At 46.2% G+C, this 57671-nt stretch carries 51 protein-coding genes, 3 pseudogenes and 2 other annotated features (1 of these 56 running past the window's edge); of the genes and pseudogenes, 29 read left to right on the top strand and 25 right to left on the bottom strand.

Annotated features, from left to right (window positions below; translation table 11 throughout):
* A partial coding sequence (locus LPW36_RS09415; RefSeq protein WP_230609480.1) for an IS1 family transposase occupies nucleotides 1-107 on the top strand: 107 nt, incomplete at its 5' end.
* 302 nt (nucleotides 108-409) lie between these two features.
* Here LPW36_RS09415 and sodC read toward each other — a convergent pair.
* Nucleotides 410-931, bottom strand: a complete 522-nt coding sequence (sodC, locus tag LPW36_RS09420) for a superoxide dismutase family protein (protein ID WP_230609427.1) — start codon at nucleotides 929-931, stop codon at nucleotides 410-412.
* 160 nt (nucleotides 932-1091) lie between these two features.
* Nucleotides 1092-1331, bottom strand: a complete 240-nt coding sequence (locus LPW36_RS09425; protein WP_230609481.1) for a DUF1289 domain-containing protein — start codon at nucleotides 1329-1331, stop codon at nucleotides 1092-1094.
* A gap of 243 nt (nucleotides 1332-1574) precedes the next feature.
* Between LPW36_RS09425 and gloA the strand changes: the two genes are divergently transcribed.
* On the top strand, nucleotides 1575-1982 hold the full coding sequence (gene gloA / locus LPW36_RS09430) for a lactoylglutathione lyase (protein ID WP_230609428.1): 408 nt from the start codon (nucleotides 1575-1577) through the stop codon (nucleotides 1980-1982).
* A 204-nt stretch (nucleotides 1983-2186) separates the two neighbouring features.
* Nucleotides 2187-2840, top strand: coding sequence for a ribonuclease T (rnt, locus tag LPW36_RS09435; RefSeq protein WP_230609429.1), 654 nt, complete (start codon nucleotides 2187-2189; stop codon nucleotides 2838-2840).
* 56 nt (nucleotides 2841-2896) lie between these two features.
* Here the strand turns inward: rnt and LPW36_RS09440 are convergent, their stop codons facing one another.
* Nucleotides 2897-3235, bottom strand: coding sequence for a Grx4 family monothiol glutaredoxin (locus LPW36_RS09440; RefSeq protein ID WP_230609430.1), 339 nt, complete (start codon nucleotides 3233-3235; stop codon nucleotides 2897-2899).
* Between the two features lie 408 nt (nucleotides 3236-3643).
* Here LPW36_RS09440 and sodB point away from each other — a divergent pair, with 408 nt between their 5' ends.
* Nucleotides 3644-4222: a superoxide dismutase [Fe] gene (gene sodB, locus LPW36_RS09445; protein ID WP_230609431.1), complete on the top strand. Its 579-nt coding sequence runs from the start codon at nucleotides 3644-3646 to the stop codon at nucleotides 4220-4222.
* A gap of 66 nt (nucleotides 4223-4288) precedes the next feature.
* Here sodB and nagK read toward each other — a convergent pair whose 3' ends face one another.
* The 3 genes and pseudogenes from nagK to LPW36_RS09460 all read right to left on the bottom strand — a co-directional run bounded on the left by nagK (nucleotide 4289) and on the right by LPW36_RS09460 (nucleotide 7121).
* Complete coding sequence (gene nagK, locus LPW36_RS09450) at nucleotides 4289-5200, bottom strand: N-acetylglucosamine kinase (protein WP_230609432.1); 912 nt, start codon at nucleotides 5198-5200, stop codon at nucleotides 4289-4291.
* A gap of 81 nt (nucleotides 5201-5281) precedes the next feature.
* A pseudogene (locus tag LPW36_RS09455) lies at nucleotides 5282-6414 on the bottom strand (AAA family ATPase).
* A complete protein-coding gene (locus LPW36_RS09460) occupies nucleotides 6411-7121 on the bottom strand; it encodes an RNA ligase family protein (RefSeq protein ID WP_230609433.1) in 711 nt (236 codons plus the stop codon). Before LPW36_RS09460 ends, LPW36_RS09455 begins: the two are co-directional and overlap by 4 nt.
* A 502-nt stretch (nucleotides 7122-7623) precedes the next feature.
* Between LPW36_RS09460 and LPW36_RS09465 the strand changes: the two genes are divergently transcribed.
* The 9 genes from LPW36_RS09465 to LPW36_RS09505 all read left to right on the top strand — a co-directional run bounded on the left by LPW36_RS09465 (nucleotide 7624) and on the right by LPW36_RS09505 (nucleotide 14055).
* On the top strand, nucleotides 7624-8781 hold the full coding sequence (locus tag LPW36_RS09465; protein ID WP_230609434.1) for a tyrosine-type recombinase/integrase: 1158 nt from the start codon (nucleotides 7624-7626) through the stop codon (nucleotides 8779-8781).
* Nucleotides 8778-9218, top strand: coding sequence for a hypothetical protein (locus tag LPW36_RS09470; protein WP_230609435.1), 441 nt, complete (start codon nucleotides 8778-8780; stop codon nucleotides 9216-9218). Before LPW36_RS09465 ends, LPW36_RS09470 begins: the two co-directional genes overlap by 4 nt.
* An 87-nt stretch (nucleotides 9219-9305) precedes the next feature.
* Complete coding sequence (locus tag LPW36_RS09475; protein ID WP_122008421.1) at nucleotides 9306-9491, top strand: helix-turn-helix transcriptional regulator; 186 nt, start codon at nucleotides 9306-9308, stop codon at nucleotides 9489-9491.
* Between the two features lie 98 nt (nucleotides 9492-9589).
* Complete coding sequence (locus tag LPW36_RS09480) at nucleotides 9590-12058, top strand: DUF3987 domain-containing protein (RefSeq protein WP_230609436.1); 2469 nt, start codon at nucleotides 9590-9592, stop codon at nucleotides 12056-12058.
* Nucleotides 12059-12299: 241 nt separating this feature from the next.
* Nucleotides 12300-12575 carry a hypothetical protein gene (locus LPW36_RS09485; protein ID WP_230609437.1) on the top strand — a complete coding sequence of 92 codons (276 nt, stop codon included), beginning with the start codon at nucleotides 12300-12302 and terminating at the stop codon, nucleotides 12573-12575.
* Nucleotides 12565-12813, top strand: coding sequence for a hypothetical protein (locus LPW36_RS09490; RefSeq protein ID WP_230609438.1), 249 nt, complete (start codon nucleotides 12565-12567; stop codon nucleotides 12811-12813). Before LPW36_RS09485 ends, LPW36_RS09490 begins: the two co-directional genes overlap by 11 nt.
* A gap of 3 nt (nucleotides 12814-12816) precedes the next feature.
* Nucleotides 12817-13044, top strand: coding sequence for a hypothetical protein (locus LPW36_RS09495; RefSeq protein WP_230609439.1), 228 nt, complete (start codon nucleotides 12817-12819; stop codon nucleotides 13042-13044).
* A gap of 22 nt (nucleotides 13045-13066) precedes the next feature.
* Nucleotides 13067-13762 (top strand): hypothetical protein, encoded by a 696-nt coding sequence (locus LPW36_RS09500; RefSeq protein WP_230609440.1) that lies wholly within the window; start codon nucleotides 13067-13069, stop codon nucleotides 13760-13762.
* Nucleotides 13763-13815: 53 nt separating this feature from the next.
* Entirely contained in the window at nucleotides 13816-14055 is a 240-nt protein-coding gene (locus tag LPW36_RS09505; RefSeq protein ID WP_219290889.1) for a hypothetical protein, read from the top strand.
* 79 nt (nucleotides 14056-14134) lie between these two features.
* Here the strand turns inward: LPW36_RS09505 and LPW36_RS09510 are convergent, their stop codons facing one another.
* The 14 genes from LPW36_RS09510 to yceD form a co-directional block, all read right to left on the bottom strand.
* The gene (locus LPW36_RS09510) at nucleotides 14135-14473 is read right to left on the bottom strand and encodes a hypothetical protein (RefSeq protein WP_230609441.1); all 339 of its coding nucleotides are present in this window, start codon (nucleotides 14471-14473) and stop codon (nucleotides 14135-14137) included.
* A 62-nt stretch (nucleotides 14474-14535) separates the two neighbouring features.
* The gene (locus LPW36_RS09515; RefSeq protein WP_219290883.1) at nucleotides 14536-15012 is read right to left on the bottom strand and encodes a hypothetical protein; all 477 of its coding nucleotides are present in this window, start codon (nucleotides 15010-15012) and stop codon (nucleotides 14536-14538) included.
* A 400-nt stretch (nucleotides 15013-15412) separates the two neighbouring features.
* Nucleotides 15413-16189, bottom strand: coding sequence for a metal-dependent hydrolase (locus LPW36_RS09520; protein ID WP_230609442.1), 777 nt, complete (start codon nucleotides 16187-16189; stop codon nucleotides 15413-15415).
* Between the two features lie 28 nt (nucleotides 16190-16217).
* On the bottom strand, nucleotides 16218-17195 hold the full coding sequence (gene holB, locus LPW36_RS17855; protein WP_230609443.1) for a DNA polymerase III subunit delta': 978 nt from the start codon (nucleotides 17193-17195) through the stop codon (nucleotides 16218-16220).
* Entirely contained in the window at nucleotides 17192-17827 is a 636-nt protein-coding gene (gene tmk, locus LPW36_RS09530) for a dTMP kinase (protein WP_230609444.1), read from the bottom strand. Before tmk ends, holB begins: the two co-directional genes overlap by 4 nt.
* A gap of 2 nt (nucleotides 17828-17829) precedes the next feature.
* On the bottom strand, nucleotides 17830-18849 hold the full coding sequence (gene mltG, locus LPW36_RS09535) for an endolytic transglycosylase MltG (RefSeq protein ID WP_230609445.1): 1020 nt from the start codon (nucleotides 18847-18849) through the stop codon (nucleotides 17830-17832).
* A gap of 138 nt (nucleotides 18850-18987) precedes the next feature.
* Nucleotides 18988-20229: a beta-ketoacyl-ACP synthase II gene (gene fabF, locus LPW36_RS09540; RefSeq protein WP_230609447.1), complete on the bottom strand. Its 1242-nt coding sequence runs from the start codon at nucleotides 20227-20229 to the stop codon at nucleotides 18988-18990.
* Between the two features lie 83 nt (nucleotides 20230-20312).
* Nucleotides 20313-20549, bottom strand: a complete 237-nt coding sequence (gene acpP, locus LPW36_RS09545) for an acyl carrier protein (protein WP_029095374.1) — start codon at nucleotides 20547-20549, stop codon at nucleotides 20313-20315.
* A 152-nt stretch (nucleotides 20550-20701) separates the two neighbouring features.
* Nucleotides 20702-21436 (bottom strand): 3-oxoacyl-ACP reductase FabG, encoded by a 735-nt coding sequence (fabG, locus tag LPW36_RS09550; protein WP_130591396.1) that lies wholly within the window; start codon nucleotides 21434-21436, stop codon nucleotides 20702-20704.
* A 33-nt stretch (nucleotides 21437-21469) separates the two neighbouring features.
* Nucleotides 21470-22399: an ACP S-malonyltransferase gene (fabD, locus tag LPW36_RS09555; protein ID WP_230609448.1), complete on the bottom strand. Its 930-nt coding sequence runs from the start codon at nucleotides 22397-22399 to the stop codon at nucleotides 21470-21472.
* Between the two features lie 22 nt (nucleotides 22400-22421).
* The gene (locus LPW36_RS09560; protein WP_230609449.1) at nucleotides 22422-23375 is read right to left on the bottom strand and encodes a beta-ketoacyl-ACP synthase III; all 954 of its coding nucleotides are present in this window, start codon (nucleotides 23373-23375) and stop codon (nucleotides 22422-22424) included.
* Between the two features lie 6 nt (nucleotides 23376-23381).
* A complete protein-coding gene (gene plsX, locus LPW36_RS09565; RefSeq protein ID WP_230609450.1) occupies nucleotides 23382-24410 on the bottom strand; it encodes a phosphate acyltransferase PlsX in 1029 nt (342 codons plus the stop codon).
* Between the two features lie 14 nt (nucleotides 24411-24424).
* Nucleotides 24425-24595, bottom strand: coding sequence for a 50S ribosomal protein L32 (rpmF, locus tag LPW36_RS09570; RefSeq protein ID WP_108899505.1), 171 nt, complete (start codon nucleotides 24593-24595; stop codon nucleotides 24425-24427).
* A gap of 16 nt (nucleotides 24596-24611) precedes the next feature.
* Nucleotides 24612-25133, bottom strand: a complete 522-nt coding sequence (yceD, locus tag LPW36_RS09575) for a 23S rRNA accumulation protein YceD (protein ID WP_230609451.1) — start codon at nucleotides 25131-25133, stop codon at nucleotides 24612-24614.
* 385 nt (nucleotides 25134-25518) lie between these two features.
* On the opposite strand from yceD, the gene LPW36_RS09580 reads away from it, so the two are divergent.
* Entirely contained in the window at nucleotides 25519-26106 is a 588-nt protein-coding gene (locus LPW36_RS09580) for a Maf family protein (RefSeq protein WP_230609452.1), read from the top strand.
* Nucleotides 26107-26214: 108 nt separating this feature from the next.
* On the opposite strand, the gene rluC is transcribed toward LPW36_RS09580, so the two are convergent.
* On the bottom strand, nucleotides 26215-27171 hold the full coding sequence (rluC, locus tag LPW36_RS09585; protein ID WP_230609453.1) for a 23S rRNA pseudouridine(955/2504/2580) synthase RluC: 957 nt from the start codon (nucleotides 27169-27171) through the stop codon (nucleotides 26215-26217).
* 602 nt (nucleotides 27172-27773) lie between these two features.
* On the opposite strand from rluC, the gene rne reads away from it, so the two are divergent.
* A complete protein-coding gene (gene rne / locus LPW36_RS09590; protein WP_230609454.1) occupies nucleotides 27774-31052 on the top strand; it encodes a ribonuclease E in 3279 nt (1092 codons plus the stop codon).
* An 80-nt stretch (nucleotides 31053-31132) separates the two neighbouring features.
* Here the strand turns inward: rne and LPW36_RS09595 are convergent, their stop codons facing one another.
* Together LPW36_RS09595 and dbpA are read right to left on the bottom strand one after the other, a co-directional pair.
* The gene (locus LPW36_RS09595; protein ID WP_230609455.1) at nucleotides 31133-31423 is read right to left on the bottom strand and encodes a putative quinol monooxygenase; all 291 of its coding nucleotides are present in this window, start codon (nucleotides 31421-31423) and stop codon (nucleotides 31133-31135) included.
* Nucleotides 31424-31460: 37 nt separating this feature from the next.
* Nucleotides 31461-32846 carry an ATP-dependent RNA helicase DbpA gene (gene dbpA / locus LPW36_RS09600; RefSeq protein ID WP_230609456.1) on the bottom strand — a complete coding sequence of 462 codons (1386 nt, stop codon included), beginning with the start codon at nucleotides 32844-32846 and terminating at the stop codon, nucleotides 31461-31463.
* Between the two features lie 270 nt (nucleotides 32847-33116).
* Nucleotides 33117-33219, top strand: a sequence feature (Trp leader region).
* A gap of 53 nt (nucleotides 33220-33272) precedes the next feature.
* On the opposite strand from dbpA, the gene LPW36_RS09605 reads away from it, so the two are divergent.
* The 6 genes and pseudogenes from LPW36_RS09605 (at nucleotide 33273) to trpA (ending at nucleotide 40204) form a co-directional block, all read left to right on the top strand.
* Nucleotides 33273-34835, top strand: coding sequence for an anthranilate synthase component 1 (locus tag LPW36_RS09605; protein WP_230609457.1), 1563 nt, complete (start codon nucleotides 33273-33275; stop codon nucleotides 34833-34835).
* Nucleotides 34835-35404, top strand: a pseudogene (locus tag LPW36_RS09610) (glutamine amidotransferase-related protein); the annotation flags it as partial. The gene LPW36_RS09605 and the pseudogene LPW36_RS09610, both read left to right, overlap by 1 nt.
* Nucleotides 35405-35620: 216 nt before the next feature.
* Nucleotides 35621-35722: a sequence feature (Trp leader region), on the top strand.
* Nucleotides 35723-35813: 91 nt separating this feature from the next.
* A pseudogene (gene trpD / locus LPW36_RS09615) lies at nucleotides 35814-36809 on the top strand (anthranilate phosphoribosyltransferase); the annotation flags it as partial.
* A gap of 3 nt (nucleotides 36810-36812) precedes the next feature.
* Complete coding sequence (gene trpCF / locus LPW36_RS09620) at nucleotides 36813-38174, top strand: bifunctional indole-3-glycerol-phosphate synthase TrpC/phosphoribosylanthranilate isomerase TrpF (protein WP_230609482.1); 1362 nt, start codon at nucleotides 36813-36815, stop codon at nucleotides 38172-38174.
* A 33-nt stretch (nucleotides 38175-38207) separates the two neighbouring features.
* The gene (trpB, locus tag LPW36_RS09625; RefSeq protein ID WP_230609458.1) at nucleotides 38208-39398 is read left to right on the top strand and encodes a tryptophan synthase subunit beta; all 1191 of its coding nucleotides are present in this window, start codon (nucleotides 38208-38210) and stop codon (nucleotides 39396-39398) included.
* The gene (gene trpA / locus LPW36_RS09630) at nucleotides 39398-40204 is read left to right on the top strand and encodes a tryptophan synthase subunit alpha (RefSeq protein ID WP_230609459.1); all 807 of its coding nucleotides are present in this window, start codon (nucleotides 39398-39400) and stop codon (nucleotides 40202-40204) included. Before trpB ends, trpA begins: the two co-directional genes overlap by 1 nt.
* Before the next feature lie 80 nt (nucleotides 40205-40284).
* On the opposite strand, the gene phoR is transcribed toward trpA, so the two are convergent.
* Entirely contained in the window at nucleotides 40285-41574 is a 1290-nt protein-coding gene (gene phoR / locus LPW36_RS09635) for a phosphate regulon sensor histidine kinase PhoR (protein WP_230609460.1), read from the bottom strand.
* 23 nt (nucleotides 41575-41597) lie between these two features.
* A complete protein-coding gene (gene phoB / locus LPW36_RS09640) occupies nucleotides 41598-42287 on the bottom strand; it encodes a phosphate regulon transcriptional regulator PhoB (protein WP_230609461.1) in 690 nt (229 codons plus the stop codon).
* A gap of 290 nt (nucleotides 42288-42577) precedes the next feature.
* Here phoB and sbcD point away from each other — a divergent pair, with 290 nt between their 5' ends.
* The 8 genes from sbcD to mdtC all read left to right on the top strand — a co-directional run.
* Nucleotides 42578-43843, top strand: coding sequence for an exonuclease subunit SbcD (sbcD, locus tag LPW36_RS09645; protein ID WP_230609462.1), 1266 nt, complete (start codon nucleotides 42578-42580; stop codon nucleotides 43841-43843).
* Nucleotides 43830-47510: an SbcC/MukB-like Walker B domain-containing protein gene (locus tag LPW36_RS09650; protein ID WP_230609463.1), complete on the top strand. Its 3681-nt coding sequence runs from the start codon at nucleotides 43830-43832 to the stop codon at nucleotides 47508-47510. Before sbcD ends, LPW36_RS09650 begins: the two co-directional genes overlap by 14 nt.
* A 116-nt stretch (nucleotides 47511-47626) precedes the next feature.
* Nucleotides 47627-48538, top strand: coding sequence for a recombination-associated protein RdgC (gene rdgC, locus LPW36_RS09655; RefSeq protein WP_230609464.1), 912 nt, complete (start codon nucleotides 47627-47629; stop codon nucleotides 48536-48538).
* A 200-nt stretch (nucleotides 48539-48738) separates the two neighbouring features.
* Nucleotides 48739-49539 (top strand): hypothetical protein, encoded by an 801-nt coding sequence (locus LPW36_RS09660; RefSeq protein ID WP_230609465.1) that lies wholly within the window; start codon nucleotides 48739-48741, stop codon nucleotides 49537-49539.
* Nucleotides 49536-50021 (top strand): hypothetical protein, encoded by a 486-nt coding sequence (locus LPW36_RS09665; RefSeq protein ID WP_230609466.1) that lies wholly within the window; start codon nucleotides 49536-49538, stop codon nucleotides 50019-50021. The genes LPW36_RS09660 and LPW36_RS09665 overlap by 4 nt, the downstream gene beginning before the upstream one ends.
* A gap of 201 nt (nucleotides 50022-50222) precedes the next feature.
* A complete protein-coding gene (locus tag LPW36_RS09670; RefSeq protein WP_230609467.1) occupies nucleotides 50223-51446 on the top strand; it encodes an MdtA/MuxA family multidrug efflux RND transporter periplasmic adaptor subunit in 1224 nt (407 codons plus the stop codon).
* Nucleotides 51443-54589, top strand: a complete 3147-nt coding sequence (locus LPW36_RS09675; RefSeq protein WP_230609468.1) for an MdtB/MuxB family multidrug efflux RND transporter permease subunit — start codon at nucleotides 51443-51445, stop codon at nucleotides 54587-54589. Before LPW36_RS09670 ends, LPW36_RS09675 begins: the two co-directional genes overlap by 4 nt.
* Before the next feature lies 1 nt (nucleotide 54590).
* Nucleotides 54591-57671 carry the 5' portion of a multidrug efflux RND transporter permease subunit MdtC gene (mdtC, locus tag LPW36_RS09680; RefSeq protein WP_230609469.1) on the top strand. The gene runs 21 nt beyond the window's last position, so only the first 3081 of its 3102 coding nucleotides appear in the window; the start codon lies at nucleotides 54591-54593; the stop codon falls past the right edge of the window.

The raw sequence follows: 57671 nt of genomic DNA on the forward strand, positions 1-57671 counted from the left end.
GAACCCATCTTAAACGGTTGACCCGCAAGACTATCTGCTTCTCAAAGTCAGAAGAAATGCACGATAAGATCATCGGATGGTATCTGACGATCAATCATTACCACTAAATCTGCGTCACGACCCTTTTTTCACCACTCAATTGCTAATAATTAAAACATTAATCTGCAATTAATTTCAATAAATATGATTCAGACGACAATTAACATATACTTAAATCATTCAATTTGACTGATAAATTTATTTTTATCTTTAATTTCAATAAGGTGTGGCAAAAATTGATATATTAATTAATTTTGAATTAATTATTGTATTAATGTTAAATAATTACGACTTGAAATTAACGCCAACAACCGTTGGCGTTAATTGATACAAAAAACGAATTAATTAAGATTTTAATGTGTGTGATTGTTTATTTTATCACACCACAAGCCGCTCTCGTACCGCCACCACCCAATGGTTCCGGATGGTCATTGTGATTATCACCACCTGCATGAACCATCAGAGCAAGGCCTTTAACTTGTTCAATGGTTTTCAGGCGAGGAGCCAAAACCGGATAAGTTGCCGTTCCGTCAGCCATCGCATAGATCGCTGGCAAATCACCTAAATGACCATTGGCATAAGGCCCCAGATGCTTACCGGTTTTTTCCGGATCGAAATGCCCTCCTGCCGCTAATGCGGCAACAGATTTACCCTCTTTCATTCCCGGTTCACAACTTCCTTTCTCATGAATATGAAATCCATGAACGCCGGCAGGTAATGACTTCAGGTTAGGGGCAAATAGCAATCCATAATCTGTTTCACTAATCGTTACTGTGCCTACTGATTGTCCGATTCCTTCAGCGGAAACACTATTAACAGGAACTTCAACAGTTGCTGCCTGAATTCCACCAGAAATAACCAGAACGGCTAATGCAGTTAAATAACGTTTCATTGTTTATCCTTTTAATGAATCGCTTATTATCTAAGCCTTTTTATTATGTGCTATCGATGAGGCAATTACAGGGTAAACATCAAACCTGGTGATCGTTATCACGCTATGTTTCATAACTGAATGTGTTTTAACTTATTAACACCCAAAAGAAGCTGGTAATTTAAAACAAAGAAGGCTGTTCCGGCTGGTTATCATCTTGTGCTGCTGCTTTTCGGTTTCTGATTAAACGTCGTTGATGACAAAGCCGTAAAACATCGCGTTTTTCGGTATCGCTTAATGTCATCCACTTAAAGCGTTCATCCCTGCTTCTAAAGCAGCCCAGACAATATCCCCGGCTGTCACTTTGACAAACACCGCGGCATGGCGAAGGGATATCAAAAAATTCCAGTTGCTGTGGCATAGTCAGACTCAGAGTATTACTTAGCAGGCAAAATAATTCGTATTGATAGGTAATAGATTGAACCATGATAAAAAGCAAGGGATTTATTGTATTCAGAAATGACCTGCGTGGTCTTACAAGACATTTCAATACTGGCCGAATCAATCCATTAAACACTTCCACTCAGTCTCAGGTATACTGGGTGGCAGAATATTTTGTCTGAATTTGCCGAGTGAAAGTTTTAACAACCAAGAGGATAACGACATGCGTTTGCTTCATACCATGCTACGAGTTGGTAATTTACAGCGTTCTATTGAGTTCTATACCAAGGTATTAGGTATGCGTTTATTACGCAGTAGCGAAAATACCGAATATAAATACTCGTTAGCATTTGTCGGTTACAGTGATGAAAGTCAGGGCGCAGTTATTGAATTGACTTACAACTGGGGTGTCGAAAGCTATGAAATGGGAACCGCATTCGGTCATATTGCTCTGGGAGTTGATAATGTTGCAGCTACCTGTGAACAAATACGCAAAGCCGGTGGAAATATTACTCGTGAAGCGGGCCCGGTAAAAGGTGGTTCTACGATTATTGCATTCGTCGAAGACCCTGACGGCTATAAAATTGAATTGATCGAAAATAAACAAGCCAGCCAGGCATTAGGTCACTAATTCATATTTTCTTTTCCAATGGTTGAGCATGCTTCGGTATGCTCAATTAGTTATCCTTACTCCCCATTTTATCGTTTTTGATGTTCTGCTCATTCTATTCCTTAGTTTCAGGCTACTACCGATTTAAGATAGCGATTATACCAAGCATCAGATAGTAAAATTTGGCATAATAGACGCTTGAAAATTTTTAAAGAACAGGTAGACATGGCTGGTAATAATACTCAAAACAGTTTAAGCGAGCGTTTTCGCGGGTTTTACCCCGTGGTGATTGATGTAGAAACCGCAGGATTTGACGCAAAAACTAACGCGTTATTAGAAATAGCTGCCTTTACTTTAAAAATGAACGATCAGGGCTGGTTAATGCGTGACCAATCTCTGCATTTTCATATTGAGCCTTTTGAAGGTTCTGTGCTTTCTCCTGATGCTTTAGCTTTCAACGGTATCGATCCAACCAATCCGTTACGCGGGGCCGTCAGTGAACATGATGCATTACATGCTATTTTCAAAATGGTACGTAAAGGCATTAAAGATCAGAACTGTAACCGGGCTATTGTTGTGGCACACAATGCAACATTCGACCACAGTTTCCTGATGGCCGCCGCAGAACGTGCGGGGCTGAAGCGCAACCCTTTTCATCCATTCGCCACCTTTGATACTGCGGCCCTGAGTGGCTTAGTTCTTGGGCAAACCGTACTGGCCAAAGCCTGTATTACCGCGGGGATTGCCTTTGACAGCGCTCAGGCACACTCTGCACTTTATGACACGGAAAGAACCACTGAACTGTTTTGTGAACTGGTTAACCGCTGGAAAAAACTTGGTGGCTGGCCGGTAACGCCGGAGCAGCAAGTAAGAGACTAATTATGATAAAGCCCCGAAAATCGGGGCTTTATATTTTTTACAACAACGTGAATGGCTTATTCAGCGTCCTGAGAACCTGCATTTGCCGCAGTTTCTTTCAGTAATGTCTGTAATTCACCACGCTGATACATTTCCAGAATAATATCACAGCCGCCAATCAGCTCACCGTTCACCCATAGCTGAGGGAACGTTGGCCAGTTAGCATACTTCGGCAATTCGGCGCGGATATCAGGATTTTGCAAAATATCCACATATGCAAAACGCTCGCCACAAGCCGACAGCGCCTGAACTGCCTGAGCACTAAAACCACAACTAGGTAGCTTTGGTGAGCCTTTCATATAGAGTAAAATCGGGTTTTCAGCAATTTGGCGCTGAATCTTTTCTAGTGTTGTCATTGTTTTGCTTCCTCAAGCAGACATTGCGCTCATTGTATGACTATTGTAGCGACTATAGCGGCAGGAAAAAATACCACTTTTTATAGGGTTATAGTATAGCAGACAGAAAACACTCTATGGCGTATAGCCTATAATGCAATTACCTGATTTATTTCACACTTAAAATAACGCCTTAACCACTTTTTTATTTTCCTTCGGTTCCTTTGATGCCAGCTTCTTCATTGATAAAGTGCTTTTCTGGTACCAATCTTTTCCACTTTTTCCCTTTAATAATAAAAAAAAGTTGATAAAATCATAAGTTATAACAAAGTAACAACAGTTTTTTTGCAAATGACTCATGATTCATACAACCCGTTATTAAGGGTTGATGAAATTATGAGCACTATTTTTTCCTTGAGGAGCAATAAAATGCCATTTGAATTACCAGCCCTTCCTTATGCTAAAGACGCCCTGGAACCACACATCTCCGCCGAAACTCTGGAATATCACTACGGTAAACACCACAACACTTACGTTGTTAACCTGAATAACTTAGTAAAAGGCACCGAGTTTGAAGGTAAATCTTTAGAAGAGATCGTTCTGAAATCTTCTGGCGGTATCTTCAATAACGCAGCGCAAGTCTGGAACCATACCTTCTACTGGAACTGTCTGGCACCTAAAGCCGGTGGCGAGCCAACAGGCGCACTGGCCGATGCTATTGCTAAAAACTTTGGTTCTTTCGCGGCATTTAAAGAGCAATTATCTGATTCAGCTGTAAAAAACTTCGGCTCCGGCTGGACCTGGCTGGTGAAAAAGGCTGACGGCAAATTAGCTATCGTTAATACCTCTAACGCAGCTAACCCAATGACCGATGGTGATAAGCCACTGTTAACCGTAGACGTGTGGGAGCACGCTTACTACATTGATTACCGTAATGCCCGTCCTAAATATTTAGAAAATTTCTGGGCGCTGGTTAATTGGGAATTTGTAGCTAAAAATCTGGCATAATTATCTGATTGCATAAAAATGCCGCATATCGTTGCGGCATTTTTTTATCTAAAGTTTCAGTTGTTGTTAATCCACCAGATTGAGGCAGGCGGCTCCGCGGGCACCACCGGCATCACCATAACGGGCCTTTTCAATTGCCGGCAAGGTCGCCATACCATAAAGATACTGTGGCAAATACTCAGGCAATAAACGATAGATTTCATCAAACTGCGACAATCCCCCACCAATGACCAGCAGATGGGGATCAAACAACGTCAGGATATTGCCCAGATAGATGGATAGTACGGTGAGATAGCGTTCAACGTGAACTTTGGCCGATGCATCCCCCGCATAATAATCTTCAATAATTTGCACTGCGGTCAGCGGTTTTTGATAAAAACTACGGTAGATGCGTTCAAAACCCGGACCGGCCAGATAACCTTCAAAACAACCCATCTTACCGCAGCCGCAAACTATCTGAGGTACTGCACCCGTCAGAACTTTATCGGCGGCACTTGTCAGATTCAAATGCCCTATTTCACCTGCAATACCATTCTTACCGGAGATCACTTTTCCGTTAACCACAAAGCCGCCGCCCACACCGGTACCCAGAATTAGCCCCAATACCGTTGGATATTGCCGGAACTCAGGAGCCCAGGCTTCAGACAGCGCAAAACAGTTGGCATCATTATCAATTTTCACCGGGCGTTGTAAGCAACGGCTTAAATCAGCGACTAACGGTTTATATTTAGCCGCAAGAACATTGGTGGTGAACACCGTTCCTTCTCTGGCATTAACAATCCCCGGAATGCCGACACCAACCTGCCCTTTAGTATTAAACCTTTGGTCAGCCTCGCTGGTCAGATCGATAAATACCTGTAGCAAAGCCTGATAATCATCTTTAGGTGTTGGAACCCGCTTCTGCCATAGCTGATTTAAGTCTGCATCAAATACGGCCAGTTCCGTCTTTGTGCCGCCCATATCAAAACCGTAATACATATCAGACTCCTGAATAATTTTGCCTCTGACTATAGCCTCTGATGCCATGATTTAACAATCAGTTAAATCATGGCAACTGTACTACAAAAACGCCGACTCTATTCGACCATCAATATAATAAATGACCTCATGCGCCTCTTCCGGAACCGGTAGCTCCAGCTTAGTCAGCATACGGTCCATCACCATCTCGGGTACGGCATATATTCGTGCACTGTTTTGCTGCTTCCATTTCATATAAGGCACTTCGATATACACTACCCTGACCCGGGCTTTATAACTTACAAACAGATTAATCAGTTGTTGACGCATCTGATGGGTAATATTAGTCGCATTCCAGACAAAATCTTCGCCGCGGCGTAATTTATCTCTTGCCCGTTGTTTAGCCTGTTGCACAACCCAGCCATTCGCCATTTTATCATCGGGAGCAATACGATGCTGACGACGAATATCATCCAGACTGATAACAGCGAGTCCCGAACAATGTTGCTTAATATAACTATCTTTCCCCATTCCCGGTAACCCGGATAACAGTATTACCTGACTTTGATAATCATCATAAGGCTGGTAATCCGGCGGAGCATTATCGGTAGAGAAATAACGATACCTGGCCTCCACTGAGGGAAATTCCCGCGCCTGTCGCCAGCAGTGCTGTTCCTGGCAATACAACTCAAACAGTTCAATACGGTTTAGTAATTCTTCTGCATCTGCACATTCCCGTCCCAGTACATCCGCTTTGGCCAATAGCGTCAGCAAATGACAATCCAGCCGTAATGAGGCAGCAAACAGCGATTTTTGCGGATCCTGCTTCTCCATAACCCACAGCGGTAATCCGTGATAACGCACCAGAGCAGCTATCACCTCTCGTATGGCAAAGGGCGTCTCCAGATCCTTAAACAGAATCTGACGCGCTGTCAGTTCGCCTTTACGCGCATGACCGGGTGAAACAATGCGCCCATCGACATCGATTCGGGTCGTGCTGCGTTTTTCCACATCATGAAGCAGTGCAGCACTCCACAGAATTTCCTGCTGCAACGCCGACAGTTGCTGATATTCAGGTAATGATATCAGCGCTGCCAGTACGCCCGGGTATGTATAGATACGTCGCCTTCGGCATGATGGACCGGATCCTGCAATACACCGCGCATATCAGCTACCCATGAGAAATTCTGCTGCAGAAATTGCCAAGATTTGTCACGACTTAATATCCAACTCATTTCGGGCCTCCCGTTGCATCCCGTTCATAATAAAGCGGTGCTCGTTGCCAGTTACTCTTCCAGTGAAGATCGGTTTTAACGTGATTTTTTCGTACATATTTAAATACGTTATGTGAAAAATCCGCGACCGGATAAGCATCGCTATTCCGAGTAACAACGCCCTCCATCGAACAACGCTGATGTGAATGGGTATCCCAGGATTCAAAATGACTATCCTGCCCGGCTTGCTGAATAATCAGGCGGCTAAACTCTGCTTCACTGGTTGCTTCAACAATATCTAATTGTGGGATCCTTGGAAAATCAAACAGCCCGGCATAAAAGCCAACCTCTTCCCAACTTAACCACATATCTTTATGACGTACTGCAAAGACAAAGAAATAATCCTCCAGTTTGTGATACTCAATGGAGTGAATGGCATACAGATTTTCACCAAAAATCTCGATATCGCCTAAATCATCTTTGATCAGTTGCCAACGTTGGCGAATTTGCCGGGTCCAGGCCGATTGTGTCGGTGCGGCGTGAGAACGGGCAAATACACCATATTTATTCAGACAGTTATTTTCACCATCCAATTTTTCGGTATGTATCAGTTTCGATATCTTCTCAATATCACACCACCATTGGTGGTTAATACGATCGTCACTGGTAGTTCCCGGAGAAAAAGGATAATGGTAAGTTCTGCCATATTTTCTCGATTGCATATCCATAATGCTAATCCACTTTTCAGATGCACATTATTTCATTACGAGACTATCCGACATTGGTATTCCGCGGTTGCGGACTAACAGTAATAATTCGTTAAAACAGATTCGTTGAAATAGTTGTGCAGAATTCATCCTACCCAAATGAGCAGATGATATGGCGTAAAACTGAGGGATTTTAACGCGGTGGAACTTGAAGGCGGGCGCATCTTAACAGGCTAAAGATGAATTTATCAACAGATTATGAATAAATATTATTTATTTAATTATTCTACTTACCTCGTTTCGCGCCGTATCCAAAGCAACTCTAAAATCACAACAATATTATACTATTTCAATCAGATAGATTTCATGTTGTCTTACTATGTTTTGAGGTATATGCTCGCAATTGTGGGTTCATTGGTGGGTTCTAATCTTACAAAGACAGGCGCAAGGTTTCCGTCTCGATAGTTGTTACCCCCACCTGTGCGCCTGTATTACCTGTGGAAAGACGACTTGAGGATTATAGATGCTGAATGATGCAAAGCTCCGGGCCTTAGCTCGCGGCCACGATAATACCAGCCCGAAAAAAATTGCGGATAGTAATGGACTTGCTGCGCTTGTCAGACCAAACGGGCAAATCTCGTTCATATTCCGATTCAGGTTGAATGCCAAACAGCAAAATTTCACGCTGGGCCAATACCCTAATCTCAGCCTGAAGGCCGCGCGTGAACGGGCCACACAGTGCCGCAAATGGCTGGCTGATGGATTTGACCCACGTGTGCAGGCCCGAATTGAGAAGCAAGCCAACCGCGAGCAGCTCACCGTAAGACAAGCGGTTGATTTCTGGCTTACAGATAGTGAAACAGCGGCGGCAGATAGTTACCGGAAACAGTTCGAGAAGCATATTTTCCCGCACCTGGGGGATCTGCCTATCGACCAACTCGACACAGCCGCATGGTTGAAAGTATTCAGCGATATTAAACGCGGAACTTATCACCGCGCAGCCCCGAATGCTGCCGCTTACGTTTTTGGCTTAACCAAAACAGCAATGAAGTACTGTCGGGCGCGTCAGATGGTCAAGACAACAGTCTTAAATGACCTCAGCGCCGGCGATGTTGGCGCTACGGTCAATAAGCGTGACCGGGTGCTTAAACAGAATGAGCTGAACGATGCAGTGGCGTGGTCGAATGACATCCGCAACCCATTTTACTATCGGGCGCTGCTGAAGCTACTGATTACTTTCGGATGCCGTCTGTCTGAACTGCGGTTATCAACCATAAAAGAGTGGGATATGAGCGCGATGGTGTGGACAGCTCCCAAGCAGCACACAAAGACAGGTATAGAAATACAGCGCCCAATTCCTGCGGCACTGGCACCGGTACTGGCCTCACTCATCAATGACAGAAAAAGTGGCCTACTTTTAACCGAGAATAAAACAGTCGGCTCAGTGTCGAACTACATAATAGGCATCTCACGCAAGTTAGGCCACGACTCATGGACAGCCCACGATCTGCGTCGAACTTTCGCAACCTGTCTTGCTGATATGGGTGTGCATCATCACGTCATTGAGGCGTTGCTGGGCCACACTCTTCCAGGCGTTGCCGGTATTTATAACCGTAGCCATTTAATTAATGAGAAGCGCGAAGCGCTTGAACTCTGGATAAGTAGTGGAGTGAAGCTATGAAACTTTTTCGTAGGGAAGAAGATAAGACAGACCCATACTTCATCAAACGTGCCTTAGAGGCGTTTATCTTTTTGGTGGATTCGGGCGAGCCCATTCCAGATGAGTTATTGCATTTCATGGCTGACGGCGCTAAGCAAAAATTAAAAAACGGTACACCATGGCCTACGCATACTGGCAGACCAAAAATAGATGAGCATGTACTGGCTTTGGTTGCTGAAATTGACGAAAAGTTTCCCAAAGAGCGCCATCAGATAGCCGCCAGCCTCGGCCTATCTCAAAGGCGGGTTAGTCAGCTAATTAAGGAAGCCGCCGAGGCTTCGAATACGTCTGCGGTAAAAACCCACTGCGCGATATACAAAGTCATGATTGGAGGCAAAACATGGACAGAGGCCCTGTCACTGCTTGAACAAGTACAAGAATGGGCTAAGGGGAAATAAACTATTTTTCGTTTTCTTCCACATTCAACATCCAACATCGCGATGATAGTCGTGCCACAAGGGCAAAATACAAATGAGGATATATAAATGGAAAGACTTATAAGCATTCCACAGTTAGCTAAATTACTTAACCGCCACCGTACGCGTATCTATGTCTACCAAAAAACCGGGTACCTGCCTCCCGCAATCATGAGAAACGGAAGAACCATTGGCTGGCGCGAGTCGGATATTACTCGATGGATGGAAGAGAATAAAGATGCGCAAAACAGATAAAGAAAACGCCCAGACCTTTCGGAGCTGAGCGCTTCGCAACCTTAAACAACCGGCCTGCAACGTGTACCAGACGGCGCAGGCCTTAACCAGGACACTATATGTCAACTGATGGCGTAATTATGGCAACTGATGCCAACAATAGCAAAGTATTATTCAAACTGAAGGCAAAGAACAACAGCACGGAACCAAACACATGGCTTCGACGTACTGTGCGTATGCTGGAGCGCAGCGGCTACGCCGCTATACCTTGCCTAGCCAATGGCGCCACTGCGTCATATGGCGAGGGGCAGACATACCCACGCAATCACTCAGTCTGGCTGGGGCGCAATGTTAAAAGCGATGTCGTAGCTTTCAGGCTTGATGATGTAATTCTCCTGGATTACGACGGTAACAAAGCCCCACAGGGCGAGATTATCAGCATCCGTGAACTGACAGATTTACTTGGCCTGTCTGACCTGATGCAGTTTTGCACACAGAAGAATGATGACGGTGATTCACTCCATTTTCTGTTTCGCTGGCCTCAAGGGGTTGACCGTAGTCTGTATAAAGCAGCCAACAACGGCAAGTGGCAGAAACATATCGATATTAAGACCGGTAACCAACTCTGCTATCTAAAACGTGGGAAACAGATTGTCGAGGGTGCCTTACCCTACATTGACGACTTGCCTGAAGCACCGCCAGCGCTGATGGAGACCCTACATAAGGCAAACATTGTTCAGCCTGAAAAGCCCCTCTCCGCCAGTGGTACAGATAGTGACATTGAATGGCTTAATCGTACAGCACCTGAATGGGAAGCTTTGTTTTTTGAATACGGCTTTGAAAAGCAGGGTAATAAATGGCTTCACCCGGAAAGCACCACCGGCAATCCGGGCATATCAATCAACAAGGACGGGCGCTACATTTCCTCTCACGGGAGCGATCCGCTTTGCGATGGGCACAGTCATGATAAATTCGACTTTATAGCCCAATATCAATATGAGGGCGACAAGTCACAGCTCCTTAGTGATATTCGCCAAAATCGTCAGGCTTGTCTTGACGAAGATTTAGCTGATGAACAGGAATGGACATCACCAAAAGAATTGAAGAGCAAACTGGTGCCGGTTGCCCCGTTCGATGCCAGTCTATTGCCTACTGCCGTACGCGCCTATGTTATGGATTACGCGGCCCGCATGGATAACGCAGCGCCTGACTATGCGGCAATATCGGTAATGATTGCGGCCGGTGCAGTTATTGGCGGTGCGGCTCAAATACAACCCAAACGGAATGATACAGGCTGGAAACTGGTTCCTAACCTGTGGGGAAGTGCCATCGGCTACCCTTCTGCAATGAAAACACCCAGCCTCAAATGTGGACTCGATTTGCTGGCGCATTCGCAGAAGGTTCTTGACCGTGACTTTATGCGACGCCAGAGCCGTTATGAGGCTGAAAAGACTATTCATGGGGCAAGACGGGCCGATATTGAAACCAGAATCGAAGCGGCGACACAAGCCGCTAATAGCGCGTTATCCGCCGGTGAAGATGAAGATTACGAGGCTGCCGTGTCTGAGCTAATGCGCCTCCAGGAAAGTCTGAAAGCCGAACCAGATGAACCTAAATCGCGGGAATTGATGGTCAATGACGCCACAGTTGAATCACTGGCAATCATGGCGAACAATAATCCCATGGGAATTATGGTATTCCGTGATGAGCTGAGCGGTTGGCTCGCCAGTCTGGACAGTCCACAGCGCCCTAACGACCGTGCATTTTATCTGGAAGGGTTCTCCTGCGGTTCGTATAAACAATCCCGGGTAAGCCGTGCCCCCCTCAAAATTGATAGGCTGATTGTCAGTCTACTTGGCGGGATTCAACCGGGCAAACTAGCACCTATTTTGGCCGCTCGCGCTTCAGGCGATGGCGATGATGGTCTTCTTGAACGCATTATCCAAATGTCAGTATTCCCTGACCTATCTGGGGAATATAGGGATACAGCTCCCGACTTAGCGGCAGAGAGCCGAGCTAAGTCCGTTTTCGAAACATTAGCCGGAATTGATACTGCTGCCGTGTATACCTTTAGCGAGGATGCCCAGAAAATATGGGATGAATGGGCCGCTGGTCATAAGAAGCGCGAGCAATCGGCATCGGCAGACTGGCAGGGTATACTCGGTAAATATCCGGCACTATGCGCAAAAATCGCTTTGGTTCACCACATACTGACCGAAGCAGACGGCATTGATTATGAAAATGAAGCATTTAGCCCTGCAATGAAGGTTTCCACCGATTCCCTATGCTGCGCTCTTCGCTGGATGCATTACCTTGAGAGCCACGCAACGAGAATTACCACTTACTTCCGTGCTGAAAAGGAAATGATTCCGGCAATCACCCTAAGGGATCGGCTTTCGCAACTTAGCCCATCTTTTACTCGTAATTCGTTAGGGCAAAAAGACTGGCAACACCTGAAGAGCAAAGATGGTCGTGAGTCTGCAATTGAGCAACTGATTAAGACAGGTCATATCCGCGAAGTCATAACCCCGCCTAAGAATGGAACAGGTCGCCCCTCAGTATCCTTCCTCGTAAACCCACTAATTTAGTCAAATCGCCCTCGCAACGAGGGCGACATAATTTAACATTATTCTACTATTTTAATTAAATTTGAATTATAGCAATTAGTTAAACTCAATCATAAAAATCAATGCGCACAAAGCGCCCACAAACAAACCCACTTTGTATTTTTACGTCGTGGTGTAACGCGAGTTATTGTGCACATATTGAGCACACTTACGCCCTCCGCTATCGTCACTTTTAATTACTTGAACATTCAAAAGGTGACATATGGCAAACGGACACGGTGGAGCAAGAGCTGGAGCAGGGAGAAAGCGCGCCCCTCTACCGAAACAACTCACTGACAATGCGTTAAAGCACCTGGCTAAGTTAGTTGAAGAAGGAGACATTCAGGCGGTGAAAATGGTTATAGACAGAAGTTTTCCTGCTCTGAAGTCCATCACTCCAACAGGGACGCTGGATGCTGAATTGCTCAAGCTGAAAATCAAAGAGCTTTCAGAGTTCGAGGAACGCTTAGCAGCACTTGAGGCGAGCAATGGCAGGTAACAACAGGCTTGCCCGTCTGCGTTGGCTTGAGAGGGCTTATGCACCGCATATCCTGGCTAATTTCCGCTTGGTTACTCACATCACTGTCGAGCAAACAGACCCGCTTTGCGGAAGCTACAAACACAATGCATTGCCTGACAGCCCTATTACCGAGTTAGTCATTTATACGGCTACACGCGAAGCCTACCGGGCGAAGGTTAAACATTTTGAGCAGCATTACACCTTACTGGAGGGCTAGCTCTTGCCAACACTGAAAGAAAGGCTGACCCGGCTTGAGGCAAAGACAACCGCAACCACACCTATCGATATTGAATTTCATATCGTTTCTGTCGTAACCAGTGAGGATGAAAGGCGAGGAACTTGGTACCGCAACACCGAATATTTACCTTATCCATGCACCACATTTTACGCGGCCTCTGTAGCCGAATTCGAAGCCCTTCGCGATCAACACGCACCGGGCCTGTTTTAAAATACACATTAGGAATCATCTCATGAACTACACGTCAAATATGCTAAAAGGTTTCGGTACCTCCTCCCATATTCAGAATATGCACTATCGCGCAGCGCTAAAGGTGAATGACGCAATCGAAACGCATAAAGCATTGCTGGCCGACCGCACCCGCACCAAATCGGAGAAAGCGCCAATGTTGGCCAAACTGCAAAAGAAATTGGAAGCAGAGGCCCAGCGCGACATCCAGAATATTCTTAACAACCTCAACGCACGCGCAGATGAGCTGGATAAAAAAGAAGCAGAAATTTTATCTTCAATGAGCATGGCCGATGCCCTTTCTCTCACTTCGGCAATGAAAGGCATGGACGCCGGTGAAATGATTGCCGCCACGCGAGAATCGAAAGAGCTTGCCTTAGCAATGGCCATTGTACCTAGCGCATTATCTGGTTTTAGCAAAGACCAGGCGTTTAAGACGTTAATCGACGCCCACTATCCTGATATTAAAGCGGCAACTGATGAGATGGCCTCCGACTTCAGAGCGTATGAATCCTTACGTAATAACGTTGAAAACACCACCCGAGAAATTGGCTACGATGTGGATTTGAAAGCACTGGAGAGCCGTTTTGACGAGAATAAGCTCGAAGTATCCCCAGCGCCAAAAACAATGGCAGAGCAAAATGCCGAACTGGCCCGTCTTGAACGCTCCTCCGGCATCGAACCATCCGTAAGCGAGTAACCAACCCAACAAGGCCTGACCAGCCAGGCCTTTAATTAATTAGGAGACAGAATATGTTAGATTACAGCGTAACCATTACCCTCACAGAAGAACAGGCCCGCACAGTTGAGTGGCTGCTGAATCATCATATTAAGGCGCAGGACGGGCTAACAGACGCTTTCTTTGACGGTATATATGAAACTAAAGGCTTAGAACGCCGTGCAATGAGGGAGATAGAAGAAGCTTCCAACGGTATCACTAAAGACTGTATTCAAGTTCTGAAGGCGATTAGCGTTGCTCGTTTCTGGGAATAAACCTGCCCCCGACAGCCCGGTAAACCGGGCTATTTGTATCAATTGACGCAACAGGTAAATGACTTATATTTCTTAATTGCTATTTCTTATTATAAGTATCGAACCCCAACTGAAATGAAATAGCAGCCAAATCCAGCGCCTCCTTATTTTCTCTGGGAATTTTATCAGCTATTTCATTTCGATATTTAAGATTAGCAATAATGGCATCATTTATGTTCTCACCTTTAGCTGCGGCCTCACTCCCAATCTCGCACATAGAGACAAGCTGTTTTGTCACCGGACGGAAATCATAAGCAGCGCCAGGAGTAATCATAGCAGCTCGTATCAATGACGAAGCGATAGCTTCACATCGCCCAGCAGCCTCCACTGAACCAATATACATACAGCTAACAATAACTAATGCAGTCATAATTCTCATTCAAAACACCCCGAATCTAATTTCGTTATTTAATGACGCGATATGCAATTCAAAACATTGAATTAATATCGACTAGCTGTAGATATTACTTTATCAAGCAATTCGTTTTCTAACGTTCCATGTGAAACACAGGTAAGGGTTATGTCCTGAGTAACAGACCCAGGCTTATATTCACCTTCTATATTCGCTTTAACAGTAACCAACCCCGCCTCGTAAATCACCCCGTATGAAACTCTTGTTTTCGTTCTCTTATCTTTAAGGTAATCAAGGCCCATCGTTTTTCCACAATCTGCTTGCGCAGCTGAAAGGCGCAAATCTCGCGGTGCGGTAGAAACAAAGCCGGTCTTATCGTCATAGCTCGATATCTGGTAGCCGTCGGAGATAAGAGCTGATTTTGACGCTTTGATAATGGCGTCCTGAGAAAGATTTGTTGCTCGGGATACAACGACGGGCTTCGTTACAGGAGCTTTATAGGTTCCTGCACATCCCGAAATCGCAGCAGTAACAGCAAGGGCGCAAATCAACTTCGCAGTGTTCATAGAGTATTCCCTTCTAAGATTTTCATCCGAGATACTATATAGCCCGAGCCTGTCTGCGTAAACAGATATCACGACTTTTCCGACCGTTACAAAAGACAGCTACTTTCCACAGGTAAAACAGGTACACAGGTGGGGGTAACATATCAACCGCCTGTCTTTAATGGGTGATACATAAGCAAAAATGTAACTAAATATTACATATATTTTTCCATTTTATAGACAGGCAGATTTTCATATGTGGGTTTTACTGTGGGTTCAAACGTAATAACAGCTTAAAATAATACACAAAAAACCATATATATCAATAGATTATACATATATAAGAGCATAAATATTATTTTTTGAATGAAAAATAGCTACCGGACAGCGCTTTAACCGTTATCCGGCAATCCTTTGTAAGTTACAATGTAACTTTAAATAATTGACTAAAATTCTTCGTCGTGATTTCAGCAAACGTTTCCAGCTCAACCCGCTTCAACACGGCCAGATACTCCGCCACATCACGCACATACGCCGGTTGGTTCTCTTTGCCTCGGTGTGGTACCGGCGCCAGATAAGGCGAGTCAGTTTCAACCAGCATTCTGTCCAGAGGAACATAGCGTGCGGCTTCACGCAAAGCATCGGCATTACGGAAAGTAACAATGCCTGAGAATGAAATATAGAAGCCGATATCCAGTAGTTTTTTAGCGGTATCACAATCTTCGGTGAAACAGTGTAAAACACCGCCGCACTCATCCACCTTCTCTTCTTTTAAAATAGCCAGCGTATCGGTACGTGCATCACGCGTATGAACAATGACCGGCTTATTCAATTCCCGTCCTACCTGGATGTGCTGGCGAAAACAGTTTTGTTGTAGCGGAATATTATCTTTTTGATAATAATAATCCAGCCCTGTCTCTCCCAGCGCGATCACCCGAGGATCGTCAGCCAATGCCAGTAACTCCTCCTGTTGGTAAACTTCATCCAGATTTAATGGGTGAACGCCGCAGGATAAAAACACTTCATCGTGCCCGGCCACCATTTGTTTCAACTTTTTAAACCCGGGCAGCGTGGTAGACACCGCCAGACAGGCTTTAACATCACGCATTCTGGCCTGTTGAAGTACGCTGGCAAGGTCTGTGTGTAATCCGGCATAATCCAGACCATCAAGATGGCAATGTGAATCAACTAAATACATAGGAATATTAACTCATTAGAATAGACAATCAGGCCAGTAAACTATCTGCCTGATTGAGCATATTGGTCAGTAACAACTCTTTATTTACACCGGCAACGCTTAACAGCTCATATCGACAGCTTAACCAATCATGCGCCAGTTGATTAAACACTGAGGTTGAACCCATTGCCGCCAGTCGTTGAATTAACGGCATACCGTCCTGGTTAACCACAAAATTTGCCGCTCCCTGTTGGTATTTAACAACATCCAACAGCAAAGAGACGGCCCAGTGGATCCGCTCATCGGCATTATCATGATTAAGCTGTGGTAAAAGTGATAATAAGTCCCGTTGAGAAAATGCACTCTCCAGTCCCTGACACACCGCTTCCCTCTGTTTCCAGACCTCTGCGGTCAATAATTGCTGTGCTGCCAGAGGCGCGCCATGACTAAGTCGTAATGCCGTTCTCAGACTATCTGGCTGTCCGACATTTTGTCGGGATAACCACTCAATGCTAAATGCCTCACCAGGGCAACTCAACGTCCACAGTAAACAACGGCTACGTATGGTTGCCGGTATTTGCGAAATTTCATGGCTGGCTAATAAAAAATAGGTGCCTTCCGGCGGTTCTTCAAGGGTTTTTAATAAAGCGTTGGCGGCGGCTTCACTAAGCAGTTCAGATTGGGTAAACCAAACCGCTTTAACTCCACCTTGCTGCGCATGGTTATACAGAGTTTCTGTCAGTTGGCGTATTTGATCGACACCAATGGCTGTTTTCCCTTTTTCAGGTTCAACCACATGCCAGTCAGGATGAGTGCCGGCTTTCATCAAATTACAGTTATGGCAAACGCCGCAGGTTTTTTCCCCCTGAGGCGACGGACACATCAACCAACGCCCCAAAGCCTGAATTAACAGCTCATCACCACATCCCGGTACGGATTGCAGCAACAGTGCATGATGCTTACGATCGGAAGCATATTGAGCCACTAATTGTTTATAGGCTGGCGTTAACCAAGGGTACCAAATCACTTACGGCGCTCCAGCCAGTGATGCATCGCCGCTTGAATACTGGCGGTAACTTTTTCTAACGGCTGAGAGGCATCAATGGTCACAATAGCCGGATCCCCTTGCGCCAGTTCAAGGTAGCGTTGGCGGGTTCGTTCAAAAAATGCCAGCGACTCTTTCTCAATACGATCCAACTCACCGCGAGCTCTGGCGCGTTTTAATCCGGCTTCCGGGGGAATATCCAGATACAGCGTCAGGTCAGGACGAAAGTCTCCCAGTACGGTATCTCTCAGGGTTGTCATCAATTGATTATCGATTCCCCGGCCTCCACCCTGATAGGCTTGAGAAGAGAGATCGTGGCGATCGCCGACCACCCAATCTCCGCGACTTAACGCCGGTTTAATCACATTTTCAACCAGTTGAACGCGTGAGGTATACATCATCAAAAGCTCTGCCTTATCCGTCAGAACTTCGTCACCGACACCCTGCTTTACCAGTTCACGTAATTTTTCTGCCAGCGGTGTTCCGCCTGGCTCACGGGTAAAAACAATATTCTGAATACCGCTGTCGCGCAGCGCTTTAACTACGGTATCCCGGGCGGTCGTTTTACCTGCGCCTTCCAGCCCTTCAATAGCAATGAATTTACCTTTGGTCATGCCTATTTTCCTGCTCGTAGCGTCTTGAGATAAACCTGTACAGCCTGATTATGGCTGACCAGATTAGTGGTAAAGGTATGTCCGCCTTTACCATCTGCGACAAAATAGAGATATGGCGTTTTTGCCGGGTGGGCCGCCGCTTTTAGGGAAGCTAATCCCGGCATAGCAATTGGCGTTGGTGGTAAACGATCAATCACATAGGTGTTATACTCGGTCGCCGTAGTCAGGTCTTTACGGGTAATATTGCCGTTATACTGGTCGCCCATACCATAAATAACCGTTGGGTCAGTTTGTAACTTCATGCCAATGCGCATCCGGTTGATAAATACTGATGCAACCTTATCTCTTTCTGAGTCCAGCGCCGTCTCTTTCTCAATGATCGATGCCATAATCAGCATTTCATAGGGTGTCTTATAGGGAAGATTCTCTTCTCTACCTGCCCAAGCCTCATCAAGCGCGGTTTTCATTCGTGAATAAGCACGTTTCAACACCGCCAGATCGCTGGTTTCCGCCGTGTAGTTGTAAGTGTCAGGATAGAGCCAACCTTCCGGATGATCGGGATCCTGAATTCCCAATTTTTCCGCAATCTCTTTATTAGTTAAACCGTTCAACGTGTGCTGTAAAAAATTAGCGTCGGCTAGCTGAGGCATCCAGTCCTTCATCCGGGTACCTTCAATAAAGCGAATGGAGAACTGGGCTTCACGACCGGAGCGCAACAGCAGCAATAGCTGTTTTAACGTCATTCCGGGTGTAATCTGATAGGTACCGGCCTTAAATCCACCCAGTTCAGGTTGTACTCGCAGTAACCACGGGAAAGGCTTAATCTCATCGATCAGTTTTTTATCAACCAGCAACTGAGCCAGCCCAACCCGTCCGGTTCCGGCTGGCAGTGTAAAATAGGTTTCCTGCTCAATATTCAGCGGCGACTCTGCATATTTCTGTAGCCATTGATATCCGGCAAATATAGCGGCAACGCCGGCCAGTATCAGTATTGCAAAAATCCCTAAAATTTTTTTCTTCATTGCCCTGCCATTCCCTTCAAACGTGTTTCTGAAACGTTTTGGTCGTTTAACGAAATTATCCTGATTTTATAAGCAAAACGGCCCGGTGAATATACCAGGCCGTCTATTTACTCATTACAAAACTTATTTATTCTGGCATTACACTTTACGGAACAGTACTGAACCGTTTGTACCACCAAAACCAAATGAGTTACATAATACGTACTCCATTCCTTTTACCTGACGCGCTTCATGAGGAACGAAATCCAAATCACAACCTTCATCCGGGTTATCCAGATTGATGGTTGGCGGAATCGCCTGATCGCGTAAAGCAAGGATAGAGAAAATTGATTCGACTGCACCGGCAGCACCCAACAGGTGGCCTGTCATCGATTTAGTTGAGCTCACCAGTACACGCTTCGCATCTTGTTTGAAAATGGTTTTCACCGCCTGCGCTTCAGCTTTATCGCCTGCGTTAGTGGATGTTCCGTGTGCATTAACATAACCAACCTGTGACGGCGTCACATTAGCATCACGTAGCGCATTTTCCATCGCTAAGGCTGCTCCTGCACCATCTTCCGGTGGAGATGTCATATGATAAGCATCGCTGCTCATGCCAAAACCTACGATCTCAGCATAAATTTTTGCGCCACGCTTTTTGGCATGCTCATACTCTTCCAGCACCATAATACCGGCACCATCACCCAGAACGAAACCATCACGGTCTCTGTCCCACGGGCGACTTGCTGCCTGAGGATTATCGTTACGGGTAGATAATGCACGAGCCGCGCCAAAACCACCCACTCCCAGAGGAGTACTGGCTTTTTCACCGCCACCGGCCAGCATTACATCAGCATCGTTATGCGCGATAATTCTCGCCGCATGACCAATGTTATGCACGCCAGATGTACATGCCGTTGCGATAGAAATGCTTGGGCCTCTTAATCCATAAATAATGGACAGATGACCAGCAATCATATTCACAATGGTTGAAGGTACAAAGAATGGACTTACTTTACGTGGACCACCTGACATTAATGCGCTGTGGTTCTCTTCAATTAAGCCAAGGCCACCGATACCTGAACCGATAGCAGCACCAATACGTGGTGCATTTTCTGCTGTGACTTCAATACCGGAATCTTTCATGGCTTGAATGCCAGCAGCAATACCATATTGAATAAAAGGGTCCATTTTTCTGGCATCTTTGCGAGAAATGTACTCTTCACAGTCAAAACCTTTGACTAAACCAGCAAAACGCGTTGCGTAGGCGCTAGTATCGAAATGGTCTATTAGGCTGATACCACTCTGCCCGGCAAGGAGAGCCTTCCATGTAGTCTCTACAGTGTTGCCGACAGGGGATAACATGCCCATTCCAGTCACTACAACTCGACGCTTAGACACGTTGAATCCTCCAGAGGGGGAATGATTTGTATATGGAAATGAGAAAAACTTAGGCGGTCGAATGACCGCCTAGATATGTCTGATTACGCGTTAGCAGCAGTGATATAATCAATCGCTGCCTGAACAGTAGTAATCTTCTCTGCTTCTTCGTCTGGAATCTCAGTATCAAACTCTTCTTCCAGAGCCATAACCAGCTCTACGGTGTCAAGAGAATCAGCACCCAGGTCTTCTACGAAAGAAGCTGCGTTTTTGACTTCTTCTTCTTTAACACCCAGTTGTTCAATAATGATTTTCTTAACACGTTCTTCGATAGTGCTCATACTCTTAAATTTCCTATCAAAACTCGCTAACGCGATGGTTTTCGTAGTTTATTCAATGTTGAAAAAGATGCAACCAAATATCGGCTGGTCGAACCACAATTTTAAACTATTTAGCTAAATTTAGCGCAAATTGCTTAAAAAAAATGCGATCCTTAAAGCATATACATGCCACCATTCACATGTAAGGTTTCACCCGTAATATATCCAGCTTCATCAGAGGCCAAAAATGCAGCAGCGCTGGCTATCTCTTTTGCTTCGCCCAAGCGGTTAGCTGGGACTTGTGACAAAATGCCTGACCGTTGTTCATCTGTCAATGCACGCGTCATATCAGTTTCAATAAAACCTGGTGCAATAACATTGACAGTAATGCCTCTTGAGGCAACTTCACGCGCCAGCGACTTACTAAAACCAATAATACCAGCTTTAGCCGCAGCGTAGTTTGTCTGCCCTGCATTACCCATTGTACCAACAACTGAGCCAATAGTAATTATCCGACCATAACGTTTTTTCATCATCGCACGCATAACTGCTTTTGATAATCTGAAAACGGACGTCAGATTAGTGTCAATAATATCTTGCCACTCGTCATCTTTCATACGCATTAACAGGTTATCACGGGTAATACCCGCATTATTGATCAGAATGTCGATTTCACCAAATTCAGCACGAATAGTCTCAAGCACAGATTCAATAGATGCGGAATCAGTCACATTTAGCGCTAATCCTTTTCCATGAGTGCCCAGATATTCACTAATCGCTTCTGCCCCTTTTTCTGTCGTTGCCGTACCAATAACACGAGCCCCTTCAGAAACCAGTTTTTCAGCGATAGCTTTGCCGATACCCCGGCTTGCGCCAGTGACCAGTGCAATTTTTCCGTCTAACTTCATGCATTTCCCCTTTAGGATAAACTCGGTTCCGGCTTACAGTTCCAAAGCACTTTGTAAGCTGGCTGGATCGTTAACCGCAGCGGCTGACATCGTATCTACAATGCGCTTGGTTAATCCGGTTAAAACTTTTCCAGGGCCCATTTCCAACAGGAATGTCACCTGTTCTGTCGCCATTTGCTCAACGGTCTCGGTCCAGCGAACCGGGCTATACAATTGACGAACCAATGCGTTGCGAATCGCTTCGCCATCGGTTTCAGCTTTAACATCAACATTATTAATAACAGCAAGTTGTGGTGCGTTGAAGTTAACTGATTTCAATGCTTCAGCCAGTTTATCTGCTGCCGGCTTCATCAATGCACAGTGGGACGGTACGCTGACAGGTAATGGCAACGCACGTTTTGCACCGGCAGCCTTACAGGCTGCTCCGGCACGTTCAACGGCGTCTTTATTACCGGCAATCACGACCTGACCCGGTGAATTGAAGTTAACCGGAGAAACCACCTCTCCCTGGGCTGACTCTTCACAAGCTTTTGCGATAGCGTCATTATCCAGACCAATAATGGCATACATTGCACCAGTACCTTCAGGTACTGCGTCCTGCATCAGTTTACCGCGCAATTCAACCAGTTTAATGGCGTCTTTAAAGTCCAGAACGCCAGCACAAACCAGCGCTGAATATTCACCCAAACTGTGACCGGCTAATACCGCTGGCTGTTTGCCACCCTGCTGTTGCCAAACGCACCAGATAGCGACAGAGGCAGCCAACAGCGCAGGTTGAGTCTGCCATGTTTTATTTAATTCAGTTTCCGGCCCCTGCTGTACCAGTGACCAAAGATCGTAACCCAGCGCTTCAGAAGCCTGAGCAAATGTCTCCTGTACTACCGGAAACGTCTCAGCAAGCGTGGCTAACATACCAACGGTTTGTGAACCCTGTCCCGGAAATACGATTGCAAATTGACTCATATTGATTCTTCCAGATCCTGACTTAAAAACGAATTAGTGCTGAACCCCAGGTGAAACCGCCACCAAAGGCCTCAAGTATAATCAGATGACCACGCTGAATGCGCCCATCCCGAACTGCTTCATCCAATGCCGCAGGCACTGAAGCCGCCGAGGTATTACCATGACGATCGAGGGTAATAACCACTTTATCCATTTCCATACCCAGCTTTTTCGCAGTAGCGGAAATAATTCGGAAGTTAGCCTGATGCGGTACCAGCCAGTCCAGCTCAGATTTATCGATATTATTGGCTTCGAGGGTTTCATCAACAATGTGGGCCAGTTCAGTCACGGCCACTTTAAACACATCGTTACCCTGCATCGTCAGATAATCAGGCTTGGAAGGATCGACACGGTTGTGATTAGGTAACGTTAATAATTCACCATAACGCCCGTCAGCATGTAAATGGGTAGAAATGATCCCTGGTTCATCAGAAGCCCCTACCACAATCGCACCTGCACCATCACCAAACAGAATAATGGTACCGCGATCTTGCGGATCCAGCGTGCGGCTTAACGCATCAGAACCGATAACCAGAGCGGTTTTAACAAAGCCAGTTTTAACATACTGATCCGCTACGCTAATGGCATAGGCAAAACCAGCACAGGCGGCCGCAATATCAAATGCAGCGGCATCTTTAATGCCTAAATAGTTTTGAACTTCACAGGCAGCGCTGGGGAAAGCATTACTTGATGATGTGGTTGCAACAATAATCAACCCAATATCATCTTTATTGATCCCCGCCATTTCAATCGCTTTATCAGCGGCATGGCATGCCATGGTAGCAACGGTTTCATCCGGTGCGGCGATATGACGTTGACGAATCCCTGTACGGGAGACAATCCACTCATCTGTTGTATCTACCATCTGCTCTAGATCGGCATTGGTACGCACTTGTACAGGCAGGTAGCTGCCTGTACCGAGAATTTTTGTATACATGGACGATCATTCACTCTTAGGTAATACAGCCTGAAGGCGAGCTGCAATTTGCGTAGGAACCTGACGTTCCACGGCCTGCACTGCCTGTTCAATGGCTACGGTGAAAGCCTGTTGGTTTGCTGCTCCATGACTTTTAATCACGGAACTGCGTAATCCTAACAGACAGGCACCATTATATCGATCAGGATTTAAATGGCCGAAACGTTTGGAAAGACTCTTTTTAAACCAGTAACTGATTAATTTCATCCACCACAAACGCTTCCGCTTCCCTGATGACAGTAATGAAAGGAATACTCTGACTACGCCTTCCAGTGTCTTTAGCGTAACGTTACCGACAAAACCGTCGCATACTAACACATCCGTTTCGCCAGTCAGAAGATCGTTACCTTCAAGATAACCGATATAGTTTATCTGTTGAACATTCCTGAGTATAGCCGCAGCAGCCTGAATATTATCAAGGCCTTTGGTCTCCTCTTCACCGATATTCAACAGCGCCACACGAGGGTTGTTAATTTGCAGAATCTCTTCTGCCATTACTGCCCCCATCACGGCGAACTGAACCAGCATATCACTATCGCACTCAACGTTGGCACCTAAATCCAGTAACAACGTTTTACCCCCTTTCTGGTTTGGCAAGGCAGTGACCAGTGCCGGGCGTTCGATACCATCCAGAGGTTTAAGCATCATTTTGGCTAATCCCATCAACGCCCCGGTATTGCCGGCGCTAACGCAGGCCTGAGCTTCCCCCTCTTTTAACAGCTCCAGCGCAATACGCATCGAGGTGCCACGGCTATTACGAATAGCCTGAGAAGGTTTGGCATCATTTGCCACCATCAGTTCTGCGGGGATAAGTTGAAGCCGTTCAAGAACAGCCGAATCACATTGATTAAGATGTGGCTGAATATCGGATGGATTACCAACAAGCTTAATATTGAGTGCGGGATTAGAAGCCAATGCCTGCAAGGCTGCAGGCACTGTTACACAGGGACCGAAGTCCCCGCCCATAGCATCTAACGCAATGGTTAGACGAGACAAGGCATCACCAGTGATTATTTAGTGATAACCTTGCGGCCACGGTAGTAACCGTCAGCGGTGATGTGGTGACGCAGGTGAGTTTCACCTGAGACTTTATCCACAGATACTGCAGCTGTAGTCAATGCATCATGTGAACGACGCATGCCACGTCTTGAACGGGTACTTTTGTTCTGTTGTACGGCCATCGACCTTACTCCTCGGTTACTTTTGCTTTAAACTGGCTAATACGGCAAATGGATTTGGTTTTTCCGCCTCTGGCGGTAGTTCACCAAAAATCATGTCCGCTTCGGACACTTCACAGTGTTCATATTCATGGACCGGCGCTATTGGCAATGAAAGAATAAGTTCATCTTCAATGACTGCCAGCAGATTGATTTCGCCAAACTCATCGACTTCAATCGGCTCGTAGTCTGCCGGTAATGCTTCTGCCTGCTCATCATTCTTGACCGGGCTGAAACAATAGGTTGCGTGAATAGTGTAAGAAAAATTGCCATTACAACGCTGACACATCAAAGTTACCGGAACCCTGGCCTGCCCTGTAATCACAACCAATCGCTGATTATCGATATTAAATGATAATTCAGCTTCAACATCACCATCCACACTTACTACTGACTCTGCTAATCGCTGGGCCTGAGAGCCTGAATAGATACCTGAGTAATCCAGACTTTTCTGAGCCGTACGGAGCGGATCAATAGTTAAGGGTAATTTTACCTTTTGCATAGGGCGCGCATATTATCGTTGTCATGGCTGATAGTCAAAGGAAATGCACGCAAATAACGTGCTTTTAACGATCTCAGCTTTTTCGAGTGGGCATAGTTTAAAGCAGCCGGAGCGGTTTCGCTATTGTTTTAATAAAAATTAAATATATCTGAAAAATGAAGTTACTTATTAATTTATAAAAGAAAAACAGACTTAATTATCACCATGTAATAAATTGATAAGCTTTGTCAGACGCTTTAATTATTTTAATAACCATCGCATAGTGATTAATTAACCATCATATTTCATTAAAAAATAAATGTTCTCCCTATCCGATTATGACTAAGGGAAGAATTACCTTTATTATGTTGCTTCAACACGTCAATGCGTTTATACGATAAAAAATATGACAACACTCATTTTGGCCTCAACGTCACCCTACCGTCAGGCGCTATTGGAAAAGCTGGAACTTCCTTTTATCTGCATTGCACCTGAAGTGGATGAAACACCCCAGGTAAACGAATCTGCCGAAGCGCTGGTTCTCCGACTGGCAACCAGCAAAGCTAAAGCCGTGGCTAAAAATAATCCAGACAGTTTAATTATTGGTTCCGATCAGGTGTGCGTTTTAAATCAGCAAATTACCGGAAAACCCCTTAGCAGAGAAAATGCTATTGCTCAGTTAACTCAAGCCAGTGGACAATCTGTTACCTTCTATACCGGTCTTTGCTTATATAACAGCCACAGCCGAAAAGCAGAGGCCATATGTGAACCTTTTACCGTTTTTTTTCGCCATCTCAGTCAGGTAGAGATCGAAGCTTATATTGATAAAGAGCAGCCATGGTATTGCGCAGGAAGTTTTAAATCTGAAGGTTTAGGCATTACGCTGTTTGAACGCCTGGAGGGACGGGACCCGAATAGTCTGATTGGGCTTCCGTTAATTGCACTTAACCATATGCTGATAAAAAACGGGATGAACCCATTAAGCGGAAGTTAAAAGGCTCATTTCATTAAATAAGTAGTGACAACGTCACTATCATTGATTACTACAACCTGGTTATTTGCACTTTTGCGGTTCAGACAAAAGTGCAAATAACCAGGAAACTTAAGATTTTTGAGCCCGTAATACGATTAAACAGCGATGCAACGTTTTGTCCATCGGCGCTTCAACCCGCATGGTTTCCCCGGTTGACGGATGTTCAAACCGCAGGCTGGCTGCATGCAAAAACAGACGATTTAAACCGGTATGTTCAAGCTGCCGATCAAATTCCTGATCGCCATAGCGATCGTCAAAAGCAATAGGATGGCCCGCATGCAGAGTATGAACGCGAATCTGGTGAGTTCTTCCAGTTACCGGACTGGCCTTAACCAACGTAGAAAATTCAAATCGCTCTTCTACTTTAAAGCGCGTTTCTGACGGTTTTCCTTCTCCATCAACCCGCACTATTCGTTCACCACTCTGCAATACGTTCTTTAGCAAAGGTGCCTGCACCACTTTGCAATGGGATTGCCACTGGCCGCGAACCAGCGCCAGGTAATCTTTTTGCATGGTTTTCAAACGTAACTGCTCATGCAGCGAACGTAAAGCCGAACGTTTTTTGGCTACCATCAAAATACCGGAAGTTTCACGATCTAAGCGGTGTACCAGTTCAAGAAATTTAGCCTCTGGCCGAAGTGCTCTTAAACCTTCAATGACACCAAAGCTCAGGCCGCTTCCACCGTGAACCGCTGTTCCTGAAGGCTTATTCATCACCAGAATATGGTCGTCTTCATACAGAATACAGTGTTCCAGTACGGCAACTTTATCCAATTTGGCTGAAACGACGGATTCTTCCCGCTCGGCCACTCTAACCGGAGGAATTCGGATGATATCGCCGTCTTCCAGCTTATATTCCGGTTTAATACGCTTTTTATTTACGCGAACTTCACCTTTACGCAACACTCGATAAATCATGCTTTTCGGCACGCCTTTCAGCATAGTGCGCAAAAAGTTATCAATGCGTTGCCCTGCCGTATCAGCAGTAATGGTGACAGTTTGTACAGTTGGTTGATTTGTTTTCATAACGCTGATTCTAGCACGATCATTTTTTGCTAAATATGCCTTATTACTCTGTTTTAATGACTACACTTATCAATAGTGCTATTTGAGCTGAAAAATAAATAAGATACGTGTTGCCAATATGCTGTGGTATTCAGGCATGTAAGCCTCTGTCGGCGTTAACTTTAACACATTTTTTACATTATTACGTATCTGAGTAAAAGTCACCTTGCCATAATGCGGTTGGCAGTTGATAATGTGGCTGATTTTCTACCCTGACTCACTTTAAAGTGAAATAACAGGGAAAAAATGAAATTTGCAGATAGCTCAAGTAGTGCAGCAATGGCGTAAGACGCATTGAGTATCAGGCAATTAGCGAGCTACGGGTAGTGGCCTGGATAGTATAAAGGGACCCGATTTCCACAGATTTCAGGAACGGTTTTCCCCGATAAAAAGCGCTGTATTTCACAAAGAAATACAGGCTTACCGAGATAATGCGCCCCTGTGCAGGCGACAACCGTGAGGTTGACGATTTTGCGATAAGACTCGGGGCCGTCGGTTAACGCTGTCCATCAGTTCCTCTATGCGTAGACTCAATTGACAATGTAAAAAATGAGTACTGTTTAATGAAAAGAATGTTGATTAACGCAACTCAACAGGAAGAGTTGCGTGTAGCCTTAGTTGACGGGCAACGTCTATACGATCTGGATATTGAAAGTCCAGGACACGAGCAAAAGAAAGCAAACATCTATAAAGGTAAGATCACCCGCGTTGAACAAAGTCTTGAAGCGGCATTTGTCGACTACGGTGCAGAAAGACACGGTTTCCTCCCTTTCAAAGAAATTTCCCGCGAGTATTTTTCATCTAATTCTGCTTCTCAGGGTCGTCCTAACATTAAGGATGTACTACACGTCGGTCAGGAAGTGATTGTTCAGGTCGATAAAGAAGAACGTGGCAATAAAGGCGCAGCGCTGACAACGTTTATCAGCCTGGCCGGTAGTTATTTAGTTCTGATGCCCAATAACCCACGCGCCGGTGGTATTTCTCGCCGCATTGAGGGGGATGACCGTCAGGAGTTAAAAGAAGCGCTGGATTCATTAGAGATCCCTAACGGCATGGGCTTAATTGTCCGTACTGCCGGTGTAGGTAAATCAGCCGAAGCCTTACAGTGGGACCTCTCTTTCCGCCTAAAACACTGGGAAGCGATTAAAAAAGCGGCAGAAAGTCGCCCTGCTCCATTCCTGATTCATCAGGAGAGTAACGTTATTGTTCGCGCCTTCCGTGACTATTTACGTCCGGATATCGGTGAGATTTTGATCGACAACATCAAAATCCTCGATCTGGCTAAAGAACATATTGCCGCGTTAGGTCGCCCGGATTTCAGCAGCAAGATTAAGCCTTACACGGGTGAAATCCCGCTGTTTAGCCATTATCAAATTGAATCGCAGATTGAATCTGCATTCCAGCGTGAAGTACGCCTTCCGTCCGGTGGTTCAATTGTTATTGATACTACTGAAGCGTTAACCGCTATCGATATCAACTCCGCCCGTTCTACCCGCGGTGGCGATATTGAAGAAACCGCCTTTAATACCAATCTGGAAGCCGCAGATGAAATTGCCCGTCAGTTACGTCTGCGCGACCTGGGTGGTTTAATTGTTATCGACTTTATCGATATGACCCCAATTCGCCATCAGCGCGAAGTCGAAAACCGTTTACGCGATGCCGTTCGTCAGGACCGCGCCCGTATTCAGATTGGCCGTATCTCCCGTTTTGGCCTGCTGGAAATGTCCCGTCAGCGCCTGAGCCCTTCTCTGGGTGAGTCCAGCCATCACGTCTGTCCGCGCTGTAACGGTACCGGTACCGTGCGTGATAACGAGTCATTGTCTCTGTCCATTCTGCGCCTGATTGAAGAAGAAGCGCTGAAAGACAACACCAAAGAAGTTGATGCTATTGTTCCGGTGCAAATTGCCTCTTATCTGTTAAACGAAAAACGTGAATCAGTTAATGCGATTGAACGCCGTTCCGGTGGCAAAGTTCGCGTAGTGGTTGTTCCAAACGATCGTATGGAAACACCACATTACGAAGTTATCCGTAAAAAACCGGGCGAAGAGAGTAATGTGTTGAGTTACATGCTGCCGCAGTTGCATGAAACCGAAACTGAATCTGAAGAAGAGACAGTTCACGAACGTAAAATGCCGGAACAACCAGCATTAACCAGTTTCTCTATGCCAACAGAGTCCGCACCGGTTGAAGAGAAAAAAGCACCGGTTGCTGCTGCACCTGTAGCCAGCCAACCTGCCGGACCAGGTCTGTTCTCCCGTTTTGTTAGCGGATTAAAAAATCTGTTAGCACCGGCAGAAACCGTTGCCGCTCCGGTTGAAAAAACACCGGCTGAAAAATCATCCGGCAACCAACAGGATCGTCGCAATAATCGCCGTAACAACAATCGTAAAGATCGCAATAACGACCGCAACAATGATCGTAATAACGATCGTAACAGCGACCGTAGTGAGCGAAATGAACGTAATAGCGATCGTCAAAACCGCGATAACAATCAGGAATCACGTCGTAATAATCGTCAGGCAAACGCAGTATCACAAGATACAACTCAGGAAGCAGCGGCGACTACCCCTGCCCGTGATGAAAATCGTCGTGAAACTCGTGCTGAACGCCAACGTCGTCGTAACGAAGACAAGCGTCAACAGCAGCAGCAAGCTGTACAGGCAGAGCAAGTTGAATCCATTGTAGAAGCTGAAGTTTCCGCAGAGGAAGAAAAACCGGCTCAGGCACCTGCCCAGCGTCGCCAGCGTCGCCAAATGAATCAAAAGGTTCGTGTTGCGGTGCAAAACGATCAAACGGCTGAGAACGTTGCCCCCGTTGCTGTGGTCAAAACAGCTGTTGCTCCGGTAGAAGAAATTAAGTTACTGCCTCTGCCAGTCGCTATCAGTGAAAACTTTGTGGCGCCAACGGCTGATGAAACCGATGGAGAGAAAAACGGTTATAACAACGCAACCGACAGTAATGGTATGCCGCGTCGTTCCCGCCGCTCCCCTCGCCATCTGCGCGTGAGCGGTCAACGTCGTCGTCGTTATCGCGACGAGAAATATCCAGCAGTCTCTCCAATGCCATTAACGCTGGCGGTCGCTTCACCGGAAATGGCTTCTGGTAAAGTTTGCATTAATTATGCAGCGCTGGCCGCAGAACAAACCAAAGTGTTTGAGCCAGTTGAAGCACTGGAAGCCGCTAATAACCAGCCAACAGAAGTCGTTACTGCGGCTGTTGAAGCGCCGGTAGCCATGGTTGAGACAGTAGTAGAATCTCAAATCGTTGCGTCAGCACCTGTTGTTGAACCTGCCGGTGAGCCAGTGATTGCGGTAAACTATATTGCTGAAAGCGACGATCAATCTGTTCCTGAAACCGAACTGGTTGTTACTCCATCAGTAGAAACCGTATGGCATGTTGCAACGCCTGCGCCTCTTGAGATAGCACCGATTGAAACACCAAAAACACGGAAGAGTAAATCAGTACCGGTACCTGAAGCGATTTCTGGTGGCAGTTCATCTGCACCGGCAGCTTCTCCGACATTCCGGGCTGAACCTGAAGTGATGGTGGCAGAAGTGATTCAGACGGTCGTTGAAGTTGAAGCACCAGTGGTTGAAACCATCAATACTGAATCGGTAGAAAAGAAAGCGACCAGCGTTGCCAGCTCTCCAGCCTTTAAACCTGTGATGCCAGAATTAGAAACCGCTGAAGCAGAAAAAGCGCCTGCGGTTCCACAGGCTAAACCTGAAGAAGCGCCAGTAGTCGCTAAAGCAGAGGCTGCTACCAAGCCTTCTGCCGGTGGTCATGCTGCCACTAACTATGCCAGTGCGCCTGCGGCACGACCGGCTCCAATTGATGATTAATCAATGGTGATATAGCAAAAACAAAAAACCCGCATAATGAGGTCAATCCATAATGCGGGTTTTTTGTTACTACGAAGAAATTAATAAACTTTTGACATCAAATTAATCGTCAGTGATTCGATTTTGCCTTTAGCGAATTGACCAAAAGATACAAAATGAGGCGATTTACTATGAATATCCAGTATTTCTTGCGATGCCCAACGTTCTATAAACACATAAACCAGTGGATTTTGATTGTCCTGATGCAAATCATATTGCAGACATCCCTCTTCAGCTCTGCTGCTATCGACCAGTTTTTTTAGTGCATCCATTAAAGGAGCCTGAAAATCCGCTTTAATAGTCAGTGTTGCAACAATAGTTATTTCGCTCATTTAAGATCCTTAGCCTTTTCATGTCATAACAATAAAATTATTTGATTAACCACACCCGACAATTTTTGCCTTTAATTTTTCCATTACGCAATTGTTCAAGGGCAAATCTGGCACGTTGGCGGCGAATAGCCACATAAGCCTGGGTATCAAAGATAGCAATCTTACCAACATCAGCAGCAGTTAAGCCCGCATCACCGGTCAATGCACCAAGAATATCTCCAGGGCGAACTTTGGCTTTACGCCCGCCATCAATGCTTAACGTCAGCATATTCGACACTACCGGTTGAATATCGCTATGATTAAAACGCTCCGCCTGTTTCCACTCTAACTGTTCCGAGAGATAGTCTTCAATAGCATGGGCGCGCTGTAACTCATTAAGCGTACAAAAACTAATGGCCATTCCCTGAGCACCGGCTCTACCTGTTCGGCCAATGCGGTGAACATAGACTTCAGGATCAAAAGGTAACTCAAAGTTAACCACTAATGGAAGATCCTTAATATCCAGCCCTCTGGCTGCCACATCCGTTGCCACCAGTACCCGACAACTTTGATTGGCAAATTGAACCAGTACTCGTTCCCTATCACGCTGTTCTAAATCACCATGCAACGCCAGCACGCTACTACCGGAAGCACTTAGCGTTTCAGCTATCTCCTGACAGTCTCGTTTAGTGTTGGTAAAAACCACACAGGATTCAGGCTGGCTGCCCGAGAGAATTTTCTGCAACAGGCTAATTCGCTGTTGTGCAGTAACTTCAATAAACTGCTGTTCAATATGAATCCGGTCATCTGCCGATTCAATAATAATTCGCTGAGGGGAACGCTGAACCCGTTCACTCATCTTTTCAATATCGGTAGGATAGGTTGCAGAAAACAACAAGGTCTGACGCTGAGATGGCGTATGGCTGATAATATCATTCACTTCGTCAGAAAAGCCCATATCCAGCATTCTGTCAGCTTCATCCAGCACCAGAATATTCAGGTCGTTCAGGGTCAGATTTCCTTTGCGTAAATGGTCCTGAATTCGTCCCGGAGTACCCACAATAATATGGGCCGGGTGCGCTAACGAATCGACCTGTGCTCCCATTGGTTGACCACCGCACAACGTCAGCACTTTGATATTAGCAATAGCGCGCGCCAGACGTCGAAGCTCTTTACTTACCTGATCCGCCAGTTCTCTGGTGGGGCAAAGTATTAGTGCCTGAGTGCGATAAGCATCAACCTGAATGGCGGACAGCAGCCCGATACCAAACGCAGCAGTCTTTCCGCTACCGGTTTTTGCCTGTGCTACTACATCCTTTCCTTGCAGAATAACAGGCAATGCTGCGGCTTGAATTGAAGTCATTTGGGCATAACCCTGCTCATGCAGGTTATCAATTAGCGCTTTATCCAGCGGCAATTCAGAAAAGGATAATGTTGTACTCACAGGAAACTCTTTAGCAGAAAGTGAACGGACTGGTTCAGACCAGACGAGAGGCTGATATTATCAGATTTTTTGTCTTATTGATGCTTATAACTTGCCTTAATAAAACACATTAAATTATCCTCCGATAACCAACCTCTTTTAAATCATTCAGAATAATTTTCATTTTTCTCTGTAAAGCAGTTGACAGCTTTTATTAAATCCAGTTTACTAGTACGCAAGACCAACGAATTTATACAGGCAACTATCATGATGACATATCCTATTGTACTGACAGGCTGGTGGCGAGACTTCCCTTAGCGGGCGGCCTACTTGCACCATATTGTTATCTGATAGAGCAAATAGCCAGGAGCCCGCAAACTGCGGGCTTTTTTATTGCCTGAGCATCAAAAGATAACCAACAGAAACTAACTAATACTGGCGTACAACATGCAAACACAGAAACCAACAATGCAATTATTAACCGCAGAGACGCCATACCGTGACGATCCTACGGCTATTTTTACCCAGTTCTGTAATCATCGCCCGTCAACCTTGCTGCTTGAATCTGCTGAAGTTGACAGTAAGCAAAATCTAAAAAGCCTGTTGGTGATTGATAGCGCACTGCGGATTACGGCTGAAGGCCGCCGGGTTACGTTTCGGGCATTGACAGAAAATGGTAATGCGCTGTTAACCCTATTGGATCAGCAGTTACCAAAAGAGGTGGAGAACCGTATCGGTTCCGGACAGCGCGAACTGATCTATCCTGTTATTGATGCAGTACAGGACGAAGATGCCCGGTTAAAGTCCATCTCGGTTTTTGACTCATTACGCCAGTTACTGAATCTGGTTAATGTTCCTCAGGACCAGCGAGAAGCCATGTTCTTAGGCGGCCTGTTTGCTTACGATCTGGTAGCCGGTTTTGAAAATCTTCCTGCGCTGGAAAGCGATCGTCGTTGTCCTGATTTCTGTTTTTATCTGGCTGAAACCTTACTGATTCTCGATCATCAGAATGGTGTTTCCCGCCTTCAGGCCAGCCTGTTTACGCCGGACTATGCTGAACAACAACGACTAAAATTACGGCTGATTGAAATTCAGCAGCAGTTACGAGCCCCTGCATCTCCGGTAACGGCACCGGCTCTTGGTAGTATGCAATTGAATTGCGATCGCAGTGATGAAGAGTACGGCAACATTGTCCGCGAGTTACAACAATCTATTCGCTGCGGTGATATTTTTCAGGTAGTACCTTCACGTCGTTTCACTTTACCTTGCCCTTCTCCACTGGCCGCTTACCAAACCCTGAAAGAGAGCAACCCCAGCCCTTATATGTTCTTTATGCAGGATGAAGAGTTCTCTCTGTTTGGTGCTTCCCCGGAGAGTGCGCTGAAATATGACGCCGATAGCCGTCAAATTGAAATCTATCCCATTGCCGGTACACGCCCGCGTGGACGCAGGGCTGACGGTTCGCTGGATAAAGATCTGGATAGTCGAATAGAACTGGATATGCGTACCGATCATAAAGAACTGGCTGAACATATTATGTTGGTCGATTTAGCGCGTAACGACCTGGCTCGTATATGTGAAGCCGGTAGCCGTTACGTCGCCGATTTAACTCAGGTCGACCGCTATTCTTTTGTAATGCATTTGGTTTCGCGAGTAGTGGGCAAACTAAGAAAGGATCTCGATGCCCTGCACGCCTATCAAGCCTGTATGAATATGGGAACCTTAAGCGGCGCACCTAAAGTGCGCGCAATGCAACTGATTGCTCAATATGAAGGGGTTCGTCGCGGCAGCTATGGTGGCGCCGTTGGTTATTTAACCGCCCATGGCGATCTGGATACTTGTATTGTTATTCGTTCCGCCTATGTTGAGGACGGTATTGCAACTATTCAGGCAGGAGCCGGTGTTGTGTTGGACTCCAATCCACAATCAGAAGCAGATGAAACCCGCAATAAAGCCAGAGCCGTTCTGCGAGCTATTGCCAGTGCCCATCAGGTTAAGGAGATTTTCTAATGGCAGATATCCTATTGCTCGACAACATTGACTCCTTTACCTATAACCTGGTGGACCAACTGCGTGCCAACGGTCATCAGGTCACCATTTATCGCAATCAACTGCCTGCCAGTATGATTATTCAACAAATTGAACGGATGGATAATCCGGTACTGATGCTATCACCGGGACCGGGTAAACCATCAGAAGCGGGCTGTATGCCGGAATTACTTTCTGCACTGCTTGGCAAGCTGCCGATTATTGGTATCTGTCTGGGACATCAGGCTATCGTTGAGGCCTATGGCGGTGTTGTTGGTCAGGCCGGTGAGATTCTGCATGGTAAATCATCACCAGTAACCCATGATGGAATGGCCATGTTTGAGGGATTACCATCCCCACTGCCCGTTGCCCGTTATCACTCTCTGGTGGGTACTGAGATTCCTTCAGAACTCACGGTGAATGCTCATTTTAATCAAATGGTGATGGCCGTCCGCCACGATCGCCACCGTGTATGTGGCTTCCAGTTCCATCCTGAATCTATTTTAACCACTCAGGGAGCGCGTCTGTTAAACCAGACACTGGAATGGGCCTTGTCCTGATAGTGATTAACTTAATGATAAATAGATGAATTTAATTTTATTGCTTGTCAAAAAAATTAAGCGGCTAAAAAAACAAAAATATTTCTATTTTTCTATACTAAAGATATTGACAGTGACACACAAAACTAGTTTACTAGTACATAGATACAATAATAACAAACATAACGACATAAAGGTAATATCATGATGACATTAAATATTTTAGTAAATCGTTGGTGGCGACTCCTCCCTTAGCGGGCGGTTTACTTGCACCAATTTGTCATCTGATAAAGCAAATAGCCAAAGCCCGCAAAATGCGGGTTTTTTTATGGACGCTTTTCACCAACCGATAAGCATCCTGGCAAAGCAACAAAATCTCATAAAAACGGCGAACACGAAAATGCAAACACAAGACATGATGCAATCAATTCTAAATAAATTATTTCGTGCCGAATCATTAACTCAGCAGGAAAGCCAAACGCTTTTTAGCGGCATTGCACATGGAGAATTAGAGCCTTCACAACTGGCTGCGGTACTTATCAGCATGAAAATTCGCGGGGAGACGCCTGATGAAATCGCCGGTGCGGCAAACGCGTTCTTAGCTGATGCCATGCCCTTCCCACGTCCGGATTACGATTTTGCCGATATCGTAGGTACCGGTGGTGATGGCACTAACAGCATCAATATTTCGACCGCCAGTGCATTTGTTGCCGCCGCTTGCGGTATTAAAATTGCCAAGCATGGTAACCGCAGCGTCTCCAGCCGTTCAGGATCGTCTGACCTGCTGGCAGCTATGGGTATTAAGCTTGACTTACCCGCTGATATTTCCCGTCAGGCGTTAGATGAAGTGGGCGTCTGTTTTCTGTTTGCACCTCAATATCATTCCGGCTTTCGCCACGCCATGCCGGTTCGTCAGCAGTTAAAAACCCGTACTCTGTTTAACGTATTAGGCCCGTTAATTAACCCGGCTCGCCCGAAAAAAGCCCTGATTGGTGTTTATAGCCCTGAGCTGGTACGCCCTATCGCCGAAACGCTAAAAGTTCTGGGTTACCAACAGGCTGCGGTAGTTCACGGCGGCGGTATGGATGAAGTCGCCATCCATGCTCCAACTCAGGTTGCCGAGCTGCGTGACGGTGAAATCGTATGTTATCAGTTAACCAATCAGGATTTTGGTCTTAACCAGTATCAACTGTCCGACCTTGAAGGCGGTACACCGGAAGAAAACCGTGACATTTTGTCCCTCTTGTTACAAGGTAAAGGTGAAATTGCCCATGCGTCTGCTGTAGCTGCAAATGTAGCATTACTAATGAGATTATTTGGGCAGGAAAATCTGCGTACTAATGCGCAACAGGCAATGGATGTGATTTCTAGTGGTATCGCCTTCGATAGAGTGCAGGCACTGGCGGCAAGAGGATAAATGATGCAAGAAACCGTATTAACGCGCATTGTTCGTGATAAGCAAGTTTGGGTCGCAGAACGTCGTCAAAAACAGCCGCTGGAAAGCTTTCGTCATAAAGTAATCCCCAGCGAACGTAACTTCTATCAGGCATTAACCCGTGATCACAGCGTATTTATTCTGGAATGTAAAAAGGCATCCCCATCAAAGGGGGTGATTCGTCAACATTTTGATCCACGAGCTATTGCCGAAAGTTATCGTGATTTTGCCTCAGTGATTTCTGTATTAACCGATGAGAAATACTTTCAGGGCAACTTTGATTATCTGACGCTGGTTAGCCATCAGGTTCATCAACCGGTGTTGTGTAAAGATTTTATTATTGATGAATATCAGATCTATCTGGCCCGTTTCTACCATGCGGATGCTGTTCTGCTGATGCTTTCAGTGCTGGATGATGAACAATATATCGCACTGGCCGCCGTTGCTCACGCCCTCAACATGGGCGTGCTGACAGAAGCCAGTAATGAAAGCGAGCTACAACGGGCCATTGCATTACAGGCCCGGGTCGTTGGTATTAATAATCGGGATTTACGTGACCTCTCTATCGATCTGAATCGTACCCGTACCATGGCACCACAATTGCCTGAATCCACCATTGTTATCAGTGAATCCGGTATTCATAACTACCAGCAGGTACGTGAACTTAGTCAATACGCTAATGGTTTCCTTATTGGTAGCGCACTGATGTCCGAAGAGAATCTGGATCTGGCTATTCGCCGCGTTCTTTTCGGTGCCAACAAGGTATGTGGATTGACCCAACCAGAAGATGCCGCCGCCGCTTATCGCGCCGGTGCCGTATACGGCGGCCTGATTTTTGTTGGTAAATCACCACGCTATATTGATTTGGCTCAGGCTCAAAAAGTCACTGCCGCTGCCCCGTTAAACTGGGTTGGTGTATTCAGTAATGCCAAAGCCGATACCATTTGTCTGGCGGCTGAACGGCTTAATCTCTCTGCGGTTCAACTGCACGGCAGCGAAGATAGCGATTATATTCATAACTTACGCTCTCGCCTGCCGGCAAATTGCCTGATCTGGAAAGCTCAATCAGTTGATGGTCAGTTACCTGAACTGAATCACCCTCAGGTTGATTGCTATCTGTTGGATAACGGTGCGGGTGGTACCGGACAGACTTTTGACTGGCAAGTATTACAGGGGCATGAACTGGGCAATGTAATGGTAGCCGGAGGATTAAACCCGGGTAATACCGCAGCAGCGGCCGAACTGGGCTGTCAGGGGCTGGATTTTAACTCCGGAGTGGAAAGCCAGCCAGGTCATAAAGACATTACCAAAATCAACGCGGTATTTAGCATACTACGCAACTATTAATAATGACAAAAGTGGAAGACTAAGGGATATAACATGACATTACTTAACCCCTATTTCGGCGAGTTTGGCGGGATGTATGTACCTCAAATCCTGATGCCCGCATTACAGCAACTGGAAGAGGCTTTCGTCAGTGCTCAACGGGATCCGGCATTTCATGCTGAATTTCAGGATTTATTGAGAAACTATGCGGGTCGTCCAACGCCGTTAACCTTATGCCGCAATCTGACGGCGGGAAGCAAAACCAAGCTGTATCTGAAACGCGAAGATTTACTGCACGGTGGTGCCCATAAAACTAACCAGGTGTTAGGTCAGGCGCTGTTAGCAAAACGCATGGGTAAAACCGAAATCATCGCAGAAACCGGGGCTGGTCAGCATGGGGTTGCAGCCGCATTAGCCAGTGCGTTACTGGGTTTAAAATGCCGGATTTATATGGGGGCTAAAGACGTTGAGCGTCAGTCACCTAACGTTTTCAGAATGCGTCTGATGGGCGCTGAAGTTATTCCTGTTCACAGCGGTTCTTCCACCCTAAAAGATGCCTGTAATGAGGCGCTGCGTGACTGGTCTGGTAATTATGATACCGCTCACTATCTGTTAGGTACGGCGGCAGGCCCACATCCATTCCCAACGATTGTACGTGAGTTCCAGCGTATGATTGGTGAAGAAACCAAAGAACAAATGAAAGATCGTGAAAATTGCCTGCCGGACGCAGTTATTGCCTGTATTGGTGGTGGCTCTAATGCTATTGGTATGTTTGCCGATTTCATTGAAGAATCCAGCGTGCGTTTGATTGGCGTAGAACCCGCCGGATTAGGCATAGAATCAGGCCAGCACGGGGCACCATTAAAACATGGTCGCGTTGGTATCTACTTTGGTATGAAATCACCAATGATGCAAACCAGCGAAGGTCAGATTGAAGAGTCTTACTCTATTTCTGCCGGCCTTGATTTCCCTTCTGTTGGACCACAACATGCTCACCTGAATAGTATTGGTCGCGCTGAATATGTTTCTATTACGGATGATGAAGCGCTGGATGCCTTTAAGCAACTATCCCGCCATGAGGGTATTATCCCTGCACTGGAGTCTTCTCATGCCCTGGCTTACGCCTTAAAAATGATTGCTGCAGAACCGGAAAAGGAACAAATTCTGGTGGTCAATCTGTCTGGTCGTGGTGATAAAGACATTTTTACAGTTCATGATATTTTAAAAGCGCGGGGAGAAATCTGATGGATCGTTATCAACAACTATTTGAACGCCTGAATGCCGACAATCAGGGCGCTTTTGTTCCTTTTGTGACTTTGGGGGATCCAAACCCGGAGCTCTCTCTGGAAATTATTGATACTTTAGTTGCCGCAGGCGCTGATGCGCTGGAGCTGGGTATTCCGTTCTCCGATCCACTGGCAGACGGCCCAACCATTCAAAGCGCCACCCTGCGTGCTTTCGCCTCAGGAGTGACGCCGTCACTTTGTTTTGAATTATTAGGCAAAGTCCGGGCAAAACATCCTGATATTCCCATTGGTTTACTGATGTACGCCAATCAGGTGTTTAGCCGTGGTATTGATGAGTTTTATGCACAGTGTGCAAAAGTAGGCGTCGATTCCGTTCTGGTGGCCGATGTTCCACTGGAAGAGTCACAACCATTCCGTCTGGCGGCTCAACGTTATAACATTGCGCCAATCTTTATTTGTCCACCTAATGCAGATGACGAACTGTTACGTCAAATCGCGACTCATGGCCGTGGATACACCTACCTGCTCTCCCGTGCTGGCGTCACCGGTACAGAGAACAAAGCACATCTACCTCTTGAGCATCTGGTTGCCAAACTGAAAGAGTATAATGCCGCACCGCTTATCCAGGGCTTTGGCATCTCAGAACCTTCACAGGTAAAAGCCGCCCTAACCAGCGGAGCCGCTGGTGCCATCTCCGGTTCAGCCATTGTGAAGATTATCGAGCAAAGCCACCAACAGCCGAAAATCATGCTGGAAAAACTGGCGGAGTTTGTTAAAGGAATGAAGGCAGCGACGAAACGCTAATCAGTGTGTTATATCTTATAACAGGCCCGCTTATTTAGCGGGCCTGCTTCGTTATTGTTACTGATAGAAAGTAACAAAATTTAGTTCTCCGCCACCAACCTTACCGGCAACACAAACCTGAACTCACTCCCGCCCCCCAATCGACTTTCAATATTCAACTGGGAATTATGATGATTCAACACATGCTTAACGATTGCCAGCCCTAAACCGCTACCCCCGGTCTGGCTGGAGCGTGATGGATCCACACGATAAAAACGCTCCGTCAGATGAGCAATATGCTGTTGTTCAATACCCGGGCCATTATCTTTTACGCTAAACTGCGGCCCACGAGGCGTTAATGTCCAGCTCACATAAACATCAGTTCCTGATGGAGTATGGTTGATCGCGTTATACACCAAATTAGACATTGCGCTGTAAAGCTGCTCCTGATTGCCCAACACCTGCAATTTGGCATCAATATCAAAGTGAAGCTGGTGTTCGCCGTTGCTCAGAATATTGGCTTCACGCGCAAGCCCCTCCAACAAAACCGGAACATTAATTTTTTCATTTAATGCATAGCGAGGAGCGGCTTCAATACGTGATAGCATCAGTAATTGATTAACCAGACTGCTCATACGCTCGGTCTGGCCTTTCATGCTAGTCAAAGCCTTATGACGAATCTCTGGTCGGGTATCATCATCCCCCAACATTTCAATATAGCCTTGCAAAACTGTCAGCGGGGTTTTCAGCTCATGGCTCACATTGGTGAAGAATTTACGACGTACCTCTTCCAACTGCCTGATTTGTGATACATCACGGGCAGAGATCAACATATGTCCTTCATCATAAGGCATCACCCGAAACTCAATATAGCTGCCTTTATTAAACTGTAGGGTTAATGGCTCATGAAACTGCTTACGCTTAATAAATTCGGCAAATTGTGGATAGCGAATCAGATTGAGAATATGTTGGCCGTTATCTTCCGGCCAGCGAAAACCCAGCATTTGTTGAGCCAGTTTGTTACACCAAAAGATATGTCCACTTTCGGTACTTAATACCACGGCATCCGGTAACGATTCGGCACCGCTACGAAAGCGTTTAATCAGCGAAGCCAACTCGCGACGACGCTGACGATTACGATGCTGCATTTGATACAGACCATAGAATAACGGTTCCCAACTTCCCCTGCCTGGCGGAGGCATAATGCTGCGATCCAACCATAACCAGTGCGACAGCTTTAGCAGATTATAGAAATGCCACAGTAAGGCACAAAGCACCGAAATCAACAATAACAGCGTCAAATGACCAATAAAAATGCTCAACAGCAATGCCGGAAGGCAAAACAGCAACAGCTCAATAACAATTTTCTTCCACGACAGGCGTTCTAGCACAAGCGAGTCCCTAACCAGTTAACTTAAAAGCGAGTTGAAAAACGATAACCTGAACCGCGAACGGTTTGCAGCATCTTGTCATACCCACTGCCCTCCAGGGTCTTGCGTAAGCGACGAATAAATACGTCAACGGTACGATCTTCAACATACACATTGGTTCCCCATACCTGATTAAGTAGCTGTTCGCGGCTATAAACACGTTCAGGATGGCTCATAAAAAAATGCAGCAGCCTGTATTCCGTAGGTCCCATATCCAACGGTTTATCATCCACCATGACTCGATGAGACGATGGATCCAAAGTTAACCCATTAAATACCAAGGCTTCATGTTCGGTCATTGGGGAAGTTCGGCGCATCACTGCTTTAATACGCGCTAAAAGTTCTTTAGGGGAAAAAGGCTTGGTCACATAATCATCAGCACCGGACTCAAGCCCCTGAACCCGATCCTCCTCTTCTCCGCGGGCAGTTAACATCACTACCGGAATCGCTTTCATCAGAGGATCGCGCTTTAAATATTTGATCAGTTGAATGCCAGACCCTCCCGGTAACATCCAGTCCAGCAGGATCAGATCGGGGAAAGGTTCGATAAGTAAAGATTGAGCTGCGGTAAAATCCGCTGCTTCGATAGCCTGATAGCCATGTTGCTCAAGAACGAGAGAAATCATTTCCCGAATAGGTGCCTCATCCTCAACCACCAGTATGCGTTTTATCATACGTGCTCTGCTCTTTGTTGTTTTCTCTCAACACAATGCGAGTTGAATGATTATATACCCTAATAATTTGCGTTGCAGAAACAACCGTAACATCATCAATCCATCTGCAACTTAAAGTACTACGGATTACAGTGCCTTGGCATTATGCTACAGATATATGACACTTTTATTACGTTAACAACGTTTTCTGTTAATGAAACGTCCACTAAGGTAGTCCTGACCATCTCTACTGCGTATAATCCCCGCTAACCATAGCGCACCATATGGTTATTTTTTGACAGAGAGGATTCATGCGCATTATTCACACATCTGACTGGCATCTTGGACAATACTTCTTTACCAAAAGCCGTGCGGCTGAACATGCAGAATTTTTGCGCTGGTTAACTGAAAAAGTCACTGAACATCAGGTTGATGCCATTATTGTGGCGGGTGATGTTTTTGATACGACCTCGCCCCCCAGCTATGCCCGTGAATTGTACAATCAGTTTATTGTGGGGTTGCAACCAACCGGCTGTCAGTTGGTTGTACTGGGTGGAAATCATGACTCCGTTGCGATGCTTAATGAATCCCGCGAACTGTTGACTTACCTCAACACTCAGGTCATCGCCAGCGTTACGCAGCAGCCAGAACAACAACTGATCGTTCTGAATAATGCCCGGGGAGAACCCGGTGCCCTGGTGTGTGCCATTCCATTTATTCGTGCCAGAGATGTATTATCCAGTCAGGCAGGCCAGTCCGGCGGAGAAAAACAGCAGGCTTTGCTGGAGGCAATCAGCCAGCACTATCAGCAGATATACCTGTTAGCAAAAAAAAAGCAGCAACAGTACGTCAAACATTTGCCAATTATTGTTACCGGACATTTAACCACCGTTGGAGCATCCACATCCGACTCCGTTCGTGATATTTACATCGGCACACTGGATGCCTTTCCCGCTCAGGCATTTCCCCCTGCCGACTATATTGCGTTAGGTCATATTCACCGGCCGCAAAAAGTGGCCAAATCAGACTATATTCGCTATTCCGGTTCTCCCATCCCCTTAAGCTTTGATGAAAGCGGCCAGGAAAAAAGTGTGGTGCTGGTGGAGTTCTCTCCGCAGACAGAGCCGCAAATTACCTTACTTACTGTGCCGCAGTTTCAACCTATGCGCTTAATTAAAGGGGATATTGAAGCGATAAAAATTGCACTGGAAGACTTCCGCCATCAGCAAGAACAGAAAACTATCTGGCTGGATATTGAAGTGGATTCACGCCTTTACCTGAATGACATTCAGCGACAAATTCAGCAAATGACCGAGACATTGCCAGTGGAAGTTATTTTGCTGCGCCGCAGTAAAGCTCTCATTCAACAGGCCATTCAGCGTCAGGAAAAAGAGACGCTGTCCGAATTGACGGTTAATGAAGTCTTTAAGCGCAGGCTGGTATTGGATGACGACGATAATCAGGCCACTCATCAACAACATCAGCGGGTGCGCCAGCTGTTTCATCAGTTGGTAGAGGAAATGGCCGAACAAACTGAGCAGCCTGTTGATGGAGGGCGGTCTGATGCGCATTCTTAGCCTGCGGCTTAAAAACATTAACTCGCTAAAAGACGAGTGGAGAATCGATTTCACTCAGGAACCTTTTTGCGATAACGCGCTGTTTGCTATTACCGGTGCCACCGGTGCCGGTAAAACCACCCTACTGGATGCTATTTGTCTGGCGCTTTACCATAAAACGCCACGTCTGAACGTAACGCCCACTCAAAATGAACTGATGACCCAGCATACTGCGGAATCGCTGGCTGAAGTGGAGTTTGAAGTTCAGGGCGTTGGCTACCGCGCATTCTGGAGCCAGCGCCGGGCAAAAGGCAGCCCTGATGGTAACCTGCAACCCCCTAAAGTTGAGCTGGCCTATATTCGCGATGGCAAAATCATCACCGATAAAATTCGGGATAAACTCGACCTGACTGCGCACATCACCGGATTAGACTTTAGCCGCTTCACCAAGTCCATGATGCTGTCGCAGGGGGAGTTTGCCGCTTTTCTTAATGCGGAACCTAAAGAGCGCGCAGAACTGCTGGAGGAGCTTACCGGCACAGAGATCTATGGTCATATTTCTGAGCAAGTTTTCTTATCTCATAAAGAGGCCAGAAACCAACTGGATACCCTGCACACCTTGTTGGGAAGCGTACAGTTACTGTCGGAAGAACAGACTCTGGCGTTAAACCAACAGACTCAACAACTGCAATCACAGGAAGCATTGCTGGCCCGACAAACCGAACGCCTGCTGGCGGATAAACAATGGCTGGAAAAACGGGATGAGTACCAGCGTCAGGAATTACAGTGCCAGCAGCAGTTAACTCAGGCGCAACAGAATTGGCAACTGCAACAGCCTCAACTGGAAAAATTACAGCGTAGCGAACCGGCGGAAAAACTGCGCCCTCTGCATACTAATCTGATGCGTTTACGTCAGGAGCAGCAAGACAATGTGCGGGAAATAACCCAAATTGCTCAAACAGAAACCGAACTAAAACAACAGATTGCCGTTGCCCTGAAGGCACGTGAGCAGGCTGAGCAACAGTATGAATCACAACTCAAACAGCATGAGTTAACACGTACCCTGATTAACACCCGGGTCATACCGCTGGATTTACAGGCAAAACATAAAGCCAGCCAGCTAGCTCAGTTGGAGTCAGCGCGAGCCAGCCTTGCTCAACGGTTACAACAACAACAAAAGGAATATGACGCAGACCAGCTACAACAGCGTCAATTACTTAGTCGCCAGCAGGTACTGAGTGAATATTTTCAACGTCATTCATACCATCAGCATTGGGGGGAAAACCTGCCACTGTGGCAACAGCAACTAAACCAACTTACTCGTATAAATAATGAGTTACACAATACACAGCAATCAGCAGAACTTAAGCAAAAAGAGATTGATAAACTCAACCAACAGTTGATTGAAGTGACTTTGTCACAGAAGCAGCATCAATCACAGCTGCAACAATTACAGCTGGGCTTCGACAAAAATGATGCCGCTTTCCAGCAGCTACGAACACAGCACAATCTGAACGAATTAAAACAGCAGCAACGCCATCTTGTCCAGACCAGAGAACGACAGCAGTCGCTCTCCCTGCTGTTTCAACGTTATCAGCAGGTGATCAGACAACATCAAACCCGCACAAATCAGCTAAATGAACTCATCACGACCATTAAACAGCTTGATGAAGACTTGTTAATCAAACGTCAGCAGTATGCTGATAAAAAAATCCATCTGGCCGATATCGAGAAACTGGCAGCGCAAGAGCTGATAATCAACCGTTTTGAGCAGGAAAGAGCGTTGTTGCAATCAGGTTCACCCTGCCCGTTATGCGGTTCCACCTTGCATCCATTAGTGGGTGAAAATAGTGCATTAAAAACATCAAATACCCAACAGCGCCTGACCCAATTAAAAAGTGAGTTTCAGCAGTTGCACGATGCCAAAATCGAGCTGAAAAGTAAGATTGCACTACAGAGCGATCGGCAAAACCAACTGACAAAAGAGTTAAATGATCTGAATCTGGAGCTGGATGATATCAACCAACAGTGGCACCAACACTGCGAACAGCTGAATATCAGGCTATCCCTTACTGATACAGAACAGTTTGAAGCTTATCTGGAAAACGTGCGGCAACAAGAGCAACAATTACAACAGCAGATAAGCCTGTTTGAACAGGCGGAGCAACAGTGGCAGTACGAAAAAGATCTGCTGAATAAGCAACACAGCGCGACTCAGGAAGCTCAACAACGCGTAACATTACTGGCTCAGGATGTATTAAATAAAACTCAACAACAGCAACAATCTGAACAGGCCCGGCGACTATTACAGCAGGATCACCAAAGGCTGTCAGAACAGCTACACACTTCGCTGGCTCAATATGAACTCAGACTACCGCAACCAGAGCAGTACGACAGTTGGTATAGCGCACGTAAAACTGAATGGCGGCAGTGGCAAAGCTACCTCAACGACCAAAAAATGCTGGAGCAACAGTTAATCACGCTGAATACCCGGATTGCCACACAGGCAACCCGACTGGAAAGCCTGAATACTCAAACGACAGAACACCAGACTCAACTTGCCGCCTGCCAACATGAATTAGAACAGCTCAGACAACAGCGTCATCAACTATTTGGCGATCGGCAAACGGATCCAGCAATGTTGCAGCTTCAACAGCAGCAACAAGCCCTTGAACTGGCGGTAGCCGACAACAGAAACGTCTGGCAGCAGCTTAACGATCGACTGACGGCACTGAGTGGACAATGTTCCACCCTGCTATCTCAACAACAGCTGCTTCGACAAAAAACCGATAGTGCTGAACATGAATTTAACTCCGCATTACAGCAGAGCCCTTTCAGTCATCAGGCTGATTTTCTGGATGCCCTGTTATCTCCGGAATTACATCAGCAACTCACTGAGCTTAAAGAGACGCTCACCCATGCACTGCATCAGGCACAAACCCTGTTTAATGAAGCCAATAAGCAGCGACAACAGCACCTGGCTTTATTCCCGGAAACCCTGACGGAAGAGAGCAATATTGCCGATATCAGCTTACAGCTCGCTCAACTAACGCAAGAGAGTAAAGCTAACGGTATTCGTCAGGGAGAAATTCGCCAGCAGTTGGAAAACGACCGACTAAATCGTTCCAGCCAACAGTCGTTAGTGGAGCGTATTACGCAATATCAACAGCGAGTTGACGATTGGGCTTATCTGAATAATCTGATCGGTTCCAGCGATGGTACAAAATTCCGTAAATTTGCTCAGGGCCTTACGCTGGAGCATTTAGTCTATCTGGCTAACCAGCAGTTAAACCGATTACATGGCCGTTATCTGCTACAGCGTAAAGAGCATGGTGATCTTGAACTACAGGTGGTCGATACCTGGCAGGCGGATAACCTGCGGGATACCCAAACCCTGTCAGGAGGAGAAAGTTTTCTGGTGAGTCTGGCGCTGGCACTGGCGCTCTCCGATCTGGTCAGTCACAAAACCAGCATCGACTCCCTGTTTCTGGATGAAGGTTTCGGCACTCTGGACGCTGAAACACTGGATATCGCACTGGACGCTCTGGATAACCTGAACGCCAGCGGCAAAATCATTGGCGTTATCAGCCATATTGATGCCATGAAAGAACGAATCCCGGTACAAATTCGGGTTCGCAAAGTGAATGGATTAGGCATCAGTAAATTGGATGATCGGTTCAAAAAATAGTATTACTCAATTATTTCATAACTTTCGTTAGCTAAAATCACAGCACGACGCTTTGCGATTGGTTATGATGGAAACTATGTTTATACAGAGCTCTGCTCTTTTTAATGGAAATAACTATGTTGTGGTTTAAGAATTTAATGATTTATCGCCTCAGCCGCGAAACCCATCTGACTGCCGATGAGATAGAAAAGCAGCTGAAGCCATTAACATTTACCCCTTGTGGCAGCCAGGATATGGCAAAAACAGGTTGGGTTTCTCCACTGGGGTCACACAGTGATGCCTTAACTCATGCTTCAGGCAATCAAATCCTGATCGTGGCCCGTAAGGAAGAGAAAATTCTACCCTCTCCGGTGATTAAACAGGCTTTACAGACCAAAATTGAACAGCTGGAAGCCGAACAACATAGAAAACTGAAAAAAACTGAGAAAGATGCGCTAAAAGATGAAGTTCTGCACAGTCTGCTACCCCGTGCATTTAGCCGCTTTAATCAAACCAGCCTGTGGATTGACACGGTTAATGGCCTGATTATTGTTGATGCCGCCAGCGCCAAACGTGCTGAAGATACGCTGGCCCTGTTGCGTAAAAGTCTGGGTTCATTACCGGTAGTACCCTTAACCCTGGAGAGTCCTATTGAACTGACGCTTACCGAATGGGTTCGCTCCGGTAATGCTCCGACAGGTTTTGTATTGCAAGATGAAGCCGAATTAAAAGCTATTCTTGAAGGTGGCGGCGTCATTCGTTGCAAGGCGCAGGAGCTGGTCAGTGATGAAATTGCCGTACATATTGAAGCAGGTAAGCTGGTTACCAAACTGGCGCTGGAATGGCGTGAACGCATTCAATTTGTCATTGCTGACGATGGCAGTCTGAAACGCATTAAATTTACTGAAACTATTCGCGATCAAAATCAGGATATCGATAAAGAAGATTATTCTGCTCGCTTCGATGCTGATTTCACTCTAATGACCGGTGAAGTTGCTCAACTAATTCAGGAGTTGATTGCAGCATTGGGCGGAGAACATAGCGAATAATATTTTAAAAAACAAAAGATAATGCTAATAGAGACAAATGAGCACCTCTATTAGTATGATAAATAACAATTAGCTGTTTTGGAATAATAGCCGTACTTTACGTAATACTATTATTTCTCTGTAATATGGTGAGTTAATGTGTAAAATGCGCAAAATCACAGATAAAGCACCATCAAAAAACAGGTGATCGGAGGGACTGTTTGCATAACTATATTATTAATGACCGAGTGATGTTTAACACTTTTACCGGTGGGTTAAGTCGTCTGGACGACCCACGGAAATTAAATACGCTCAGTAGTAATGCTAAACGACTATTTCTGCACCTGATTGACAGTGGTTATCAGATTGTTCCCTTTGAACAACTCACTAACGAAATTGAAGAAAAGGAAGATGTCTCAAATACGGCTAAAGCGGTTATCTCTGAACTAAGCAATATTACTAAGACTTTCCATCAATTAGGTGAATTTGAACCTATTCTTACCATCTATTCTTATGGCGTACAGCTCTCCACTGATGTGGAATTAAAAGTTATCACCAGTTACCGAACTTTTAGTGATGACAGCAAAGAAAAACCTTATATCGCCAAAAAATCATTGATCAATTCCGCCACGGCCAATGGTAATAATAGTTCCTCTTCCACGCTGCGACCTAAAAGTCGTTTTGTCTGGTACTACACCCGAATTATGCTGGTTGCAGCCCTGTTTATTTTTATTTTTTATTTTGCTTTAAATATGTTCACCAGTAAGCCGGGCTATTTTGCCGATTACCACCATCAGGAAAAATACCAGCAGTGTGACATTTTCATTCACAACCAAATACCAACTGACCTGGCTAATTTGAAAATGCGGTTAGATGAGCTCTCTATCGCCTGCGATAAACCTAAAAATGTCTATTTTAGTATTCCTGCCGATGATCGTCGGGAGTCAATACAGGTCTGCGACAGCGATCCGGATAGATATGATGCCTCTTGCTTTAATTTCTATGTGGTAAAAGTGAAATGAACAATATTAAGCTTTCTGTGATTACTACATTGATAGTGACAGCTTTACTGGCAGTCGGTTTATACCTGTTTTATACCAGCAGCAGCAATAAATTTTCCTGTTCGGCAAACACCACCTATCTGTTTGAAAAAACCGATAGGGAAAAAGAAGCGGTATTAACCTCTGAAATGAGATTCCATTTTGAGGATGATGGCAAAGGTTATAACCTTATTATGGGAAATTTACTGATAGATGGAAACAATTATACTATCAACCGCAAAGTACAATTTAATTACACACACAACAAAACGAATAATTATGTTCTTAGCACCACTCAAGTCTCTTTAGAAAATAACGATAACTTACCTAAAGCTTTAGGAGAACGTTATCTCTACCGTTTTAGTACTGAGCAAAATGAATCAACACATTTGGTTATTATTCTGATGAACAGTGGAAAACGCCTGTTCTCCAGTGGAACCTTACCCTACTTCTTATGTGAATAATGCCCTCAATAACCAAATAGCTGGATTCTGTCTTTATTTTCATTACATAAAACAGACATCCGGCTTACGCTTCATTACCGAACTTCCATATTTCCTTCATCATTTTTTTCTCTGAAGCGGTTATACTGATAAAATCACAGTATTCTTAACTATTTCAGAGTAATAGCTCCACCATTGAGCTGTTTAAGTGAGCCTCTAACTATGACACTGCAATTTAAGCGTTTATTACGCCCACTGCCGCTCATCGCCATTGCTATTATCGCTATCGGAACCTGGCTGTTTTGGCATAACAACAATACGGCTCAGGCCCCCGGCGTGACGAAGTCATCCCAGTCTGCCAGCGGTGGGCGACGTAATATGCCACTACCTCCGGTGCAGATTGCCACTGCGGATATACAAAATATCCCTCGCTATTTAAGTGGATTAGGTACGGTAACTGCCGCTAATACGGTAACCATACGCAACCGGGTAGATGGTCAAATCATGGTCATCCACTTTACCGAAGGTCAGGAAGTCAAGGCGGGAGATCTGTTGGTTGAAATCGATCCACGCCCCTATCAAGTACAGCTAACCCAGGCTGAAGGTCAACTGCTGAACATGCAGGCTACCTTAAGTAATGCCAGGCGCGATTTAGCCCGTTATCAAAAGCTGATTAAAACCAACATGGTTTCACAACAACAGTTAGATACGCAGCAGGCGCTGGTTAAACAAAGTGAAGGCAGCTTGAAAGCCGCTCAGGGTGTCGTTGACAGTGCTAATCTGCAACTGACCTACAGCAAAGTGGCTGCGCCAATATCCGGCCGGGTTGGCCTGAAGCTGGTTGATGTGGGTAACTATGTCTCCAGCGGTGACAACACAGGATTGGTGGTCATTACCCAAACTCACCCTATCGATGTACTGTTTGCTTTACCGGAAACCGACCTGAGTGCTATTTTGCCCGCTTATCATCAGGGCAAAAGCCTGTCGGTTGAAGCCTGGGATCGGGGAAATAGGCAGCTGATAACTACAGGTACACTGCTCAGCCTGGATAACCAGATTGATACCACCACGGGTACCATCAAGCTAAAAGCTCGCTTTACCAATCAGGATAATCTGCTATTTCCAAACCAGTTTGTTAACGCCAGAATCAAAGTTGATACACTAAATAATGCCATTGTGGTTCCTGCCGCCGCCATTCAAACCGGTAATAATGAAAACTTTGTCTGGATGATTAATAACGAAAACAAAGTGAGTAAACAATCTGTCAAGGTTGGATTACGTAACGGTGAAAGCGTGGTGGTTACTCAGGGCATAGCGGCTGGTCAAAAAGTGGTTACCGATGGTGTTGATCGCCTGAAGCAAGATACGCAGGTTGAAGTAGTCACACCACAATCCCTGTCAGCAACCAAAGCTACAAACTCTCGTCAGCCGCAGGATGCAAAATGAGTGAGCATCCTGAACTCGCTAACCAGATAATTTCAGGCGGTGGTCCATCCCGCCAGTTTATCCTGCGTCCGGTTGCGACAACGTTACTAATGATTGCCCTGCTGTTAGCGGGAATACTGGGCTATAAATCTCTGCCGGTTTCCGCACTGCCAGAAGTGGACTACCCAACTATTCAGGTAGTTACCCTCTACCCCGGTGCCAGCCCGGATGTCACCACCTCAGCAATTACCGCACCGCTGGAGCAGCAACTGGGGCAAATGTCGGGCCTGAAGCAAATGTCTTCCCAAAGTTCCGGTGGCGCTTCCGTTATTACCTTACAGTTCCAGCTCGATCTGGATTTAGATGTAGCCGAACAAGAAGTTCAGGCGGCCATTAACGCCGCCACTAACCTGCTGCCTAACGATTTACCCTATCCGCCGATTTACAGTAAGGTTAATCCGGCTGATGCCCCTATTTTGACGCTGGCAGTCACCTCTGATGGCCTGCCGATGAGCCAGGTGCGGGACATGATAGAAACCCGCGTGGCCCAGAAAATTTCTCAGGTTTCCGGCGTTGGTTTGGTTAGCTTATCCGGAGGTGAGCGCCCTGCTGTACGCATTATTCTTAATCCGCAGGCGGTAGCCGCCTACGGTCTGGATAGTGAAACTGTGCGCACAGCTATTACCGGCGCCAACGTCAACACCGCTAAAGGTAATCTTGACGGCCCGACGCGTTCTGCAACCCTGTCAGCAAACGACCAGATGAAATCACTGCAAGATTACCGCCAGTTAATTGTGTTCTATAAAGATGGTTCTCCGGTTCGTCTGCAAGATATCGCGAACATTGAAGAAGGAGCGGAAAATACCCAATTAGCCGCCTGGGCCAATCAGAAACAGGCAATTATTTTAAATATTCAACGTCAGCCCGGTGCCAATGTTATTACCACCGCCGATGAGATTCGCAACGTTCTTCCCCAATTAACCGAGAGCCTGCCCGCCTCGGTAAAAGTACAGATACTCACCGATCGCACCGTTACCATTCGTACCTCAATTAACGATGTACAATTTGAACTGCTGCTGGCGGTAATACTGGTAGTCATGGTGATCTATCTGTTCCTGCGGAATGTTCCTGCAACCATTATTCCCAGCGTAGCGGTGCCGTTGTCACTGACTGGCACCTTTGCCGCTATGTATTTTCTCGGTTTCTCCATCAATAACCTGACGTTAATGGCGATGATTATCGCTGCCGGGTTTGTCGTCGATGACGCAATCGTGGTGATAGAGAATATCTCCCGCTATATCGAGCAGGGGGAAAAACCGCTAAACGCGGCACTAAAAGGGGCAGGAGAAATAGGTTTCACCATTATCTCGCTGACCATCTCGCTGGTCGCGGTATTAATTCCGCTACTGTTTATGGGGGATGTGGTTGGTCGTTTATTCCACGAATTTGCCCTGACGCTGACAATTGCTATTCTGATTTCTGGCGTGGTTTCTCTGACCCTCACACCAATGATGTGTGCCCGCTTGCTGAATCATGAATCCCTGCGTAAACAGAACCGCTTCTCTCTGACTTGCGAACGTTTTTTTGAACGGGTTATTGCCGGTTATGGTCACTACCTGACTGTGGTATTAAAACATCAGTGGACCACACTGGCTGTAGCGGCAGGAACATTAGGGCTGACGATTTTACTCTATCTGTTTATTCCAAAGGGTTTCTTTCCATTACAGGACAATGGACTGATTCAGGGAACGCTGGTGGCTCCGCAATCCATCTCATTTTCAGCGATGTCTGAGCGCCAACAGGCGGTCACCAAAATCCTGTTACAGGACCCGGCGGTAGAAAGCGTCTCTTCGTTTATTGGCGTTGATGGCAGTAATGCCACATTGAATAACGGGCGGCTGCAAATTAACCTGAAACCATTAAGCCAACGTGACGACCGCGCCCCTAAAATTATTGAGCGTCTGCAACATAGCCTACAAGCCGTTCCGGGAATTACCCTCTACCTGCAACCGGTACAAGACTTAACCATTGAAGATCGGGTCAGTCTCACTCAGTATCAGTTCACACTGCAAACCATGTCGCTGGATCAACTCACACTGTGGGTACCTAAATTACTGGATCGCCTGAAACAATTGCCTGAACTAACCGATGTAAGCAGCGACTGGCAGGATCAGGGATTAGTGGCTTATGTTAATGTTAATCGCGATGAAGCCAGCCGTTTAGGGATTAATATGAGCAGCATTGATAATGCGCTGTATAACGCCTTTGGTCAGCGGCTGATCTCCACTATCTACACTCAGGCTAACCAGTATCGGGTGGTGCTGGAACAGCAGGTTGATAAACAACAAGTGTTAAACGCTTTTGATAATATCTACCTGAAAAATGGCAGCGGCCAGTCAATTCGCTTAACCAATATTGCGACTATTGAGCAACGATTTGGGCCACTGTCGGTTAACCGTATTGCTCAGTTTCCTTCGTCCACCGTTTCATTTAACTTACCGGCTGGTATATCGCTGGGAGAAGCCACTAAAGCCATCACTCAGGCGGAGCAGGAGTTGAATTTCCCGAGTGATATTACCACTCAATTCCAGGGTGCAACCCTGGCCTTTCAAGCCTCGTTGAGCAGTACATTATGGTTAATTCTGGCGGCAATTATCACCATGTATATTGTACTGGGTGTACTGTATGAGAGCTTTATTCATCCGGTGACTATCCTCTCCACTTTACCCAGTGCCGGTGTAGGTGCCCTACTGGCACTCATGCTTTCCGGTCAGGAGCTGGATATTATTGCCATTATCGGCATTATCTTGCTTATTGGCATTGTGAAGAAAAATGCCATCATGATGATCGACTTTGCGCTGGCAGCAGAGCGTGAACAAGGAAAAACGCCTTATGATGCGATTTATCAGGCCTGCCTGCTGCGTTTTCGCCCTATTCTGATGACCACCATGGCGGCTCTGCTGGGCGCGTTGCCATTAATGCTCAGTACCGGTATTGGTGCAGAACTGCGCCATCCGCTGGGTATCTGTATGGTGGGCGGTTTGCTGGTCAGTCAGGTACTCACCCTGTTTACCACCCCGGTTATCTATTTGATGTTTGGCCGTTTAAGCAGCCATAAGCTAATTGCCGCACAGCCCGTTGAAACTACCCGGAACGGGGTGTGATATGAAGTTCTATGCCCTGTTTATTAACCGTCCGGTAGCCACCATTTTGCTGACGTTGGGCATTATCCTCAGCGGTATTCTGGGTTTCAGGTTATTACCGGTATCGCCTTTACCTAAAATTGATTTTCCGGTTATTTCCGTCAGTGCATCACTACCGGGGGCCTCGCCAGAGACGATGGCCTCATCCATTGCCACCCCGCTGGAACGTTCACTAGGTGCTATTGCCGGTGTTAATGAGATGACCTCCACCAGTTCACTGGGCAGTACGCGTATTATTCTGCAATTTGATATGAACCGGGACATTAATGGCGCCGCCCGTGACGTACAGGCCGCCATTAACGCTGCGCACAATTTGTTGCCCAGCGGTATGCCTTCGAGACCGACCTATCGGAAAGCTAACCCTTCCGACGCCCCGATCATGATTCTGACGCTAACCTCTGACGTTTACAGTCAGGGGGAACTCTACGACTATGCATCTACCCAACTGGCACAGAAGATCTCTCAACTGGAGGGGGTAGGTGATGTTTCCGTTGGCGGTAGTTCCCTGCCCGCCGTCCGCGTACAGCTAAATCCTCAGGCACTATTTAATCAGGGCGTTTCATTAGACGATGTCAGAACCGCCATTAGTCAGGCCAACGTTCGTAAACCCCAGGGTTTTCTTAAAGCCGATGAACAAAACTGGCAAGTTCAAACCAATGACGAGATTAAAACCGCAGACCAATATAAGCCGATTATTATTCACTACAATAATCAGTCTGCGGTCAGGCTGGAGGATGTGGCCACCATCACCGACTCGGTACAGGACATTCGTAACGCCGGTATGGCAAACGGGGTTCCGGCTATTTTAATCATGATTCGACGCTCCGCTGATGCCAATATTATCGATACGGTAGACCGCATTCGCGCCGAGATGCCTGAACTGCAATCCTATATTCCAGCCTCGATTAATCTGGCCATTGCTCAGGATCGTTCCCCCACTATTCGCGCTTCACTGCTTGAAGTTGAACGCGCGTTAACCATTGCCGTTGCGCTGGTGATTCTGGTGGTATTTCTGTTTCTGCGTTCGGGCCGGGCTACGATTATTCCGGCCGTTGCCGTACCGGTTTCACTGATTGGTACCTGCGCCGCTATGTATATGCTCGGCTTTAGCCTGAATAATCTGTCGCTGATGGCCTTAACCATTGCTACCGGATTTGTGGTCGATGATGCCATTGTGGTGTTGGAAAATATTGCCCGCCATATTGAAGCAGGGATGAAACCTTTCGATGCTGCTCTGAAAGGGGTAAGCGAGGTGGGTTTTACGGTACTGTCTATGAGCTTTTCTCTGGTGGCGGTTTTTATTCCGCTGCTGTTTATGAGTGGACTGCCCGGTCGTCTGTTCAGCGAGTTTGCTATTTCACTGTCGGTGGCCATTGGGATTTCACTGGTTGTTTCACTTACCCTAACACCAATGATGTGCGCCCGCTTGTTACGCGCCGGAAAACAGGAGCACCCAAGTTCATCACAAGGATTTGGTCGCATTATTCTGGCACTGCAACAAGGCTATGCCCGCAGCCTTAGCTGGACGCTGGACCATTCCCGATTAATATTCGTGGTTTTTCTGAGTACCATTGCCCTTAACGTTTGGCTGTATATGAATGTTCCCAAGACCTTTTTTCCTGAGCAGGACACCGGCCGATTGATGGGGTTTGTACAGGCAGACCAGAGTATCTCTTTTCAATCGATGAAAAAGAAAATGGAAGTGCTGATGAAAATCGTCAGTAGCGATAAAGATGTGGATAACGTCACCGGTTTTACCGGTGGTTCGCGTACCAATAGTGGTTCAATGTTTATTTCATTAAAACCACTTACTGAACGTAAAGACAGCGCCCAACAGGTGATAAGCCGTCTGAGGGGTAAATTGTCTCAGGAGCCGGGTGCCAGTCTGTATCTGATGGCGGTACAGGATGTCAGAGCCGGAGGGCGTCAGTCTAACGCCGGTTATCAATATGCTTTACTGTCTGACGACCTCAGTACCCTTCGTCAGTGGGAGCCAAAAATTCGAACCGCCTTTGCCACCCTGCCTGAACTGGCAGACGTTAACTCCGATCAGCAGGACAAAGGGGCCGAAATAGCCATCACCTATAACCGTGAAACGATGTCACGATTAGGGATTAATGTCTCTGCTGCCAATGCCCTGCTGAATAATGCCTTTGGACAGCGGCAAATTTCTACCATCTATCAACCGCTAAATCAGTACAAAGTGGTAATGGAAGTCGCGCCCGAGTTTGCTCAAGACCAGAGCGCACTGGATAAGATGTTTGTCATCAATCAGGATGGTAAGCCTATTCCCCTTTCCTACTTTGCCCAGTGGGTGCCTGCCAATGCGCCGTTATCCGTCAACCATCAGGGGCTTTCCGCCGCCTCTACCGTTTCCTTTAATCTGGCGGATGGTTATTCGTTATCTGAAGCAACTTCTGCCATCGAACGAACCATGACGGCATTAGGGGTTCCCAATACGGTCAGAGGCTCTTTTGCCGGTACCGCTCAGGTATTTCAGGAGATGTTGCAATCACAGATTTTCCTGATTATTGCAGCGATTATTACTGTCTATATTGTGCTGGGTGTACTGTATGAAAGCTATATTCATCCACTAACGATTTTATCCACCCTGCCATCCGCAGGGGTTGGGGCTATACTGGCTTTAGAGCTGTTTGATACGCCATTCAGCCTGATAGCCCTTATCGGCGTAATGCTGTTAATTGGTTTGGTGAAAAAAAATGCCATTATGATGGTGGATTTTGCCCTCACCGCAGAAAGACAGGGCAATCTGGCACCTCGTGAAGCGATATTTCAGGCCTGCCTGTTACGTTTCAGACCCATTATGATGACCACACTGGCGGCTATTTTTGGTGCAGTTCCGCTGGTTCTGGGTAGCGGCGATGGCGCTGAGTTACGCCAGCCTCTGGGTATCACTATTGTTGGCGGGCTGGTAATGAGCCAGTTATTAACGCTATATACAACACCGGTGATCTATCTCTACTTCGACCGCTTAAGACTTTGGTATAAAAACCGTCGGCCATCATCGGCATCAACACTGGCA

This window comes from Limnobaculum eriocheiris (assembly GCF_021010575.1).
Classification (GTDB): Bacteria; Pseudomonadota; Gammaproteobacteria; order Enterobacterales; family Enterobacteriaceae; genus Limnobaculum; species Limnobaculum eriocheiris.

Coding starts and splice junctions, on each gene's coding strand:
- sodC (WP_230609427.1), bottom strand. CDS start 931: ATGAAACGTTATTTAACTGCATTAGCCGTTCTGGTTATTTCTGGTGGA.
- LPW36_RS09425 (WP_230609481.1), bottom strand. CDS start 1,331: ATGCCACAGCAACTGGAATTTTTTGATATCCCTTCGCCATGCCGCGGT.
- gloA (WP_230609428.1), top strand. CDS start 1,575: ATGCGTTTGCTTCATACCATGCTACGAGTTGGTAATTTACAGCGTTCT.
- rnt (WP_230609429.1), top strand. CDS start 2,187: ATGGCTGGTAATAATACTCAAAACAGTTTAAGCGAGCGTTTTCGCGGG.
- LPW36_RS09440 (WP_230609430.1), bottom strand. CDS start 3,235: ATGACAACACTAGAAAAGATTCAGCGCCAAATTGCTGAAAACCCGATT.
- sodB (WP_230609431.1), top strand. CDS start 3,644: ATGCCATTTGAATTACCAGCCCTTCCTTATGCTAAAGACGCCCTGGAA.
- nagK (WP_230609432.1), bottom strand. CDS start 5,200: ATGTATTACGGTTTTGATATGGGCGGCACAAAGACGGAACTGGCCGTA.
- LPW36_RS09460 (WP_230609433.1), bottom strand. CDS start 7,121: ATGGATATGCAATCGAGAAAATATGGCAGAACTTACCATTATCCTTTT.
- LPW36_RS09465 (WP_230609434.1), top strand. CDS start 7,624: ATGCTGAATGATGCAAAGCTCCGGGCCTTAGCTCGCGGCCACGATAAT.
- LPW36_RS09470 (WP_230609435.1), top strand. CDS start 8,778: ATGAAACTTTTTCGTAGGGAAGAAGATAAGACAGACCCATACTTCATC.
- LPW36_RS09475 (WP_122008421.1), top strand. CDS start 9,306: ATGGAAAGACTTATAAGCATTCCACAGTTAGCTAAATTACTTAACCGC.
- LPW36_RS09480 (WP_230609436.1), top strand. CDS start 9,590: ATGTCAACTGATGGCGTAATTATGGCAACTGATGCCAACAATAGCAAA.
- LPW36_RS09485 (WP_230609437.1), top strand. CDS start 12,300: ATGGCAAACGGACACGGTGGAGCAAGAGCTGGAGCAGGGAGAAAGCGC.
- LPW36_RS09490 (WP_230609438.1), top strand. CDS start 12,565: ATGGCAGGTAACAACAGGCTTGCCCGTCTGCGTTGGCTTGAGAGGGCT.
- LPW36_RS09500 (WP_230609440.1), top strand. CDS start 13,067: ATGAACTACACGTCAAATATGCTAAAAGGTTTCGGTACCTCCTCCCAT.
- LPW36_RS09505 (WP_219290889.1), top strand. CDS start 13,816: ATGTTAGATTACAGCGTAACCATTACCCTCACAGAAGAACAGGCCCGC.
- LPW36_RS09510 (WP_230609441.1), bottom strand. CDS start 14,473: ATGAGAATTATGACTGCATTAGTTATTGTTAGCTGTATGTATATTGGT.
- LPW36_RS09515 (WP_219290883.1), bottom strand. CDS start 15,012: ATGAACACTGCGAAGTTGATTTGCGCCCTTGCTGTTACTGCTGCGATT.
- LPW36_RS09520 (WP_230609442.1), bottom strand. CDS start 16,189: ATGTATTTAGTTGATTCACATTGCCATCTTGATGGTCTGGATTATGCC.
- tmk (WP_230609444.1), bottom strand. CDS start 17,827: ATGACCAAAGGTAAATTCATTGCTATTGAAGGGCTGGAAGGCGCAGGT.
- mltG (WP_230609445.1), bottom strand. CDS start 18,849: ATGAAGAAAAAAATTTTAGGGATTTTTGCAATACTGATACTGGCCGGC.
- acpP (WP_029095374.1), bottom strand. CDS start 20,549: ATGAGCACTATCGAAGAACGTGTTAAGAAAATCATTATTGAACAACTG.
- fabG (WP_130591396.1), bottom strand. CDS start 21,436: ATGAAGTTAGACGGAAAAATTGCACTGGTCACTGGCGCAAGCCGGGGT.
- fabD (WP_230609448.1), bottom strand. CDS start 22,399: ATGAGTCAATTTGCAATCGTATTTCCGGGACAGGGTTCACAAACCGTT.
- LPW36_RS09560 (WP_230609449.1), bottom strand. CDS start 23,375: ATGTATACAAAAATTCTCGGTACAGGCAGCTACCTGCCTGTACAAGTG.
- rpmF (WP_108899505.1), bottom strand. CDS start 24,595: ATGGCCGTACAACAGAACAAAAGTACCCGTTCAAGACGTGGCATGCGT.
- yceD (WP_230609451.1), bottom strand. CDS start 25,133: ATGCAAAAGGTAAAATTACCCTTAACTATTGATCCGCTCCGTACGGCT.
- LPW36_RS09580 (WP_230609452.1), top strand. CDS start 25,519: ATGACAACACTCATTTTGGCCTCAACGTCACCCTACCGTCAGGCGCTA.
- rluC (WP_230609453.1), bottom strand. CDS start 27,171: ATGAAAACAAATCAACCAACTGTACAAACTGTCACCATTACTGCTGAT.
- rne (WP_230609454.1), top strand. CDS start 27,774: ATGAAAAGAATGTTGATTAACGCAACTCAACAGGAAGAGTTGCGTGTA.
- LPW36_RS09595 (WP_230609455.1), bottom strand. CDS start 31,423: ATGAGCGAAATAACTATTGTTGCAACACTGACTATTAAAGCGGATTTT.
- LPW36_RS09605 (WP_230609457.1), top strand. CDS start 33,273: ATGCAAACACAGAAACCAACAATGCAATTATTAACCGCAGAGACGCCA.
- trpCF (WP_230609482.1), top strand. CDS start 36,813: ATGCAAGAAACCGTATTAACGCGCATTGTTCGTGATAAGCAAGTTTGG.
- trpB (WP_230609458.1), top strand. CDS start 38,208: ATGACATTACTTAACCCCTATTTCGGCGAGTTTGGCGGGATGTATGTA.
- trpA (WP_230609459.1), top strand. CDS start 39,398: ATGGATCGTTATCAACAACTATTTGAACGCCTGAATGCCGACAATCAG.
- phoB (WP_230609461.1), bottom strand. CDS start 42,287: ATGATAAAACGCATACTGGTGGTTGAGGATGAGGCACCTATTCGGGAA.
- sbcD (WP_230609462.1), top strand. CDS start 42,578: ATGCGCATTATTCACACATCTGACTGGCATCTTGGACAATACTTCTTT.
- LPW36_RS09650 (WP_230609463.1), top strand. CDS start 43,830: ATGCGCATTCTTAGCCTGCGGCTTAAAAACATTAACTCGCTAAAAGAC.
- rdgC (WP_230609464.1), top strand. CDS start 47,627: ATGTTGTGGTTTAAGAATTTAATGATTTATCGCCTCAGCCGCGAAACC.
- LPW36_RS09665 (WP_230609466.1), top strand. CDS start 49,536: ATGAACAATATTAAGCTTTCTGTGATTACTACATTGATAGTGACAGCT.
- LPW36_RS09670 (WP_230609467.1), top strand. CDS start 50,223: ATGACACTGCAATTTAAGCGTTTATTACGCCCACTGCCGCTCATCGCC.
- LPW36_RS09675 (WP_230609468.1), top strand. CDS start 51,443: ATGAGTGAGCATCCTGAACTCGCTAACCAGATAATTTCAGGCGGTGGT.